Genomic DNA, 50,182 nt, shown 5'->3' with positions numbered 1-50,182 from the left:
GAGGATGGTGTGCTGGCAAATCCGCACACAAAAGTCCTTGCTGTGATGTGGAGCGAACCAGAGTAGCGAAGCATGCGGACCGGCTGCCGAGAAAAGCCGCTATTGTGCCATATGTGCCCGTACCGTAAACCGACACAGGTGGATGAGGAGAGAATCCTAAGGCCGACGGAAGAAGTATTGTTAAGGAACTCGGCAAAATGACCCCGTAACTTCGGGAGAAGGGGTGCCTGAGAAATCAGGCCGCAGAGAATAGGCTCAAGCAACTGTTTAGCAAAAACACAGGTCTATGCAAAACCGAAAGGTGAAGTATATGGGCTGACGCCTGCCCGGTGCTGGAAGGTTAAGAGGAGAGGTTAGCGCAAGCGAAGCTTTGAATTTAAGCCCCAGTAAACGGCGGCCGTAACTATAACGGTCCTAAGGTAGCGAAATTCCTTGTCGGGTAAGTTCCGACCCGCACGAAAGGCGTAATGATTTGAGCACTGTCTCGACAATACATCCGGTGAAATTGAAGTACCAGTGAAGATGCTGGTTACCCGCGCCAGGACGGAAAGACCCCATGGAGCTTTACTCCAGTTTGGTACTGGGATTCGGTACTGCATGTACAGGATAGGTGGGAGACGAAGAAGTTAGGACGCCAGTCTTAACAGAGTCGCTGTTGGGATACCACCCTTGCAGTATTGGGTTTCTAACCAGCCGCTGTGAACCAGCGGTGGGACAATGCCAGGCGGGGAGTTTGACTGGGGCGGTCGCCTCCGAAAGGGTATCGGAGGCGCTCAAAGGTTCCCTCAGAATGGTCGGAAACCATTTAAAGAGTGCAAAGGCAGAAGGGAGCTTGACTGCGACACCGACGGGTGGAGCAGGTACGAAAGTAGGACTTAGTGATCCGGTGGCATAAAGTGGGATTGCCATCGCTCAACGGATAAAAGCTACCCTGGGGATAACAGGCTTATCACTCCCAAGAGTTCACATCGACGGAGTGGTTTGGCACCTCGATGTCGGCTCATCGCATCCTGGGGCTGTAGCAGGTCCCAAGGGTTGGGCTGTTCGCCCATTAAAGCGGTACGCGAGCTGGGTTCAGAACGTCGTGAGACAGTTCGGTCCCTATCCGGCGCGGGCGTAGGATATCTGAGGGGAGCTGGCCTTAGTACGAGAGGACCGGGCTGGACGGACCACTGGTGCATCAGCTGGATACCAAATCCATAGCTGGGTAGCCAAGTCCGGAAGGGATAAACGCTGAAGGCATCTAAGCGTGAAGCCCCCCCCAAGATGAGATGTCCCTGTCTATAAGACAGTAAGACCCCTGAAAGAGTATCAGGTAGATAGGGCAGAGGTGGAAGCAGCCATTGCACACCTCGACTGACAATGATTAGCCAGCTCCCGAACTGGAAAAAGCAGTAAGATGGTAGGACGGATGAAGAGATGTGGAGCAGATTTATCTGCGGAAACAGCTCTTAAGCCGGACGAACATTTGCCTGCAAATGACATCGAAAATGCGAAGCGTTTGAGATGACCATCTTAGTTTATTTCAAAAGCCTAAGGACATACTTCAAAACTTCCATACAATGTAAATAGCATAGCCTATTCATAATCCTCGATAGCTCAATGGTAGAGCGCACGGCTGTTAACCGTGATGTTGTAGGTTCGAGCCCTACTCGGGGAGTTTTTTTATCAACATTGATAAATAATATATGGCTCCGTGGTCAAGCGGTTAAGACATCGCCCTTTCACGGCGGTAACACGGGTTCGATTCCCGTCGGAGTCACTTGGGTGAAAACTCATGGATTGTAAACTGCAAGATTGGCTGAAAGGCTGGGTTCATAGTCTGCAGAAGGCATACGCCGATGTGGCTCAATTGGCAGAGCAGCTGATTTGTAATCAGCAGGTTATCGGTTCGAGTCCGATCATCGGCTTTATATGGACCTTTAGCTCAGTTGGTTAGAGCAACCGGCTCATAACCGGTCGGTCCTGGGTTCGAGTCCCCGAAGGTCCACTTTTATTTTAAATTTATTTGGCCCAATGGCTCAGTTGGTTAGAGCGCCGCCCTGTCACGGCGGAGGTCGCGGGTTCGAGTCCCGCTTGGGTCGTTTTGGGATCTTAGCTCAGCTGGGAGAGCATCTGCCTTACAAGCAGAGGGTCACAGGTTCGAGCCCTGTAGGTCCCATATGCCCGCGTGGCGGAACTGGCAGACGCGCAGGACTTAAAATCCTGTTGTGGTGACACAGTACCGGTTCGATTCCGGTCGCGGGCATTCATACCGATGGTATGTAATAATTTAATATGTGCGTGTAGCTCAGCTGGATAGAGCACTTGGCTACGGACCAAGGTGTCGGGAGTTCGAATCTTCTCACGCACGTGGAAAAAGGACTTTGAATCTTTGTTTAGCAGAGATTTGGGGTCTTTTTATTATATAAAAAAGGGTGGCGCAGGTATGATACAGGATATTGCACCAATGAAATTTCACAATGAATATCAACAGAGAGAATGCCGGGATAAGGATATCGTATTTTTATTTTCGGGAAATAAACTCCTGGTAAAAAAAGATTCTAAAATCAGTTTCTTCTATATAAAAGAGTTTTCAAAAGAACTTATAAAAGAGACAGAACAAGAGGCTGACGGATTCGGTAACAAAAGATTGCAATATCTGTTTTCTATTGATGATGTACAGTATTATCTGCTGAATGTATGGACAAAGGAAGAAGCAGAAAAAGAGGTAGAAAAGCAGCTTGATGAGCAGGTCAATAGGCAGAGCAAAAAGCAGAACCATAATATTGGAAATATGGAATGGGTTACGATTCGCAGCCTGCGGGAAACAGTTTCAAAGAAAGATTGTTTTGCTGCGGCAACGGCATATCATTTGTATGTGTGGTATCGGGATAACCGTTATTGTGGCAGATGCGGAAAGGAATTGCAGCCGGATACGAAGGAGCGGATGATGCGTTGTGCATGCTGTGGCAATATGGTTTATCCGAAAATTGCTCCGGCAGTAATTGTGGGAGTAATATACGATAATAAAATATTGATGACAAAATATTCAGACAGGGAATATAAGAAATACGCATTGATTGCAGGTTTTACAGAAATTGGCGAAACTGCGGAAGAGACAGTTCGCAGGGAAGTCATGGAAGAAGTAGGATTGAAAGTAAAGGATATTGTATACTATAAGAGTCAGCCATGGGGCTTTGATTCCAATCTTCTGATGGGATTTTATGCCAGAGTGGAAGGAACAGATGCCATTACTTTAGATAAGAACGAACTTTCACTGGCAGAATGGGTACCAAGAGAACAGGTTGCAGGCATGGATGATAAAATCAGTCTTACCAGGGAGATGATGGAGAATTTCTATCAGAATGGCGAAAAATGTTTGCAATAACTACATTTTCTTGACAGTTTTGCATAAAAAATATATGATATAGAAGTGAAAAATCTTTTCAGAGAGGACTGATTTATTAATGAAGAATGAGAGTAAAAAGGCGAATGCAAAGCTTACATCAGTTCTTGCAGCAGTGCTTATTATAGTAGTAGCCATTGTAGCGGTAATTGCTGTAAAGACAAAGGATAGTGGAAGTCTTGGAACTTATTCATGTGAAATTATGTCAAGCGATAATTCATCGACTGTTTTTGAAATTACATTTAATGAAAAGAATAATACTTATAAAGAGAATATCAGTGTGGGAGACAAGGCAGTAGAGCTGGCATCAGGAACATTTGTCATGGATGGAAATAAGCTTACACTGACCTCCGATGGTGGCGATGTACAGAATCTTGTAAAACAGGGAAAATACCTGATTGCAAAAGATTATTTATATGAAGGTGAGATACCGGATGGAGATACTTTTGATGCTACCTGTACATTTAAGAATAGTAATAATGTGGTATATTCCATTACCTTTAAAGCGGATGGAACTTATGTACAGGATGATAATGGAGATGTATCGGAAGGAACTTATACGCGTGACGGAGACTGGATTAAACGTGAGAGCAGTTCTGGCACAAGCGTAGGAATTGATTATTTGATTTATAGCGGAAGAATAACTAATTCCTACTATATAAAAAAATAAAGCAAAAAAGTAATGGAATAGAAGAGTTGAGGAAAATAAATGTCAAGAGAGGAATTCCTAACAGAATTAAGAAAGGCTTTGCAGGGAAGGGTAAGCCAGCAGGCGGTGAATGATAATCTCCGCTATTATGAAGAATATATTCTTACAGAATCTCATAAAGGAAAGACGGAGGCTGAAGTAATTGCAGAATTAGGAAATCCAAGACTTCTTGCAAAAAGCATAATTGATGCAGAAAATGCAACGGCAGAGAAAACTACAGCAGAACCACAAAAGGGAATGGATGGGCAGGAAACAGCTTCCGGAGAGTATTCTTTTAAGAAGATTAAAATTCGAATCTGGCTTATATTAGCGGCAGTATTTCTGTTTGTAATTTTGCTTATAATTCTGCTTGCACAGGTAGTTGCATTTTTACTTCCGGTTCTGCTTCCGGTAGCAATCATTTTCTTTTTATTTATAGCAATGGGTATGAACAAAAGATTTTAATAAGCAAGTATAATAAAGTAATTTTAATATAGAAATAACAGAGGAATTGGTGTTATGGCAATGATTAAGGTCCCGGCAGGGAAATGCTTTATCAAGCATGGAACAGCGGTAAATGCACTGTATATGGTAATTCATGGAACAGTGAGACAGGTGTCTAAGCTGGAAGAAGTGCAGATTGGAAGCGGTAATATAATAGGTCTGATGGATTGTGCAGAAGAAGAATATATAGCAGATTATGTGGCAGCGGATGATGTAACACTTTATCCGTTTCATTATCATGCTCCGGAGGACTTTGGTAAGATATTTATCAGTCAGCCGAAATATGCAGCAGCATTTTTATCTGTGGCAATTCGTGAGGCAGACCATATGCTTGGACGAAACCAGAGATTTCAAAACAGTACAGAAAAATATTATAGCTTTGCACTGGCAATGTATCAGAAATATCAGGAGTTATGTAGAAAATATTGCATTCAGGAGAAAAGTTTCCGGAGAATAGAGAGCCTGCAGCCTTATGTAAGAACCAATATGGCACCGAAATGGGAAGCGGATTATTTCCATGAACTGGCAGAACTTGGGAATAGTGGAACTATGGATTTCTTTCAGCAGAAAGAGGATTTGCTGACGGGACAGATTATGCAGGCAGCAAGAGCTATGTGCAAAGCGGTAAGAGAGATTGACCATGCAAAAGAATATTTACAGGAGCATGTAAATCTGTATCTGGATACCAATCGAATGGATTTATTACAGCTTTATTTTGACATGGCAGCCCGTGCAGCAGCAAGTGGAGCTGACATCGGGGAAATACGACAGGCAATAGAGCCATTGTTACAGTTTATCAAGGACAACCGTCTGGGAGATGCAGGAGAACGGGACAAACGAATTACGGAATATCAGACTTATGATTTTAGCAATATAAAGATAAAGGCAGATGCAATATATAACTTTGCAGGAGAACTGATTGGTGAAGTACCAAAGCCGCAGGCAGAGGATAAGCTGGTTCAGGGAACGGAAGATTTACTGGAACAGGAATATGCGGAAACCGATGGAGAAGAGGAAGAAGAAACAGAGGACTGTCTGGTACATATCTTAGAATATGCAGGAGTGGCAGCAGAGGATGTACATAAAATTCGAAGCAAAATGCATGAATATGATGCAATTCCGGATAATTTTGATAATGATGAGAAAACGAGAAAACTTCGGAAAGAGTTGACAGCATTATTCTATGCTACTTATAAAAATGTATTTAAGCATGCCATGAAAGATGCGGATGACCTAGACCCGGTTATTCAGATGTTTTTGAATTTTGGATTTATGGATGTGGGAATGGTAGGAGAAGATACCGCTAATGAACTTTATGATTTGACAGATAAACTGTTCAAGTGTAAAAGCGACCATGTCTATACCATGTTTGAGTGGCTAAAGAGCATCTATGAAGGAAAGAATGAACCAAGCCGGAATGAATTTGACCTGGATTATAATGGATATCTGGCAGAGCAGAAGCGGATGGGTAAGCTGGATGCAGCAGGAATGGAGCGGTTGAAAACAGACTGCTGGGAAAAGACCAAATATGAGATGAATAATATGTTTGTGTCAACGAACCGGGCAACTTATGGAAAAGTAAGTACCTTCTGTCCGATTCTGAGCAAGCATGACATGGTGCAGGAAGCAGAGAAGATGCTGGTGACTGCAGAGCGGATTGAGGAGGCAATCAAAAAAGTCCGTGAAGTTGATTATTCGTTGTTCTACCGTGAAGTGATTTTTTCAGATCCGATGCATGGTGTAAATGCTGAACCGGTGCAAAAAGAAGTATTTCCAGATGTTATTCTGATGCCGAATGTGGGAATGAAAGCAATGATGTGGCAGGAGACTGCCGGAGTAAAACGTGATACATCCGCCCGATTTGTTTTCCCGGTTATGACTATCTACAGCCTGCAGGATATGATGATAGAGACCTGCGGAAGATTCCGTTGGGAAATGTGCCGTAAGATACAGGGAATGCGTTGGAATGATATTACAGAGAAATCCCTAACTTCAGAATATTGTGATTATATCCAGTACTATCGGAAAAATCGTGATTTATCCACAGAGGCAAAGGAGAAGATTAAGAATACACTCTGGAAGTCAAAGAATAACTATCGTGAAGTATTTATTTCTGATTATATCGGATGGATTAAATACGAGGCAGGCGGCAGTTTCCGCCTGAACCGTGTAGCAAGGGATATTCTGTTCCGTTATTGTCCGTTTGCCAAGAAATACAGGGATGCATTAGAGGCAAACCCGATGTATCAGGATATGATTAGCCGGTTTAAAATATTCCAGGAACGTAAACTGCGTCATATCGATGGATTCCGTACCAGATATGAGAAGAACGGCGGCGAGATGAATATGGAACTGCAGGAAAATATGAATTTCTATAATATGTAAAGAACAATAACTACGAGAAATACGTTTTGCGAGCTATCGCGGTGCTCGCAAAATCTGAGTAGAAAAGAAGTTTGCTCAAGCGAGCTTGGCTCCTTCTTTTCTCCCAGATTTTTCTCGCTACTCGCGTAAATAAGAAAGCCACATGAATCTTAGGATTCCTGTGGCTTTCTTGAGGGGAGTATAAATAATTAATAAGGGGTATAACTGTATAAAAAAACAATTCTTATACGAAAAAAATTATAATATAAAAGTTTTTAAAATGCAATGCAAATGAGAATAATAATAAGAAATTAAGAAATAATATCACTGTATCAGAGAATCAAAAGAAAAAGTATCTGATAAAAAAAGGAGGCGATATTATGGCAAAAAATGCAGATAATGCAAAAAACAAAACAAGCAATGTAAACCGCACAATGAATGCTGATAATGATTTTGAAAATGCGGATAACAAAACCGGCAACAAAGCAGGCAATAAGACCAGCAACAGAAGTGATAATAAGGCGGATAACAAGACATCCAACAAATGTAATTACTAGGTCAATCTTATTGAAAAACTGCATATATTAAAATAAGAAACAGATTACAAGGAACACTTTGTAATCTGTTTTTTTATAGCAGAAAAAGTCAGGAGATTTTTGGGGGAGATGGCATATGAGATTTACGGCTATCAGTGTAGCGGAATTATGGAAACTAAAAGATGATCCACAGATATATATTGTTGATTTGAGAAGCAGGGAGGATTTTCAGGTATTTCATTTGAGAAATGCCCATTGTTATCCTTATGATGAGATAGAACACTGGGAGCATAAGCTGCCGAAAAATCGCAAGATACTGCTGTGTTGTGAGTATGGAAATACAAGTATGTATGCAGCAAAAAGACTGACGCGGCAGGGATATCAGATATATACTCTGATTGGAGGCCTAAATGCACTAAATGGATAGAAAAGAACATTGACAGTGTCATTTAGAACAGATAAGATAGTAGTGATAATGGAGAAAGAACATATGAAAACATACGAATTAACAGTGCCATGTCATTTTGGCTTAGAATCAGTTTTGAAAAAAGAAATATATGATCTGGGATATGAAATCTCAGAGGTGGAAGATGGAAGAGTGACTTTCATTGGTGATGCAGAGGCAATCTGCCGTGCAAATATTTTCCTGCGTACAACGGAGCGTGTGCTGCTTCGGGTAGGAAAATTTAAAGCGGAGACATTTGATGAATTATTTGAAGGAATCAAGGCACTTCCATGGGAAGAGTATATTCCGGAAAATGGTAAATTCTGGGTCACCAAGGCTTCTTCCATAAAGAGTAAATTGTTCAGTCCGTCAGACATCCAGTCTATTGTTAAGAAGGCAATGGTAGAACGGCTGAAACAGAAATATCATACCAATTGGTTTGAAGAAAGTGGTGCATCCTATCCGGTACGAATTTTCCTGTTGAAGGATGAAGTAATGGCAGCATTAGATACCTCCGGAGAATCTTTACATAAGAGAGGCTACCGGACTCTTACCAGTAAGGCACCAATCACAGAGACCCTTGCAGCAGCATTGATAATGCTGACACCATGGAATAAGGACAGAATTTTAGTAGATCCATTCTGCGGAAGTGGAACATTTCCGATTGAAGCAGCAATGATTGCAGCCAATATAGCACCGGGCATGAACCGTAGTTTCCTAGCAGAGCAGTGGACAAACCTGATACCGCGTCAGCTCTGGTACGATACAGTAAATGAAGCCCAGGAAATGGTGGATACCAATATTAAGGTGGATATCCAGGGATATGATATTGATGAAGAAATTGTGCGTGCAGCAAGAGAAAATGCAAAGCGTGCCGGTGTGGATGGCATGATTCATTTCCAGCAGAGACCGGTAAGCCAGTTGAACCATCCGAAAAAATACGGTTTTATCATATCCAATCCGCCATATGGTGAGCGATTGGAAGAAAAGGCGGCATTGCCGGAATTATACCAGACAATTGGTGAGGCATACAGAAGGCTGGATTCATGGTCTATGTACCTGATTACCAGCTATGAGAATGCACCAAAGGATATCGGAAGAAAACCGGATAAAAACCGCAAGATTTATAATGGAATGTTAAAGACATATTTCTATCAGTTCATGGGACCGAAGCCACCAAAACGGAAAGGGACAAAAGAGTGAGGGAAAAAGTACGTTATTCTAAGAGATATGTAGTGTTCACGTTACTTTTAGTTCTTGCATTGATACTGAAATTTGCCAATTTTAAGGGTGTAACCGAAGAAATCGGACAGTTCCGTGGTGCAGATTTGCAGAGCAGCGACTGGAACCCTCTGATTGCAAAAAGCATCAATGAGAAGAATCTTACGGTAGCGATTGATAATAAAGTATATACCAACAAGGACAATGGAATCTATATGGATGAAAATCTGAATCTGATGGTACCATTGGACTTGATCCGGGACAGTTATAACTGCAGCGTGCATCTTTACGATGACACGGCTCTTTTGATAGAAAAATATTCAGACAGCTTGTGGATGAGCTTAGATGACCAGGAAGTACAGATAAATGATGAGAAGGAGAAATTTTCTTCTACATTGACACGGATTGATGACCGTTATTATGTGCCGGCAGAGGTCATTGCCTCGAAGCTTGGTTATTCTTATGCATGGGATGTTAATAAAAATGAAGCAGTGGTGGTGAATACTTCTTCTGAGACAAGCATTCTGCCATCTCATTATGACTTGCGGGAGAAAGGAAGAGCACCGCAGGTGAAGAACCAGGGAAATAAGGGAACCTGCTGGGCTGCATCTTCTCTGGCAGCACTGGAATCCATGCTGCTTCCGGAAGAAAATGATATATTTTCCACCGATAACATGAGTCTTGGAAACAGTTTTGGCTTAGGACAGAATGATGGTGGGGAGTATACTATGAGTCTGGCATATCTGACTGCATGGCAGGGTCCTGTATTGGAAAAGGACGACCCATATGACGGTGAGCTGACAAAGAATTTAGCTCCGGTCAAACATGTGCAGGAAGCACAGATTATTGAAAGCAAGGATTTGGAGAAGATTAAAGAGGCAGTTTTTAAATATGGTGCAGTCGAGACTTCTATTTACAGTACATTGCAGAATGTCAACAGCCGTTCCGAATATTTTAATCAGGAGACCAATTCTTATTGCTATGTTGGTTCAGAAAAGCCGAATCATGATGTGGCGATTATTGGCTGGGATGACAGTTATGCGAAAGAGAATTTCCCGGGAGATTTAGAGGGAGACGGTGCATTTATCTGCCAGAACAGCTGGGGAAAAGATTTTGGAGACAATGGAGTATTCTATGTCTCTTATTATGATACCAATGTAGGAATTCACAATCTGGTTTATACCGGAGTAGAAGATACCGATAATTATGATATGATTTATCAGTCCGATTTATGTGGCTGGGTCGGTCAGCTGGGATACAACCGTGATACCATTTATGGAGCAAATGTATATACAGCGGAAAGCAATGAAAATTTAGAGGCAGCAGGCTTCTATGCAACCGGGAAAAATACGGAATATGAAGTATATGTAGTAAAGGACTATGATGGAAGGGAAAGTCTGTCCAAACGGCAGAAAGTAGCTTCCGGAAAGTTTGATAATGCAGGTTTCTATACCGTTACTTTTGATAAGAAAATTGCAGTGAACAAGGGAGAAAAATTTGCCATTGTACTGATGATAAAGACTCCGGATTCCGTGCATCCAATGGCAATTGAATATAAGGCAGATGAATCAACCAGAAACGTAGATCTTTCCGATGGAGAGGGATATATCAGTACCAACGGCAAAAACTGGGAAAATGTAGAAGAAACCCAGTCTGCAAATCTTTGTATAAAAGCATATGCAAAAGAAAGGTAAGTCAGAGCGGGATGGAAGAGAAAGTTATTAAAGCAGCTACCGTGATTATTACTGCCATAAGCATTATTGTGGCAGGAACGCTGCTGTTTTTTCCACAACTTCATATCCGGGCAGAGGAAAACAGGGAACTTCGGGCACAGGAAGCCATCGAGCGCAAGGAAAATATGGATGCGCTGGAAATGCTGCAGTATAATACGGCAAATGTAGACAGCCAGGAGGGCATCAGCTTTGACCAGCAGCTTCGTATTGCGTTACCGGAAAATGTGACACCGGAAGATGTCAGCGTAGAAAATGACTATCTGACCCAGACCATTATCATTAAAATTCCGGGAGCAGATGAGAATTATCTTTATAACTATCCCATGATAGGAAAGAGCTATCATATAGATAATCTGACTTATGAAAGTGAGCCGGAATATGGTGTAATTGAGATCTCTTTAGATAGTGTGGTGGAATTACAAAAGACATCTGACGAGCATTATATTTATATGGATTTTTTGACACCACATGAAGTCTATGATAAAGTTGTGGTAATAGATGCAGGACATGGTGGAAATGCACCGGGAGCTACAAAGCAGGGCATTAATGAGAAAGATATTGACCTTGCTATAGTGCTTAAAGTAAAGGAATTATTTGATGAAGCAGGAGATGAGAGCGTCGGAGTCTACTATACGAGAACGGATGACAGCAATCCAAGTCTTGAACAGCGTGTAGATATGGCAAACAAAGCCGGGGCAGACCTCTTTATCAGCGTACATAATAATTCTACCAAGAGCGGAAGAATGTCCAGTATCAACGGAACAGCAGTCATGTATGATGAAGAGAAGGCATCTGAGGAAAATGGAAGTATGCAGTTAGCCCAGATTTGCTTAGAAGAAATGACAGCGGCGTTAGGAAGTACCAGTAAGGGAATTGTAAAAGGACACGAGATTTATATTATACGAACAGCAGAGATGCCGGTAGCATTGATAGAAGTAGGCTTTATGACAAATCAGGATGAACTGAACCGGTTGAATGATGAAGCATATCAGAAAGAGGCAGCACAGGCAATTTATAATGCAATTTACCGGGCATTCCAGGAGGGATATTAAGATGAATAAAATAATATTTGCAACAGGAAACAAGGACAAGATGAAAGAAATCCGCATGATTTTATCGGATCTTGATGTAGAGATTCTTTCTATGAAAGAAGCCGGAATCAGCGTGGATATTGAAGAAAATGGAACTACTTTTGAAGAAAATGCACTGATTAAGGCAAAAGCTGTGGCAGCATATACAGATGCTATTGTTTTAGCTGATGATTCTGGTCTGGAAATTGATTATCTGAATAAGGAACCGGGTGTATATTCTGCCCGTTATATGGGAGAAGATACCTCTTATACCATAAAGAACCAGAATCTTTTGGACCGTCTGAATGGAGTACCAAAGGAACAGCGAACCGCACGCTTTGTATGTGCAATTGCGGCTGTATTACCGGATAAAGAAACACTGGTAACCCGTGAGACAATTGAGGGATATATTGGATTTGAGCCTCAGGGTGAAAATGGATTTGGCTATGATCCAATCTTTTATGTGGATGAATATAACTGCTCAACAGCAAGCTTGCCACCGGATAAGAAGAATGAAATGAGCCATCGTGGAAAAGCATTACGCGCAATGAAAGAAGCACTCATGGGAAAAGGTTTATCATAAAGGAAGATAAAAGATGAGAGTATTGATAGTAAGTGATACCCATAAGAAACATGCAAATCTGATAACGATTATGGAAAAAGAAAGACCTTTTGACCGTATGATTCATCTGGGAGATGCAGAAGGTTATGAGGACTATATTGCGGAACTGGCAGGATGTCCACTGGACATTGTGGCAGGAAATAATGACTTTTTCTCTGAACTTCCGAAAGAAAAGGAAATTGAAATCGGAGGATTAAAGGCATTGATTACCCATGGACACTACTATTATGTTTCTGCCGGCCTGGAGGATATCAAGAAAGAGGCAAGGGGAAGAGGCATGGATATTGTAATGTTCGGACACACCCACAGACCGCTTATAGAAAAGGATCATGGTGTAGTGGCATTGAATCCGGGCAGCACATCATATCCTCGTCAGGATGGACATCTGCCGTCTTATATCGTGATGGAAATCGACGCAAATGGTACTCCGGACTATCAGCTCAAATATCTTTCTGAAGAAGAAAAACCAAAAAAACCTTTATAAATTGGGGCAAGATTCGGAGTTGTAAAAATTTTTTGAAAAAATTTGAAAATAAATGTTGACAATTGGTATATGCTATAATATAATATGTCTTGCGTCACGGAAAAAGAAATTTAAATAGCGTTGACGGGGTGTGGCTCAGCTTGGCTAGAGCGCCTGGTTTGGGACCAGGAGGTCGCAGGTTCGAATCCTGTCACCCCGACTTCATGCGGGTGTAGTTCAATGGTAGAACACCAGCCTTCCAAGCTGGATACGTGGGTTCGATTCCCATCACCCGCTTTCTAATTGGAAAATTAGATATGTGTTCGTAGCTCAGCTGGATAGAGCAACGGCCTTCTAAGCCGTGGGTCGGGGGTTCGAATCCCTTCGAGCACATTTTCCCGAGAGGGAAGAGAGACCGCCTGATGGCCGGAATCTTATGGTGGGTATAGCGCAGTTGGTTAGCGCGCCAGATTGTGGCTCTGGAGGCCCAGGGTTCGAATCCCTGTATCCACCTTGATGCGATGGTTAGAGCATCTTTTGTAAAATTGATGGGCTATCGCCAAGCGGTAAGGCACAGCACTTTGACTGCTGCATACGTTGGTTCGAATCCAACTAGCCCAGTTAAGTTGCGATGTATCTTGAAGGATTCCAAAAGGATTTGGAAAGAGCACTTATCGAACTAAATATGTATGGGATATTAGCTCAGTTGGTAGAGCACTTGACTTTTAATCAAGTTGTCCGGGGTTCGAATCCCCGATGTCTCAGTCGTTGAAAATGGCGGAAATGCTGATAAATACAGTATTTCCGCCATTTTTGTGAGTAATCGGAAGTAGTGCTAAGTAAGCCTAAATATTCATCTTCACCCCATCTTCAAGGGCATTTTTGAACCCCTTCATCTTCATTTCATCTTCAAAAGGAGAAAAAGAAGCGTTTGCGTAATTAGGTAGAATGCTTTATGATTGAGATAATGAGGTGTTAGGAAGGCTTTCAAAAATCTTTGGAGAAACATATAAAGATTGAAAGGAAGATGAAATAATGTATTATGGAAAAGAAACAGATGAATTAAAAAAAGCAAGAGAAGAGTATGAAGGTATTTTTGGTTATGACCCAAATGGAGAAATAGAATTAGAGTTTAATGAACAAGACGAATATTTAGCAGTTTTATTACAGTGCATAGAAGAAAAGAAAGATATGTTTGATGTACTTGGAGGAGAAAAAGCATGACAAGAAGAGAACGTGAAGTAACAGATATAAATGAAATCCTTAAGATTATGGATGCCTGCAAGATTGTGCATATCGGACTTGTGGATGGTGACCAGCCTTATGTGTTACCGATGAATTACGGCTATACCTATGAAGCTGGAAAAATGGTGATTTACCTTCATGGAGCAAAGAAGGGATATAAGTATGATTTAATAGAGAAAAATCCGAAGGTATGCTTTGAAATGGAGTGTGATGTGGTGCCATTTGAAGGAAAGGTGGCATGCCAGTATGGCAATTCCTATTCCTGTGTTGTGGGAAAAGGGAAAGCTGTTATTGTAGAGGATGTAAATGAGAAAATGCAGGCACTTTCTATTTTGATGAAATGCCAGACCGGAGGAGATTTTACTTTTAATGAAGAACTGGTATCCATTGTCAATGTGATTCGGATTGATGTAAGTGAATTCAGTGCAAAAAGAAGGCCGGTTCCGGAAGGGTTGAAAAAGTAGAGATATGTAGATGCCTATAGTGAGGAAACTATTTAGAATATTGTATTAGAAAAATATGAGGAAGGATAAGATAAATTATGGAAGTATTATGGGATATAACACAAGCTATAGAGCAATTGCTTAAATCGAATTATAATATATTTGGATATATATTTCCACTTTGGGAGATTATTCTTATAATAGTAGGAATTTTGTTGTTAGTGTGGATTCTTGGTACAATTATTTCTAAATATTGTCAAAAAATAGTGGCAAGAACCAGTAAGAGGTGTCATGATTTAAATGAGTTGAATACACATTTTGATTTTCATCTTGATTTACAAAATCAATACATAGTTGAAAAAGATTTAAAAACAAAAGCTCAATTTGATAGATTTAATTATGATAATCAGTTTAATCAATATATTCAACAACGTATAGAGTATATAAAAGATATAATCGAAAAGGCTCATACCAATGCTCAATTATTGGAGAAGTATAAATGCGAACTTAAAGAAATTGCTCCAAATACAACTAAGGAAGAGGCACGGAAAAATAGAGTACCATATATAATTTATAAGTTGTTTGAGGAAAAGTTAGTACAAAAGAATATATTATCTCCAGTTACTGAACCAGACTTTTTATATCAGATTGAGTATACAAGTCCAAAAGGACGAAATTATTATTCTGATGAAGAAAGGTATTCTTTTCAACAATTAGAGCTACACTATAATAGTGTTCAAAAACAAATTGAACGCCGTGAAAGTAAAGCATATCAAAGAACATTGATGACAGAATCTTTGAGATATGACATTTTAAAACGAGATGGGTTTAAATGTGCTCTGTGTGGGAGAAGTGCAGATGATGGTGTAAAACTGCATGTAGATCATATAATACCAGTATCAAAGGGTGGAAAAACAGTGCCGGAGAATTTAAGAACACTTTGTGATTCATGCAATCTTGGAAAAAGTGATAAATATGACCCAAATGGTGTAAACTAAAAGTGAAAGCAGGAATTCTAAGAATTCCTGCTTTTTTCTATCCTCAATCATTTATCACAAAACTGTGACAATCTATTCGTTGCGCGACGTAGGAAGCATTTGTATAATGAGACATAGGAATGAACCGGGGAAAAGTAAGAAAGAAAAAAACGAATGACAACAGATAAGAAAAAGGATGTTTAGGGAAGATGGATAGAATATTAGTAGTGGAAGATGACCGGGAACTGAACCAGGGAATTTGCTTTGCACTGCAGCAGGCAGGGTATGAGACAGAAAGTGCCTACTCCATTCAGGAGGCAAAGCTTGCGGGTTTGCAGCAGGAATATTCGCTTATGATACTGGATGTAAATCTTCCGGATGGAGAGGGCTTTGGCTTTTGTAAATGGATTATGGAGCACAGGAAAGTGAAGGTCATGTTTCTTACGGCAAGAGATTTGGAAGAAGATGTGTTATCCGGGTATGAGTTGGGAGCAGAGGATTATGTGACAAAGCCATTTTCCATACATATTCTGCTAAAGAAGATAGCGGTCATTTTAAAACGGGAGACGGAAAATCCAAGAAATATTTATGAAGATGGATATCTGCGGATAGACTTTGACCGGGTCAAGGTAGAAATAGAGGGGAAAGAGTGCATGGTAACACCTACAGAATTTCGGATGTTACGCTTATTTATTGAACATGCAGGACAGCTGCTTTCTTATAATGTGCTGTTAGAGCAATTGTGGGACTGTGATGAAGCATATGTGGACCGACACACACTGGCAGTCAATGTGAACCGGCTCCGTGGAAAGATAGAGGATGCGGAACACAAATATATTTCAAATGTATATGGGATGGGATATCAATGGTTGCGATAGGAATAATAGCAGGCTGTGGCATTGTGATAAGTTATCTTCTAGTCAGACTGTATCGGCAGAAGAAGGAAATCTATGATTTTACGGAAGAACTACAGCGGTGTCTGACGCTGATGAAAGCAGGCGAAGACATTGGAAATGAAGCGGAGTTTAAGGACAGCCTTTGGGATAAGATTTATCAGGATTTGCAGGAGCTTATGGATGTTTGGAACAGGAAGAACCGACAGAGCCATAAGGAAAAAGAACAGATAAAAGAGTTGATTTCTGATATTTCCCATCAGGGTAGAACGCCAATGGCGAATATTAAAATATATCTGGAAATTTTAGAAGAGGAACAGGAAGATAAGGTGCGGCGGCAGGAGTGTATTGGAAAGCTGATAAAACAGACAGAACGGCTGGATTTCCTGATGCAGAGTCTGGTGAAGCTTTCGCGCCTGGAAACCGGAATCATAGAAATATGTGAAAAGGACACAAAGATTTTTGAAGTGTTAGGACTAGCGGTTGCGGCAGTGGTACCGGGAGCGGAAGCAAAAGAGATTTCTGTCCATGTGGACTGCCCGGAGACATTGAAACTGTTTTGCGATGCCAAGTGGACACAGGAAGCAATTTTTAATCTTTTAGAGAATGCAGTGAAATATACTCCAAAAGGGGGAAACATCTATATTTCAGTAATGGAACAGGAGGTTTTTGGAAAAATCAGCATCCGGGATACCGGAAGGGGAATCCCTGCGGAACATCAGGCACAGATTTTTCAAAGGTTTTACCGGGAACCGGAAGTCCATGATGAGGATGGAATCGGGATTGGCCTGTATCTGGCACGAAAGATTGTGACGATGCAGGACGGCTATATGGAAGTGCATTCAGAAAGTGGAAAGGGGGCAGAATTTTGCATTTATCTGCCAATGAAATAAAAGAAGTAGTACGGACAGAGGAGTTAAAGAAATATTATCCGTTGGGAACCCATACGGTAAAAGCCTTAGATGGAGTGAACCTTACCGTAAAAGAGGGAGAATTTGTGGCAATCACCGGAAAGTCCGGAAGCGGGAAAAGTACGCTGCTGCATATGTTAGGAGCATTGGATGTGCCAACATCCGGAGAAGTCTATATTGATGGGAAAAGCCTTGCATCAATGACGAGGGAAGAGCAGGCAGTCTTTCGAAGAAGGAAGGTTGGTGTAGTATTTCAAAGCTATAACCTGATTCCTGATTTGAGTGTGTATGAGAATATTGTGCTGCCCATCGAGCTGGATGGAGGTTATGTGGACAAGGCATATATAGAAGAATTGTTAAGGCAACTGAAAATAGAAGATAAGCGGGATGCACTGCCGGGTACGTTATCTGGCGGTCAGCAGCAGAGAACAGCAATTGCCCGGGCATTATCTTATAAGCCGGCTATTCTCTTAGCGGATGAACCCACGGGAAATCTTGATACACAGACCAGCCATGATGTTATGGGATTGTTAAAAACAGTGGCACGAAAATATCAGCAGACTACAATTCTGATTACCCATGACATGGACGTGGCGCAGTTGTCAGACCGGATTGTATACATGGAAGATGGGAAAATCAGGAAGGAACGAAAGCTCTATGCTTAAAAATAATAATCAGGCTGTCATACGTAAGATGGCAGTCCGTTCCATAAGGAGCAACAGAAAGAAAAACAGCCTGTATCTTGTGGCAATTGTATTGGCGGTGCTGATGCTGTTTACGGTTATGCAGACAGGGGCTTCCTACATGCATATGCAGTATGTCTGGCGGCTGCATTCTGTGGGGGAACTCTATGATGGAATTCTGATGGGCGGAGTCACAAAAGAGCAGGAAGAGATGGTAAAAGCAGATCCTGGTATTGAGGTAGTTGGAATTACAGAATTTATGCTGGGAAGCATCGGTGAAAAGAATATTTCTATCATATATGAGGATAAAAATTACCGGGAGAAAATGCATCAGCCAGGCATTCTACATCAGGAGGGAAGGTATCCTGAGACATCCGATGAGGTGATGGTTACAAAGACGCTATTGGAAAAGCGGAAGTCGGAAAATTTTGCAATTGGAGATACGCTGCTTTTAAGCTATCAGAAGAAAGATGGAACCCAGGTAGAAAAGCCTATGAAAATTACGGGTATTATAGATGACTATGAAGAAACTGCCAACTGTTTCGTGACAGAAGATGTATTTGAACAGGCAGGCTACAGTCAGGCAGACTATGGCTGTGGCATTCTCTACTATCAATATCGCTTCTGGTTTGCATCAGACCGGATAGAGAACCGTCTGAAAGAAGAACTAAATCTGGAACGGAAGCAGAACATTCAGACAACATGGGACTGTGATAAGGTAAAGGGAATTTTTCTTGGGATGATAGGAATCATTATGTTAACCTGCCTCAGTGCCTATTTACTGATTTACAATATCATGTATTTATCCATAGAAGATAATATCCGCTATTATGGATTGCTTCGTGCTGTGGGAATGACAGAAAGCCAGATGCACCGGCTGTTGTGGCAGAAACAGATTATTCTAAGTGGAATCGGAATTTTAATGGGAATAGTTTTAGGATTTCTGACGTCCTATCTTGTGATTCCCGGAACAATCCGGGTACTGGGACTTCGTTCAGAAAAGATGGCTGTAACGATAAAACCGGAATTTCTGGTGCTGACGATTGCTATTATGGCAGTAACCGTCTATATTGCCAGCCGTAAGCCGGTAAGAGTAGCAGAGCGCATTTCTGTCATGGAGGCACTGGGATATCAGACTTCGAAGGTAGTCTATACCGGAAAGAAAAAACGAACCGGGAAAAATATTACTTACCGTCTGGCATGGCAGCAGCTGTGCCGGATGAAGAAGAAAACAATCCTTGTCATCCTTTCGCTATCAACCAGTCTGACTGTATTTCTATGTGTGGTAACGCTGGCGGGAAGTCAGAGCAAACGGACGGCAGAGTTACAATATATGGATGCTGATATGGAACTGACCAATAAGAGTATGGTGGCTGATACATCAGACTGGAAACAGCCTTTCGATGACACATTTTGTGATAAACTTTCCAAAATAGATGGAGTAAAGGAAATCCACAAATTAAATTACAGTACAATCGTCGTACCCTGGGAGCCGGATTTTTCGGATCAGTGGATGCGTGATTTCTATGACCAGTGGATGTATATAAAATATGACGATGTAAGAGAAGAATATCAGCAGAATCCGGAACATTTCATGGCACTGGTGGTGGGAATCGATGAAAAAACATTTCATTATATCAATCAGCAGAACGAAACGGCAATTGATGAAAAATCATTTTTGGAAGGGGAAAGCTGCCTTTTATGCCAGCAATATATGGGATATACCAATGCGGATGTCAAAAATAAGAAAATAAGCTTTTATTTTCCGGGGCAGGAAACAAAGAAATACAGCACATCTGTTGCAGGGCTGCAGAAGGATGACAGCCCATATCGTGGACCCAGCGAGGTAAGTTTATCTGTTGCGGGAATACAGGAGGATGACAGTCCGTATCTTGGCCCGAATGCCATGGGACCGACGATTATAATTTTAGTCAGTGACTCTTTTTTAGAGGATAAGGCAGAGAGCCTGTGGACATACAAGGTATCGGTGATTTATGACGAGGAATACGATAAGGAAACAGAAAAGAAGGTCAAAGAGCTGATACAGGAATCTAAGGATGCAAAAGATATTACCTGGAGCAGCAAGTTAAAGGGCATCAAAGAGCAGAAGCCGGCAGAACAGAAGATGTGGCAGCTAGGAATGGGAATCGCTATAGTTTTGGGATTTATCGGTGTGATGAATTATATTAATACAGAGCTTGGCAGTATATCCGGCAGAAGGCGGGAAATTGCAATATTAGAAAGCATTGGCATGACCGGAAAACAACAGCGCAGGCTGCTTTTGACAGAAGGGATGTATTATGCGGGAATTTCGTTTTTCCTGACGGCAACGGTGGGACTTGGCATTGATGTGCTGTTGTTTCAGCGGATGAATTATCATAAGGTAGCATTTTCCATCCCTGTCATTCCAGTGGTTGTCATGATAGTGACACTGTTTGCACTGTGCATTTTCGTACCGTTGGCAGCAGGCAGATTCATGGAAGGAGATGGCACTCTGGTAGAGCGGATTCGTCATGTGGGAGAATAAAAAATAACTTTCACTGCAACCGTTTCTTCTGTTATTACAATATATAGGTGTAAGGGAAACATCCCAAAATAAATGACGGCGCGGTCTGGGAGAATGGAAGCATGAACAAACAATTACTGGAACATTACATTGAGGCGTACGGAACGGACATCTATTCCTTTTGTATCCGGCTGACACAGAACCGGGAACAGGCAGAAGAACTCTATCAGGATACCTTTCTTGCAATGTGTGAGAAGGAGGACTGGAAGGAAGAGGGAAATGTCAAAAGCTATCTGCTTGGAATTACCATAAAGCTCTGGCAGAACCGGAAGCGGAAATTTGCCTGGCGAAAGAGGATTGCAGCGGAGATTCCCTTATCGAAGGAGCAGGGACTGGAAGCATTTTCAACAGATGAAAACTTAGAGCAGCATATGGTAAGCAAAGAAGAGCAGGAAGCCGTGTGGAAGGCTGTATACAAATTGCCGGAGCAGCTTCGCATCGTGATTCTTCTATACTATATGGAAGATTTCAAAGTGGCTGAGATTGCAGAAAAGCTGTCCCTCTCTATCAGTAATGTGAAAAGTAAACTGATGCGTGCACGTAGATATCTGAAGCAGGAATTGGAGGATTTTATCATATGAAACCAACCTTAGATGATTTATTACACAACTCCCTTATAGCAACTGATATTCCCTCGGAAGAACTCAACGAGAGGATTTTAAACCAGTCAACCCAAAAGGAGGTTGTACCTATGCGGAAGAAGGAAACGAAGAAACCATGGAAAATGGCACAGACAGCAGCGGCTGTGGCGCTTCTTGTTTTAGTCACCGGCTGTGGTGTATATGCGGCAGAGCGGATCCTTGCACAAAAACAGATTGCTATTATTGATAATGAAACGGAATTTATGGAAAATGCCACAGAGACAACGATTCATTATGAAGAATTTTCAGGAGAAAATCTTGATTTTGCAGACAGCAAGGTGACAGACCGGACAGAGGAACTAATTCAAACTTCTGATTTCGTTGGAACCGTTACCGAAGGAACCAAGGATGATTTATGGAGCTTGAAGGCAGAAGAAAAGATTGATGGCAAAATAGAGGTGGGTTATGTCTATCCGAAATTAAGCGATGCTTTTAAAGACCAGAATATTGGCATTGACCTTTCTTATATAGAAGCAAATTATCCAACACTCTGGAGTGAAAAAGCCTGTCAGCTTTGCTATGATTCCAGGGATGCAGACACTTTTTCCCAGGGAGCATTCTTTGCCAGTTACCGGAAGGGAGACAGTCAGGCGGTGTCTATCCAGTATGAAGTATCGGATATAACAAATGAGGATGATTATATTTTTAAAGAAGCTTATGACAGCACCGGCACTTATACCACAGCAGATGGTGTGACACTGACCATTACCAGTCAAACAGCAGACAGCGGCTATACGATTACCTATGCCCGCATGATTACGGAATATAGTGATTTCGTTCTGACATTGCGGGGAGATTTTTCGGAAGAAGAAAGCCATGCAATTTATGACAGCTTAAATCTTTCTTCTATCTGTGAGACTGGGAAGCAGTAGTGGAAATACCTGTGAAGGCATAATAAAAAACGGTTCAGGAATTATCCTGAACCGTTTTTTGGGTTGGACTGCGGGCAACAGGACTTGAACCTGCACGGTCTCCCACTAGAACCTAAATCTAGCGCGTCTGCCAATTCCGCCATGCCCGCAAGACAAGAACTATAATAATATAAAAATGCAGTTCATGTCAAGTGTAGATTAACCTTGAAGCCCCCGTGCCTGACGGTCCATATCCTCTACTACAATGTCATAGATTTCACCAAGACCTGCGCAGTATTCTAAGACCTTCCAAGGCTCGTTGGTGTGATAATGAATCTTAATCAGTTCTTCATCACCAACTGCCAGAAGGCAGTCTCCTTTGAAATTTTCAGTAAAGTAATCATTAATTGCATCCTCGTCAAGATTTTCCCCTTCAATTAAGAGCTGAGTGTCATATCTGAATTCTAACATCATCGAATCCTCTCTTTCTGTCTATTTCCCTTTTATCAGGAATAAATTTCAAACACAGTATAGCATAACGCAGTGAGAGAAGAAAGTATTTCATAAAGCAGCAGGACTTTGTTGAGACAGATTAACCAAGTAGAAAGTTTTAGATTTCTTTAAGAACTGCCTAAGCAAAGATTAATGTTCTTTAAGAATTCGTAACTGTGATATTCTTGTGATTTTATTGTGCTATAGTTGTCCCTAGAAAAAAGAAAAGAGGGATGATATGGATATTTTAAAGAACATCAGAGAAACTGCCCTGACACATCCGAAGCGGTGTGCAGTGCAAAGCAGAGAACAAAAGTTGACTTATGAGGAGTTAGAAGAATATTCCAACCGGCTTGCAGTATGGATTGCAAAGAACAGCCAGGACCGTAAGCGGCCGGTTATTGTATATGGACATAAGAACCCGTATATGGTGGTATGCTTCCTTGCCTGTGCCAAGGCAGGTAGAAGCTATGTGCCGCAGGATATCTGCATTCCGGTAAGCCGGGTGGATGAGACCGTATTAAGCGTAGAACCGGAACTGACCTTTGTGGTAGAAGGTGATTATCAGACAGAAATCGGAATGGTAATCGGAAAAGAGAAGATAGAAGAAATCGTAAAACAGGAGACAAACGAGACCGATGTGCTACAGCCTCTGACCAAAGATGAAGTATGGTATATCATATTTACTTCCGGAAGCACCGGAAAGCCTAAGGGTGTAGAGATTACAAGAGACTGCCTCAGCCATTATCTTGACTGGTCGGTGCAGTTAGGCAGCACCATGGAAGAAAAGGGCGGTGCACATTTTATGAATCAGGCACCATTTTCTTTTGATTTATCGGTAATGGATTTATACACTTCCCTGGTCTGTGGCGGAACGCTTTATACCATGGATAAGAAGATGCAGAGTGACTACAGTGAAATGTTGGGCTTCTTAGAACAGTCAGAAATTGAAATCTGGGTATCCACACCGTCTTTTGCAGATATGTGTCTGGCAGACCGGAATTTCTGTGGGGAAAAGATTGAAGCCTTAAAACTTTTCTTATTCTGTGGGGAAGTGCTTACTACAGCTACGGTAGAGAAGTTAAAGGAACGTTTCCCAGAGGCAGTTATTATCAATACTTATGGTCCGACAGAATCTACGGTGGCAGTCACGGATGTGACTATAACAGAGAAGTTATTGCAGGAGACCATTGCCCGGGGCAAATCCCTTCCGGTAGGCCATGAAAAGCCGGGAACTTATATCGAAATCTGGGATAAAGCCGGAAAAGCGTTACCGGAAGGTGAACAGGGCGAGATTATTATTATCGGAGATACGGTAAGCTGTGGTTATTATATGAGAGCAGATTTGACAAAGAAGGCATTTTTCCATTGTATCCGTGATGGAAAAGCTTACCGGGGTTATAAGACCGGAGATGCCGGATATTTAAAAGGCGGGCAGCTTTATTATAATGGAAGAATCGATTTGCAGGTGAAGCTGCATGGATACCGCATTGAAATTGAAGATATTGAAAATAACATGGTAAGACTTCCTCAGATTGACCATGCAGTCGTAGTGCCGAATCTGGAAGAAGGAAAGGTAAAGAGCCTGACGGCATTTGTGACAGGAGCACAGATGGCAGGAAAGAAAGCATCTGAGATTTCAAGACAGGTAAAAAACGGTCTGAAGGAATTCCTTCCGGTTTATATGATTCCAAAGAAAATAAAATATATAGAAACCATGCCAATGAATAACCATGGCAAGGCAGACCGAAAATATCTTGGAGGTCTGGCAGAATGAGTTTTTACAGCGGAGCACCATTCTTTGGCACATTGATTCTGTTATTGCTTTTTGCATTGATTCTTGGCTGTATGGAAAGGAGCCTGCGCTGGTATAACCTTATCGTATCTGGTGTAATGGTTGTCTGCGTGTTAGGCGGAAATCTGACGGCGCTTGCGTATTTCGCAGGATACTTTCTGATTGAATGGATGCTGGTCAGAGGATATGAATGCATAAGAAAGAAATATGGAAGAAAGGCAGCATTTTATCGCAGTTTTGTGCTGCTTTCCATCCTGCCACTTGCATTATGTAAACTATGTGACCTTCCATGGTTAAAGGAGATGAATCTTTTTCAGTTTACCGGAATTTCTTACCTTACGTTCCGGGTGGTGCAGATTATCATTGAACTTTATGATGGCACCATAGAAGAGGTGAAAATCCTTGATTTTTCAGCATTTTTAATCTTCTTTCCAACCTTTAGCTGCGGCCCCATTGACCGGAGCAGAAGATTCTTGGAGGATTATCATAATGTGCCGGGAAGAAGAGAATATCTTGAGCGGTTTGGAATTGGTTTACAGAAGCTTGTTTTAGGAGCAGCATATAAATTCGTATTTGCGGATTTCTTCTATCAGATTATGAATCAGTTCATGAACCGGACAGCAGGGAATATGGTTTGTTATGCATACAGCTATGGTTTTTATATGTTTTTTGATTTTGCGGGATACAGTCTGATGGCAGTGGGAACCGGCTATATGCTTGGCATCTGCGTACCGGATAACTTTAAGAAACCGTTTATCAGCCGGGATATGAAAGAATTCTGGGCAAGGTGGCATATTTCCCTGTCCGAGTGGTTTCGGGATTTTGTCTTTTCCAGATTTATGATGTTATCCATGCACAAAAAATGGTTTAAAAGCAGATTAAATGGTGCGGCAGCAGGCTTTCTTATCAATATGCTGGTGATGGGGGTGTGGCATGGTCTGACGGTGCATTATATTTTGTACGGACTCTATCATGGCATATTGCTGGCAGTTACGGAAATCTATCAGAAGAAGTCGAAGTTCTATAAGAAATATAAGAAGAAAACCTGGTATGCACTGGCATCATGGGGAATCACATTAAATCTGGTGATGTTTGGCTTCCTGATTTTCTCAGGACATTTTATTACAATTTAGGTTATCCCAACTTATATATAGAAGAAAAATTCTAGATGCAGAATCGTTTGCAAAGAAAAATAGAAAGAGAAAAAGGAGATTATAAGATGAAAGAAAAGATTTTGGATATTATTGAAAAAGTATGTGAGGATGACAGCATCCGGGAAGACCTTACGATGAATCTTTTTGAAGAGGATTTACTGGATTCCTTAAGCTTTGTAGCACTTCTGGTGGAACTTGAGGATAACCTTGGTGTTGTAATTTCACCATCGGAAGTAACAAGAGAGGATATGGATACACCGGAGAAAATTATCGCGCTGGTAGAAGCAAAAGCACAGGAGAAGTAAGCATGAAAACGATAAAAGCATTTGCAGTTTCGTTGCTGTTATGCGCACTTACGATAGTGGGACTGCATTTATACAGCGGCAGAGGTTTTTCGGCAGAGGGAAAAGCAGGCACCTGGGTCAGTGATGCAAAATCCCAAAGCGGCAGTACATTAAAGAAGATGGCAGCCGATGAAAAAGCATTGCTGATATTCGGCTCTTCGGAGCTGCGGCATGGACAGGGCAGCGGATTCCATGGAGATACGATTTTTGATGGTGCGGATATGGATCCCATTTATGTAGGAAAAGCAGGGTATCAGAGCCTGACCCATGCCATTACGCTGGGCGCGGTGGGCAGTCAGGCAGCCAATAAGAAGGCCGTATTAATCGTTTCGCCCCAGTGGTTTAAAGAAAATGGAGTAAAATCCACGGCGTTTGAAGCTGCTTTTTCAGAAGAAGAATATATTGCATTGCTGGAAAATCCGGATATCAGTCAGGAAACCAAAGATTATATCAATGGCAGACTGCAAAATATCATGGCAGATAATGAAAACATGTCAGAAAGAGTAAAAAAAGCCCGGGAATGGTATCAGCCGAAGGATGATAATACAGCAGAACAACCAGGCTGGCTGGAGCAGAAAAAAGCAGATTTTCATAAGGTACTGTTGGAAGAAAAGAATAATTATAAAGTGATGGCAGAGGCACTGATGGATGGAATCAGCAATCATAGGAGCAAGGAAAGTGGTGCAAAGCTGTCACAGGCTACCTGGGAGCAGCTTCGAAAGGAAGCTGAAACAGAAGGACATAAGCTTTCGGATGGCAACGACTATGGCATGTTTGACAGCGTATATAAAGGAACGTACCAGACGCTGATTGCCAATGGAAAACATAAGAATCCGAAGTACACCTTAGATTCCATGGAATTTTCGGATTTGGAATGTTTTCTGTCAATTTGCAGGGAGGAGGGAATCGAGCCTTTGGTAGTAATCCTTCCCTTTAACGGATACTGGTATGATTATACGGAGCTGACGGCAGAAGAGCGGAGCACATTTTATGAAAAGATAAGATGCATAGCAGAAGATTATGGTGTGCAGTGTGCCGATTTGAGTGGAAATGAATATACAGAGTATTACTTTGAGGATAATTCCCATCCAGCATTGAAAGGACTGGTAGATTTAAATGAAGCGATTTATGAATTTTATCGGAAAGATAAGACAGAATGAGAAGGCAGTATTTCTTGGTAAAGTGATTTTCTTTTACCTGCTGCTGATGATTCTATGGATGCATTTTATGCTGGCAAAGGATTCTGCAGCACCGGCGTTTATTTATGAGCAGTTTTAAACTATACCGGTTTGGAATGCGATATATAACCTGCGGTTATATATTAAAATAAATCAACCTAGTAAAATCAATACGTCTTTAGTACTTTAACGTGGTGAAGGGCATGAAAAACCTAGAAAAATCAAGGAGTAGCAGGGAAAATGAGTATTGCTTTTCAAATTTTCATGTAGTAAGATAAGGCACATGAAACCTAGGAGTTAAAGGAGGAACTATTATGAAGAAAAAAATAGTCAGTGTAATACTGGTCGCAGCGATGGCAGTTGGATGCCTTGCAGGTTGTGGCTCAAAAGAAGCAAAAAATGAAGATGCATTCTATATCGGAGGAATTGGACCGGTTACCGGTGATGCAGCAATTTACGGAACAGCCGTTCAGAACGGTGCACAGATTGCTGTCGATGAGATTAATGAAGCCGGTGGAATTAACGGTCATCAGATTGAATATAATTTCCAGGATGATCAGGGAGACCCTGAAAAAGCAGCAAACGCATACAACACCTTAAAAGACTGGGGTATGCAGGTATTAATGGGAACTGTTACAACAGGTCCTTGTGTATCTGTGGCAGATTTAACTGCAGCAGATAATATGTTCCAGATTACACCATCTGCATCATCTACAGATGTAATCAAGAACGACAATGTATTCCAGGTATGCTTTACAGACCCTGCACAGGGAACAAAATCCGCACAGTATATCGGTGAGAATAACCTTGCCAAGAAAGTGGCAATTATTTACAATAGTTCAGATATCTATTCATCAGGTATCGAAGCAAAATTCGTAGAAGAAGCAGCAAACCAGAACTTTGAGGTAGTTGCAGAAGAAGCATTTACTGCAGATTCCAAGACAGATTTTTCTACACAGTTACAGAAAGCAAAAGATGCAGAAGCAGATCTGGTATTCCTTCCAATCTACTATACAGAAGCATCTATTATCTTAACCCAGGCAGATTCTATGGGATATGCACCGACATTCTTCGGATGCGACGGTATGGACGGAATCTTAGGTGTTAAGAACTTTGATACTTCTTTAGCAGAAGGACTTATGTTATTAACACCGTTTGCAGCAGATTCGAAAGATGAAAAAACTGCAAACTTCGTTTCTAAATATGAAGAGAAATATAAAGATACACCAAACCAGTTTGCAGCTGATGCTTATGATGCAATTTATGCAATCAAAGCAGCATTGGAAGAAGCAAATGCAACACCGGATATGAGTGCTTCTGATATTTGTGATTTATTGAAAGACGCAATTACAAAAGTCAACATTGATGGTGCAACAGGTAGCGGAATGACATGGTCAGCAACTGGTGAAGTAAACAAAGATCCTAAAGCGGTTGTAATTCAGAATGGTGAATACGTAGGAATGTAATGTATTTTATCAGATAAGCCAAAGAGGGGTTGCCAATGGCAGCCCCTTTTATGTATTATAGAGGTATATATTCTAAGAGAAAGCAAGAGGTGTTGTTATGAGATTCATAACGTATTTAATCAACGGTATCAGCCTTGGCAGCATCTATGCAATCATTGCACTGGGTTACACCATGGTGTATGGAATTGCTAAGATGCTGAATTTTGCCCATGGTGATGTTATCATGATTGGCTGCTATGTCGTATTTATGACAATGAGCGGCATGAACATGAACCCGCTTTTGAGCGTAATCCTTGCAGTTGTAGTCTGCACTGTGCTTGGCGTGATAATTGAAAAAGTGGCATATAAGCCTTTGCGTAAGGCATCTCCACTGGCAGTATTGATTACAGCAATTGGTGTCAGCTATTTGCTGCAGAATATTGCATTACTGATATTTGGTGCAGATACCAAATCCTTTAGTTCTGTAGTTCCACTGCAGAATATCAAGATTGGCGGAATTACCATAACCGGTGTTACGGTAGTGGCAGTCCTGGCATGTATTGTTATCATGATTGGTCTGATGATTTTTATTAAAAAGACAAAAGCAGGACAGGCAATGTTGGCAGTATCTGAGGATAAGGATGCAGCACAGCTTATGGGGGTAAATGTAAACGGGACAATTTCACTTACTTTCGCAATTGGTTCCGGACTTGCGGCAATTGCAGGTGTGTTATTGTGTTCAGCATATCCGACACTGACTCCATATACCGGCGCTATGCCTGGTATCAAAGCATTTACTGCAGCTGTATTTGGTGGAATCGGTTCCATTCCGGGAGCATTTATCGGAGGAATCCTTCTTGGTATTATCGAAATCTTAGGAAAAGCTTATATTTCTTCACAGCTTTCCGATGCTATCGTTTTTGCCGTGTTGATTATTGTGTTATTGGTTAAGCCTACCGGTATTCTTGGTAAGCCAATTCATGAGAAAGTGTAGGTGGCAGGAATGAGTAAAATGAATTTAAAAACAATGAAGAAGACAACAAAGAGTAATCTGATTACATATGCTATGGTAATCGTCATTTTTGCCGTAGTACAGATTCTGGTAGCAACCGGAAGCATGTCCAGTCTGATGCAGGGACTTTTGGTACCCCTTTGTACTTATTCTATCGTTGCAATCGGATTGAACCTCTGTGTAGGCTATCTGGGTGAATTAAGTCTTGGTCATGCAGGCTTTATGTGTGTCGGCGCATTTTCCAGTGCTTTCTTTACCAGATGTATGGAAAATTCATCTATGAATCCAACCCTGCGTTTTATCATCGCTTTATTAATCGGAACTGCTGTTGCAGCATTCTTTGGATTCTTAATCGGAATTCCGGTACTTCGTTTAAGAGGTGATTACCTTGCAATCGTAACACTGGCATTTGGAGAGATTATCAAGAATGTCATCAATGTTCTTTATGTAGGCAAAGATGAAAACGGTCTGCATTTTGCAATCAATGACAACAAGGCTCTTAATATGTCGGGAACCGGAGAAATGATTATCGATGGTGCAAAGGGAATCACCGGAACACCAAGACAGTCTACTTTCTTAATCGGTGTTATTTTGATTCTGGTTGCATTGTTTGTAGTATTTAATCTGGTTAATTCCAGAAGCGGCCGTGCTATCATGGCAATCCGTGATAACCGTATTGCAGCAGAATCCGTTGGCATTAATATTACAAAGTTTAAACTGATGGCATTTACCATTTCTGCAGCAATCGCAGGAGCAGGCGGAGTGCTTTATGCACATAACCTTTCCAGTCTGATTGCCCAGCCGGCAAACTTTGGATACAATATGTCCATCATGATTCTGGTATTTGTCGTACTCGGTGGAATGGGAAGCTTCCGTGGCTCCATTATTGCAGCCGTAGTACTAACCATGCTTCCAGAAGTATTGCGTGGACTGCGTGATTACCGTATGCTGATTTATGCGGTAGTTCTGATTGCAATGATGCTCTTTAACTGGGCACCGGCAGCAATTACCTGGAGACAGACACATTCTTTGAAGAATTTATTTGCAAAGAAAACGAAGGAGGTACAATAAGATGGCAATGTTAGAAGTAAAGAATCTTGGAATTTCCTTCGGTGGACTCCGGGCGGTAGATGGATTTGAAATGCAGATTGAAAAAGGTCAGTTATACGGACTGATTGGACCGAACGGTGCAGGTAAAACAACCGTATTTAATATGCTTACCGGTGTATACAAACCGGATGATGGAAGCATTGTACTGGATGGAAAAGATATTACCGGAAAGAAAAACATAGATATTAATAAAGCCGGAATTGCAAGAACCTTTCAGAATATCCGCCTTTTTAAAGACCAGTCCGTGCTGGATAATGTAAAAGTCGGACTGCATAATCATCATACCTATTCTACTTTAACCGGAATCCTAAGACTTCCGAAGTATTTTAAAGTAGAAGCAGAGATGAATGAAAAGGCAATGGAGCTGTTAAAGGTATTTGGTCTTGAGGATGAAGCAGATTATCTGGCATCCAATCTTCCATATGGTAAACAGCGTAAACTGGAAATCGCAAGAGCATTGGCAACCGAACCAAAGCTTCTACTTTTAGATGAGCCGGCAGCTGGCATGAACCCAAATGAAACCAAAGAATTAATGGATACCATCCGCTTTGTAAGGGATGAATTTGATATGACCATTCTTCTGATTGAACATGATATGAAACTGGTATCCGGTATCTGTGAGAAACTGACTGTATTGAACTTCGGGCAGGTACTGGCAAGCGGAAATACCAGTGACGTATTGAATAATCCACAGGTTATCAAGGCGTATCTGGGTGAATAGGAGGGATGATAAAATGGCAATGCTTGAAATAAAAGATTTGGAAGTATATTACGGCGTGATTCAGGCAATTAAAGGGATTTCCTTTGATGTCAATGAAGGAGAAGTCATTGCATTAATCGGAGCCAATGGTGCAGGTAAGACAACTACACTGCAGACAATCACCGGAATGCTCAGTGCCAAAAAGGGAAGCATTCTTTTTGAAGGAACAGATATCACCAAGGTTCCGGGACATAAGATTGTATCCATGGGAATGGCACATGTTCCGGAAGGAAGACGTGTATTTGCAGAGCTTTCTGTATATGAGAACCTAAAGCTGGGTGCATATACCAGAAAAGATAAGCAGGAAATTGCAGAGTCTTTAGAGCGTGTATACAAGAGCTTTCCAAGATTAAAGGAACGTAAGAATCAGCTGGCTGGAACCTTAAGTGGTGGCGAACAGCAGATGCTTGCCATGGGCCGGGCGTTGATGAGTAAGCCGAGGATCATCCTTATGGATGAGCCGTCCATGGGATTGTCTCCAATCTTTGTAGAAGAGATTTTTAACATTATCAAAGAAATATCTGCATCCGGTACAACTGTTCTACTGGTAGAACAGAATGCAAAGAAAGCATTATCGATTGCAGACCGTGCATATGTACTGGAAACAGGTAAAATTGTATTGAGCGGTGATGCCAAAGAGCTTATGAATAATGAGTCTATTAAAAAGGCATATTTAGGAGAGTAGGTGTTAAATATGAAACATACGGTAATAACCATTGCAAGAAGTTATGGAAGCGGCGGAAGAACGCTGGGTAAGAAGCTGGCAGAAGAACTTGGAATTCATTGCTATGACCGTGAGTTAATAAGAATGGCTTCTGATGAAAGCGGAATCAATGAGGCATTGTTTGGAGAGGCAGATGAGAAACTGCGTAAGATGCCACTGTTTCGTATTGCGAAGAAAGCATATCATGGGGAAGTGCTTCCACCGGATAGTGATGAGTTTGTATCCAACGACAATCTCTTTAACTATCAGGCGAAAATTATCCGTGAGGTAGCCAAAGAAGAGTCCTGTATTATTATCGGACGTTGTGCGGATTATGTTTTAAAAGATTGTGATTATGTAAAGAGTCTGTTTTTCTACGCACCGCGTAAGGACTGCATTGAACGTGTCATGCAGCAGAATGGTGGAACTAAGAAGGATATTGAAAAGAAGATAGACACGATTGATAAATATCGCGCAGATTATTACAAATACTATACCGGCAGGGAGTGGAACGATGCCAGAAATTACGATTTCTGTCTGGACACTACATCCTTAAGTTATGAGAAGCTGGTACAGGTTGTAAAAGCATATTTAGAAATCAGTGAGGCAGAGGAGCCTTAGGAACAATATTGTAGCAGAATATGAGAAAGAAGAGGTATCTGATGATTCGGGCATCGGATACCTCTTCTTTCAATGCTTATGCGGGTAGTGGGAAAACGCTGGACTTGCAAAGCATGTTTTCTGTAGTTTTACAGTTTCTTTAAAATTTTATCGATGTCATTTCTGTGGCCTAATATCATCAGATGGTCCGTGTCTTTAAAAATATAATTGGCATCCGGCAGCAGGCTCATGACACCATCTGTTTTAATACCGATGATATTGGCATGATAGCAGGCACGGAAATTTAGATCCTTAATACTCTTTCCAATCCATTCTGGTAATGGCGGAATCTCATAAATGGAGAAGCCACCGCCTAATTCAAAGTAGTCAAAGACCTGGTCGGCAGAGAAACGGACTGCAGTTTTTTCGGCGATATCCCGGTCAGGGTAGATAACTTCGTCAGCACCGTTCCGCAGTAGAAATTTGGCATGAATATCACGGTTTGCTTTGCTTACGACATATCTGGCACCCATTTCCTTAAGCAGGCTTGTAATCTCTAGGCTGCTCTGGAAATTACTTCCGATACAGACAAAGCAGACGTCAAAGTTGCCAACACCTAAAGTGGCAAGTACTTTTTCATTGGTGCAGTCGCCAATTTTTGCACTGGTGACAAAAGAGAGAACATCTTCCATTACGGCTTCATTCTCGTCCACAACCATAATCTCATTATCCAGTTTGGATAAGTCTTTGCAAAGGTGAGTGCCAAATCGGCCCAGTCCAATAATTAAAAATGATTTCATAGAATCCTCCTAGTATAATCAAGATATTTGATATTAACCGACATTGATTTTTTCTACCGGCTGCATCACATGCGCAATCCTTTTCTTATCCGTAAATGCTAAGGCAAAGGAAAGGCTTCCCAGTCGTCCTAAATACATTAACAGAATTAGAATGATATGACAGCTGGTACTAAGGCTGCTTGTAATACCGGTTGACATTCCGACAGTGTCAAGAGCTGAAAATGCTTCAAAAGCCACATCAATGACTGGATAACCGGAAATAGAAGTAATTGCCAGTGTGGCACTGAGTGCCAGCGTCAACTGGAACATAAGGACGACGACTGATTTGGTGATAACAGATTCTTCCAGTCTGCGTCCAAAAATATTTGTTCCGGTAGTACGGGTTAAGGTGGAACGTACGGATAACAATAGAACAAATATGGTTGTAACCTTTACACCGCCGGCGGTAGAACCCGGGGCACCACCGATAAACATAAATACAATAGAAAGAAATTTACTGCTTTCGCTTAACGCGCCATTATCAACAGCGTTAAAACCGGCAGTTCGTGGGGTAACAGTACAGAAGAAAGAATTCAAAAGCTGTTCTCCGAAATTCATACCGGCAAATAAGCGGTTATGCTCAAAAAGATAAAAGAGCAACGTGCCGCCAAAGAGGCAGACTGCAGTAGCACTTAAAACCATTTTGGTCTGCAGGGCATAGTGGCGGCAATGCAGCCCGTGTTCCCTAAGGTCATTCCATACAAAGAAACCGATACCACCAATCAGGATCAGGGCACTGATGGTAAGAATTACTACAGGATCATTGTAGAATCTGGTAATGGATGAAAAGGGACTGTAACGCCCCATTAAATCGAATCCTGCATTACAAAAGGCTGAAATAGAATGGAAGATACCATAATAGATGGCATGTAAAACATCCATGTCTTTCAGAAAACGCAGTGTAAGAATGAATGCACCCGACATTTCAAAAAGAAACGTGCCTCCGATGACACGGCGGACAAGCCGCACGACACCGCCGATTTCAAGGGTGTTTAAACTTTCTTTAATAAGACCACGCTGTTTCAGCCCGATTTTCTTGCGTAACATCAAAGAAACAGTAATACCAATGGTGATAAAACCAAGACCACCAATCTGAATCAGAACTAATAAAACAAGCTGTCCGAAAATGCTCCAGTGGGTAAAGGTGTCAACCAGAACCAGACCGGTTACACAGGTAGCACTGGTTGAGGTGAAAAGGGCAGTTATAAATGGAGTCCATTCACCATTCCGGCTGGAAACCGGAAGCATCAGAAGTATGGTTCCGATAAAGATGAGCAATAGAAAACCAAGCGCTATCATCTGTGTACCGGACATACGTTTTTCAAATTTCCCAAACATAATAAAATTCCTATTCCTGATTTAAATAATTTTCGATAAATCTTATTTATCTATTATAGTAATTCTACTCCGCTTTGTCCAGAAAAGACAGTCTGACAGCAAGAAAAAATTATAGAATCAGTTGTTGTCTTAGCTGGTTTGTTTGAGTATAATAAAATAATAGGGTAAACTTGAAAAGAAAAAACTTGAAAAGGATAGAAAAAGGAAGGTTTTTATATGGGACTTTTTATTGTATTTATCATTATTATTATATATGTTGCTTTGTCCCAGAGTGTAAAGCAAAGCAATAATCAAAACAGGCGTGGAAATAATCCGGCTATGGGGCGGCCGCCACAGCAGATATATCGTCCACAGATGAACCAGCCGCAGCGTACATATCAGCAGACCATGAACCAGCCACAACGGGCATATCAGCAGGCACCAGTCCAGCCGCATCCCATGTATCAGCAGGCACCTGATCCGCAGATGAACAGACAGCAGGCACAGCAGCAGTTAAAGAACCGGCTGGCGGGAAAATATCAGTCTGCAGCGGCAGAGGAAATGTCTGCCATGGAAGTAATAGAACCGATGGAATTTACGTATGATATTCCACAAAGTGATAATATGAAGAAAGTGCAGGAGCTGATGGTAACTGGCTTCAGCGGCAATCTGAATTTTGAAAGAGATTTTGTGGCAGAAGGAATTGAAATGTTAAACCGTTTTGAATTACAGTAAAGAGCATAGATAAGTGGAGGATGACAGCAATGGAAGACAGAAGACCGGCAACCGGGGAGATTTACAGACATTTTAAAGGAAAATTATATCAGATTGTAGCCATAGCAACACACAGCGAAACAAGAGAAGAACTGGTGATTTATCAGGCACTTTACGGAGCTTATAAAGTATATGCAAGACCGCTTGCCATGTTTGTAAGCGAAGTTGATCATGAGAAATATCCGGCAGCAGAGCAGAAATACAGATTTGAAAAAGTAAAACTGCAGGAAGAAGCAACTCCACAGGAAGCGGTAAAGGTTAGTCAGGAGAAAACACAGCCGCAGGCAACAGCCCAGCCGCAGGAAACTTCAGAATCCGAAGAGCAGGCGAATCCGTTCCTGCTGCGTTTCTTAGATGCAGATACTTATGAGGAGAAATATAAGATTTTAAATGAGATGGAAAATGATATTACAGACCGTCTGATTAATGATTTTTCCGTAGTATTGGATGTGGTAATTCCGGAAGGAGATTTAACCGGCCGTTATATACAGTTAAAGCAGTGCGTGGCAACCATGTGCCGTTATGAGACTACCCGCCTTAGGTAGGCAGTCCCATACGACTTAAAGTGCTGTTGTGATAATCAGAGGAGAAGGTGACATCTTTCCCAAACCACTTCGGTGGAAGGAAGGATTCAGCTTCTTCTTTTGTTTCAAATTCCACTTCGGCTAATTTCAACGGAGCAAGGTCTCCTTCGAAAATATCAAGCTCAATGGTCAGCCTGCCAGTCAATGGAATCAGATAGCGCTTCTTGGAAATGATAATGCCATCGGCTTTTTGAATCAGATGCCGGTAAGCATCTTCGTTCAGAGGAAGATTATATTCTTCCCGTACCATAAGACCGGAGCCTTTGTAAGTAAGAATATATTTGTCATTGGAGCGGCGCACCCGCACTACAGGGTCCGTATTGAGATACCCCTGCTCAATGACTTTGCAGGGATAGTCTTTTAAATCAAAAGGAATCTCATCAATTAAATATTTACGTTCAATTTCCATAATAGCCTCCATATAGTCAGGAAAATAATGATACATTTATTGTAAAATATTTTAAAATCCACTGCAACCATGGAATTGAAAAAGCGCAGTAACCATGCTAACATAAGAGACAGCATAGAAAAATTTCGTGTTAGAAAATTTAATATCAGAAAATGTAATATCAGAAGAGAATAGAAAACAGGAGGAAGATAATATGAAGAAAATCGGAATTTTTATGGCGGATGGCTGTGAAGAGATTGAAGGACTTACCGTAGTGGATGTGGTACGCAGAGCAGGAATTGCGATTGATATGATTTCCATTACCGGAAAGAAAGAAGTGGCAGGAGCCCACGGAATTACGTTTGCAGCAGATGTACTGGCAGAGGAAGCTGATTTTGACAGCTATGATGGAATTGTACTGCCGGGCGGAATGCCTGGAACCTTAAATCTCGGAAAGCATGAAATTGTAAAGAAAGTGATTACATCTTATGTAGCAGGCGGCAAACTTACTGCAGCAATCTGTGCTGCACCAAGCGTATTGGGTGAGAATGGAATATTAGAGGGTAAACATGCAGTCAGCTATCCGGGCTTTGAAGAAAAGCTTCTTGGAGCCAAGGTCGGAGCAGAAAAAGTTGCAGTAGATGGCAACATCGTTACCAGCCGGGGCATGGGAACAGCCATTGAATTTTCCATGGCTATTGTAAAGTGGCTGGAACCACAGGCAGATATTGATGCGATGGAAGCAAATATCATGTATTTTAAATAAAAATAACCAGAACTTACCAACATAATTTATTCTCTGGAAGCCATACTAAAAACAGGATAAGCAACTAACAAAAGCTTATCTGAAAATAGATAACAAAGAGAAGAAACTATGGAGGTAGAAACAAATGAGCGGAACAAACAGTTCTAATTCAAGTAACCAGATGGCAGTGCCACAGGCAAAAGAGGCAATGCACCGTTTTAAACAGGAGGTTGCATCTGAAATCGGAGTACCTTTAAAAGAGGGCTACAACGGTGACCTGACATCCAGACAGGCTGGCTCTATCGGTGGAGAAATGGTTAAGAAAATGATCATGAGACAGGAAGAGCAGATGTCTAAATAAGAAGAAAGACAAAAAGCCTTCGGGAAAAGCGCGAAAGTGCATTTCCCGGGGGCTTTTTACATGACTGTCACCAATTGAAATCTTGTACCGAAAAAAAAGCTAGTAATTTTACAAACGGTGTGTTATAATCTCTAAATGACTGTTAGTAGCTCTAAGTATGCCTATTTTTAGGGGAGCAGTCGTAAGATAAGAAAATATTTGTACATGTATATTTTATATATAGTTATAAGGAGGAAGAAACAAGAATGAGTGTACAGGTTGAAAATTTAGAGAAAAATATGGTAAAGCTTACAATTGAAGTGGCAGAAGATAAAGTGGCAGAGGCTTTGAAAGCTGCATACAATAAGCAGAAAAACAAAATCAGCATCCCTGGATTCCGTAAAGGAAAAGTTCCAATGGCTATGGTAGAGAAAATGTATGGTCCGGAAATCTTCTATGAAGATGCTGCAAATATCATGATGCAGGAAGCTTATCCGGCAGCAATCGATGAGAGCGGTGTAGATATCGTTTCCCAGCCAACGGTTGATGTGGTTCAGTTAGAAAAAGGAAAACCATTCATCTTCACAGCAGAAGTTGCAAAGAGACCAGAAGTTAAACTTGGCAAATATAATGGTGTAACTGTAACAAAGATCGATACATCCGTATCTGATGAAGAAGTTGCAGAAGCATTAGAGAGAGAAAGAAATAACAATGCAAGAACTGTAACTGTAACAGACAGACCTGTTGCAGAAGGTGATACAGCAGTTATCGACTACGAAGGATTCGTAGACGGTGTCGCATTTGAAGGTGGAAAAGGAGAGAATCATCCATTAGAGATCGGTTCCCATTCCTTCATCGATACATTCGAAGATCAGTTAGTAGGAAAGAACACTGGCGATGAGGTAGAAGTAAACGTTACATTCCCGAAGGAATATCATGCAGAAGATTTAGCTGGAAAACCAGCAGTATTCAAAGTTAAGATTAACGAGATTAAGACAAAAGAACTTCCAGAGTTAAACGATGAGTTCGCATCTGATGTTTCTGAGTTCGAAACCTTAGAAGAGTACAAAGAGAGCGTGAAGAAGAACTTAGAAGAGACCAAAGAGAACAATGCAAAACGTACCAAAGAGGACGAAGCAATCAAGAAGATTATCGAGAAATCTGAGATGGAAATTCCAGATGCAATGATTGAATCACAGGTACAGAATATGATTCAGGAATTTGCCCAGAGACTTGCACAGCAGGGATTAAGCTTTGACCAGTATATGCAGTTCTCCGGAATGACTATGGACAAGATGAAAGAACAGGTTCGTCCGGAAGCATTAACAAGAATCCAGAGCAGCTTAGTATTAGAGCAGATTGCAAAAGAAGAAAACTTCGAGATTACAGAAGATGATGTAAATGCTGAAATTGAGAAGATGGCAAAAGCATACGGAATGGAAGCGGATAAGCTCAAAGAGTATGTTGGCGATAACGAGAAAGAATCCATGAAACGTGATATTGCGATTGAAAAAGCAGTTCAGTTCATTATGGACAATGTAAAAGAAAGAGCAAAAGCTAAGACTAAGAAAGAAAAAGAAGCAGAAGCAGCTAATGCAGAAGCATAAGAGAAGCACGTAAAGAGACAGACTGACTTGGAATCAGGTCGGTCTGTTTTACGCAAATCACTTGAAACAGAGATAAAGTTGCAGCAGAATGTATGGTAGAAATGGAGGTTATCATATGAGTTTAGTACCTTATGTCATTGAACAGACCAGCAGAGGAGAGCGTAGTTACGACATATACTCCAGATTATTAAAGGATAGAATTATTTTCCTTGGTGAAGAGGTAAATGAGACCACAGCCAGTCTGGTAGTGGCACAGCTTTTATTCTTAGAGTCCGAAGATCCGGGAAAAGACATTCAGTTATACATCAATTCTCCGGGTGGAATTGTAACAGGCGGATTGGCAATTTATGATACCATGCAGTATATCAAATGTGATGTATCTACAATTTGTATCGGACTTGCAGCCAGCATGGGTGCATTCCTGTTGTCCGGTGGAACAAAAGGAAAGAGATTTGCATTACCAAATGCAGAGATTATGATACATCAGCCTTCCGGTGGAGCAAAAGGACAGGCAACTGAGATTCAGATTGCAGCAGAGAATATCTTAAAGACCAAGAAACGTTTGAACGAGATTTTAGCTGCAAATACCGGAAAGCCATATGATGTAATTGCCGCAGATACAGAGCGTGACTATTATATGTCCGCAGAAGAGGCAAAGGAGTATGGCCTGATTGACGGTGTAATTACAGCAAGATAAGAGAAATAAGAAAGAGGCTGTCTCTGGGCGGATTATCCGAAGCACATATGCGGAATTCGACTACGGGCAGCCTTTACCTTTTTTACGAAGGATTTAGAAAAGATAGATGGAAATAATCGAGGTGGAAAGATGGCAGGAAGAAATAGCGAGGACAAAATCAGATGTTCCTTTTGCGGAAAATCACAGGATCAGGTACGCAAGCTGATTGCAGGACCAAACGGTGCATATATCTGTGATGAATGCGTGGACATCTGTGCAGAAATCATAGAGGAGGAATTCGAAGATGAGGAGATTTCCGGAAAAGGAAAGGAAGATTTAGAAGAAATCAACCTGATTAAACCGGAAGAGATGAAGAAATTTTTAGATGAATATGTAATCGGTCAGGACGAAGCCAAAAAAGTCCTCTCTGTAGCCGTATATAATCACTATAAAAGAATTACTTCTGATGTAGATATGAATGATGTGGAATTGCAGAAGAGTAACATTCTGATGTTAGGACCGACCGGTTCCGGTAAGACCCTTCTGGCACAGACACTGGCAAGAGTCTTAAATGTACCGTTTGCCATTGCAGATGCCACCACATTAACAGAAGCAGGCTATGTCGGTGAAGACGTAGAGAATATCCTTCTGAAACTGATTCAGGCAGCAGATTACAATATCGAGCGCGCCCAGTGCGGTATTATTTACATCGATGAGATTGATAAGATTACGAAGAAATCTGAAAATGTATCCATTACCAGAGATGTGTCCGGTGAAGGTGTACAGCAGGCATTATTAAAAATCTTAGAGGGAACTGTGGCTTCCGTTCCACCACAGGGTGGAAGAAAGCATCCACAGCAGGAATTAATCCAGATTGATACTACGAATATTTTATTTATCTGTGGTGGAGCATTTGATGGATTAGAGAAGATTATCGAGCAGCGTATGGATCAGAAATCCATCGGCTTTAACGCAGATATTGCAGACCGTACCGAGCGTAATCTGAGCGAAGTCTTAAAGCAGGTACTGCCGGGAGATTTTATTAAATTCGGTCTGATTCCGGAGTTTATCGGACGTGTTCCGGTAAATGTATCCTTAGAGCAGCTAGATAAGGAAGCGTTAATCCGTATCTTAAAGGAGCCGAAGAATTCACTGATTAAGCAGTATAAGAAGCTGTTTGAAATTGACGGTGTAGAGCTGGAATTTGAAGATGATGCAGTAGAAGCAATTGCAGAGAAATCCTTAGCCCGTAAGACCGGTGCCCGTGGACTTCGTGCAATTATGGAAGATACCATGATGGATTTAATGTATCAGATTCCTTCTGATGAGAGTATTGTAAAATGCACCATTACAAAAGAAACGGTAGAAGACAAGAAAGCGGAGATAGAATATCGTAACGCATAAAAAAGAGGAGAAAAAGATGAGCAGGACAGTAATTCATTTACCGGCAGTTGCACTTCGTGGAATGACCATTCTGCCGGGAATGGTGGCTCATTTTGATATTAGCAGGGACCGTTCCATTCATGCCATAGAAGAGGCGATGGTTGGAGACCAGAAAATATTCCTGATTACACAGCAGGATGCTTCCGTAGAGGAGCCGGCCAGGGATGATTTATATCAGATTGGTGTTATTGCTGAAGTAAAGCAGGTAATAAAGATGCCAAATGAAATCGTGCGTGTTTTGGTAGAAGGATTGGAAAGAGGCGAGTTAGCCTCTTTTCTGTCACAGGAGAAGTATCTGATGGCAGAGGTCATCCTTTTTGATGAAAAAACGGCAGAAGAGGAAGAACTGATGCCGGAAGCGAAGGAAGCAATGCTTCGCTGTATCAGGGAAACCGTACTGAAATATCAAAAAGCCAATGGACATATGAGCAAAGAATTCTTACGTCAGGTAGAAGAACAGCAGGACGTTGGAACTTTGATGCAGCAGGTTGCATACAATCTGCCGCTTTATTATACCCAGAAACAGAAAATCTTAGAGGCAGTAGATCTCACTTCCCAGTATGAGACTTTAATGGCAATTCTGCTGAATGAGATCGAAGTGATTTCCTTAAAGAATGAATTTCAGGCGAAGGTGAAAGAACGCGTGGATAAGAATCAGAAGGAATATCTTTTGCGGGAACAGATGAAACTGATTCGGGAAGAACTAGGTGAGGATAATACACAGTCAGATGCGGAACACTTTTTAGAGGAAGTAAAGAAACTGAAGGCAGATAAGACGGTTAAAGAGAGAATTAAAAAAGAGATTGAGCGTTTTAAGAATATTGCATCCAGTTCTTCGGAAAGTGCAGTCAGCAGAGGCTATATTGAGACATTGCTGGAACTGCCATGGAATAAGGCTTCTAAGGATAATAAAGATTTAGCTAATGCAGAGAAAATTTTAGACGAAGACCACTACGGACTGGAAAAAGTAAAAGAGCGTATGCTGGAATTCTTAGCAGTCCGGAATCTGACTAATAAAGGAGAAAGTCCAATTATCTGTCTGGTGGGACCTCCTGGAACCGGCAAGACAAGCATTGCCCGTTCTGTGGCAAAAGCATTGAATAAAAAGTATGTCAGAATCTGTCTCGGCGGTGTCCGTGATGAGGCAGAGATTCGTGGACACAGAAAGACCTATGTGGGGGCAATGCCGGGCAGAATTATCAATGGTTTAAAGAGTGCCGGAGTAAAGAACCCGCTGATGCTTTTAGATGAGATTGATAAAGTTAGCAGTGATTATAAGGGAGATACATCTTCTGCACTGCTGGAAGTATTGGATAATGAGCAGAACAGCCATTTCAGGGACCACTATGTGGAGCTTCCGGTAGATTTGTCTGAGGTATTGTTTATTGCGACAGCCAATTCCGTACAGACAATACCAAGACCTCTGTTAGACCGTATGGAGCTGATTGAGGTAAGCAGTTATACGGAAAATGAAAAGGCTCACATTGCAAAAGAGCATCTTATAGCAAAGCAGATTGAGAAAAATGGCTTAAAGGAATCAGAGCTTACATTCCAGAATGGTGCAATTGAGCAGCTGATTCGCAGCTATACAAGAGAAGCCGGTGTGCGTAACTTAGAACGCAAAATCGGTGAAATCTGCAGAAAAGCAGCAAGAGAGATTTACGAGGGCAAGAAAAAGAAAGTTACTATAAGCACAAAGAACTTAGAACATTATCTTGGCAAAGAGAAATATACCTTTGATAAGAAGAATGAGAAGGACGAGGTTGGTATTGTCCGGGGACTGGCATGGACCAGTGTCGGTGGTGATACATTAGAAATCGAAGTAAATGTAATGCCGGGAAAGGGTGAATTTAAACTGACAGGACAGCTTGGCGATGTCATGAAAGAGTCTGCACAGGCTGGAATCAGTTATATCCGTTCTGTCAGTGAGCAGTATCAGATACCGGACGATTTCTTTACCAAACATGATATACATATCCACATTCCGGAAGGAGCCGTACCAAAGGATGGACCGTCCGCCGGTGTTACCATGGCAACCGCAATGCTTTCTGCCATTACCGGGAAAAAGGTGCGTGCTGATGTTGCCATGACAGGAGAGATTACCCTCCGCGGCAGAGTGCTTCCGATTGGTGGATTAAAAGAGAAAACATTAGCAGCGAAAAATGCCGGTATCCGGACAGTCTGTGTGCCGGGAAAAAATGAAAAAGATATTGAGGAACTCTCAGCAGAGATTAAAAAGGATTTAGAAATTGTCTATGCAGATACCATCGAAGATATCTTAAAGGTTGCTTTTGTAAAAGAGTAGTAAAGGAGCAGAAAATGGTTATAAAAGAAGTAAACTTGGAAACGGTGTGTGGTGTTACCAGTAAGCTTCCGGAGAATACATTGCCGGAGGTGGCATTTGCAGGAAAATCCAATGTTGGAAAGTCATCATTAATTAATGCACTGATGAACCGGAAATCCCTTGCAAGAACCTCTGCACAGCCGGGAAAGACACAGACCATTAATTTCTATAATATCAATAATGCCATGTATCTGGTGGATTTGCCGGGATATGGTTATGCGAAAGTAGCAGAGAGTGAGAAAGCAAAATGGGGTAAAATGATTGAAAATTATCTGCATACCTCAAAGCAGCTGCGCCGGGTATTCTTATTAATTGATATCAGGCATGACCCGTCTGCCAATGATAAACTGATGTATGACTGGATTATCCATCAGGGCTTTGATCCGGTTATTGTGGCAACCAAGCTGGACAAGCTGAAGAGAAGCCAGGTGCCAAAATGTATCAAGGCAGTAAAAGAAGGTCTGAAAGTAAAACCTGGGACGGTAATTGTTCCGTTTTCTGCAGTAACCAAGCAGGGCAGGGAAGAAATCTGGCAGATTATGGATGAGGCTGTTGGCTATGAAGAATAAATATGTATTTGTAACGGTTCTTCTGCTGGTACTTTTATTGACTGGTGCAGGACTGACACAATTATATGTAAAAGAAGAGACAAAACAGCAGGATAGTGAATTTACGGTAGTAACATCCTTTTATCCGATGTATATTGCAGCAATGAATGTTATCGGAGACACTCCGGGTGTGGATTTGCAGAATCTCAGTGAGCCGCAGACCGGCTGCCTTCACGATTACCAGCTGACTCCGGCAGACATGAAGCTCCTTTCCGGTGCAGATGTGTTTATTGTAAATGGTGGCGGAATCGAATCTTTTTTATCGGATGTGGCAGCAGATTATAAGAATCTTTCCATTGTAAATGCCTGCGAGGGACTTAATCTTTTGTCCGAAGAGGATGAAGGAGAGGAACATGCTCACGGAGATGCCCATGAAGATGCTGCAGAGGAGCATATCCACGGAGATACCGAGGATACTCATGAAGATGGACACAATCACGGAGATGTGAATGCCCACGCATGGATGAGCATTGCGCTTTATAAGCAGCAGGTGAAAAATATTTTAGAAGGACTTTGCAACATAGACCCAAAGCATCAGGATGTTTATGAAAGCAATGCAAAGGAGTACCTTGCAAAGCTTGAGGACTTAGAAAAAGAGCAGCAGTTCCTAAAGCAAGAATTAGCAGGAAAGCACATTGTTATTTTTCATGAAGCTTATGCTTATGTGGCAGAGGACTATGATATGGAGATTTCCTATACCATGGATTTGGATGAGGAGCGTCAGGTCAGTGCCGGTGAAGTGGCAGATGTGATGGGCGTCATTGAAAAGAATGATATATCAGTGGTGCTGGCAGAAGAACTCTATGGCAAAGATATGGGAGATACAGTAGAGCGGGAGACCGATGCGAAAGTATGTTATCTTGATACCTTAACCCGCGGGGAGTATGAAAAGGACAGCTATCTTGATGCAATGAGACAGAATATGGAACTGCTGAAGGAGGCTTTTACAGAATGAGAAAAATAGTAAAACCATGTGGACTGCATTGTATCCGGATTAACCATCTGGGTGTTACCATTGGAGAACAGCAGATATTGTCAGATGTGAATCTGCATATTCATTGTGGAACACTGACAGTATTGATTGGCCGGAACGGAGCAGGAAAATCAACTCTGATCCGGGCTATTTTAAATGACATTCCACACACGGGAAGCATTGAATTTAAGGACAGGGAAAATGGTCATATCCAGAAGCTTAGGATTGGTTATGTACCACAGAATCTAAATATCGAGAAATCCACTCCGGTCAGTGTCTATGATATGATTGCAAGCTATCAGTCCAACCGGCCGGTATTTTTATATAAGAGTAAAAAGCTGTATCAGGAAATCAAAGAAAGCTTAAAAATGTTTGAAGCCGAGCATTTGATTGACAAGCAGGTATGTAATCTTTCCGGTGGGGAATTACAGCGTGTACTTCTTTCCATGGCAGTGATGGATGAACCGAATCTGCTGCTTTTGGATGAGCCGGTGTCTGGTATTGACCAGAATGGTATGGAGTTATTTTACCGGAATATCGAATATCTGAAGGAAAATTTTGACCTGGCAGTTTTACTGATTTCCCATGACCTTGATTATGTAAGAAAATATGCAGACCATGTGGTGCTCATAGATGGCAAAGTGCTGACCCAGGGAACACCGAAGGAAGTCTATGACAGTGATGCTTTTAAACAGGTATTTACAGATATGGAGGTGCGGGGATGATAGAATTTTTTACCGCGTGGTGGTCTTATGGATTTATGCGGAATGCATTTATCGCAATCCTGATTATCACACCATTGTTTGGAATCCTTGGAACCATGATTGTAAATAACAAAATGGCATTTTTCTCAGATGCATTAGGTCATTCTGCATTGACGGGAATTGCTCTTGGCGTTGTGATGGGAGTTGCAGATACGACCTTATCCATGATTATTTTTGCAGTAATTTTTGCATTATTACTAAACTATATCAGCAGTAAAGCATCGGCATCCAGAGATACGATTATCTCCGTTTTTTCTTCAGCATGTATTGCTGTGGGACTGGCCATCTTATCGAAAGGTGGCAATTTCAGCAAATATTCCAGTCTTTTGGTAGGTGATGTTTTAAGCATCTCTAAAAAGGAAATTATTTATCTGATTCTGATTTTTGCGGCAACACTGATTTTCTGGGGCGTGGCATTTAATAAGTTAAATGCAGTAAGCCTGCACCGGGCACTGGCAAAGAGCCGGGGAATCCGGGTGAAGCTGATAGAAAATATTTTTGCAATTTTTATTGCATTAATTGTAATGCTTTCCATTAAATGGATTGGAATTTTGATCATCAATGCACTGCTGATTCTTCCGGCAGCAGCAAGCCGGAATATTTCGGTCAACATGCGGGAATATCATTTATTTTCCGTTATCTTTTCCCTGTTTTCGGGATTACTCGGATTGATGATTTCCTATTTTACCAATGTTGCAACAGGTCCGATGATTGTGATTGTAGCAGCCATCATTTATTTTGCAACTTATGTATACGGAAGGAGAAATGCATGATGAGAACCACGAAAAAAGGAAGAAAAGGCGCACTTTTACTTACCTTTCTTCTGGCAGGAAGTTTACTGCAATCCGCTATGAGAATGAAAGTAAGAGTTACATTATAGATAAAGGGGCATTTCAGATGCCTTATGGTGAGGATACGACGGTGCAGGCACAGCTTGACGACTGGATTGCACAAGAGGATGGAAGTTATCTTGTAACGGCCTCCCTCTTAACCTATAGTGATGCAGAGGGAAGCAGTAACAGAACCTTCCAGTTTATATTAAACGATAATGGATATAAGGATGAACTTCCGGATCCATTATTCTACTATACCATCTCAAACGTCAGTCCGATGGATGATTCTTTTTCGGATCTGACTCAGGAGACGGAAGAAAACTCCCCCGGACAAGAGCCTTCGACCCAAAACGTTTCCGAATAGAATCAATGGCTGCATCCAGTTGCTTTTGCTTATTGGCAGAAGGCATCTGGGTGCAGCTTTTTTTATTGCCATCTGGGAGCGGACTGCCGGAAGCTGTACTTTCTGTGGAAATCATGGCAGATGCTGATGAATCGGCTGCATAATCAAAAATAGAAAGCTGCACCGGTGCATCTTCAGGAAGCAGACGGCTGGTACGGATGCCAAGGAGCCGGACAGGTTCCTTATTCCAGAGCTGCTGGAAAAGGGAAACGGCAGTTTTATAAAGGGCATCTGTAGTATTTGTGGCTGAGAGGAGACTGCACTGGTGGGAAGTATTGGTAAAATCATGGTAGCGGATTTCTACCGTGATACTCTGGGCTAACATTTTTTCTTTCCGAAGGCGCATGGATACAGATTCGGAAAGAGAGAGCAGAACCTTTTTTGCATCTGCTAAGGTGCGGGCGTCCTCCTTTAAAGTGGTGGAATTGCCAATCCCCTTGGCTTCCCGCTTGGTAGAATGCACATGGTCATCTCCGATTCCATTGGCATATTCCCACATCAGTGTGCCGTGGCTTTTGAATTCCTGCCGGAGGTAATCCGGGTCAGTGGCTGCAAGTTCTCCGATGGTACGGATGCCAAGTGCTTTCAACCGGGCAGCACTGGAATGCCCTACCATGTAGAGATCATCCACCGGAAGCGGCCACATTTTTTTTGCAATTTCATCCGGAAAAAGAGTGTGAATCCGATCCGGCTTGGTAAAATCACTTGCCATCTTCGCCAGAAGCTTATTTGGAGCAATTCCAATATTAACGGTAAAACCAAATCGTGATTTAATATTTGCAGAAATGATTTTGGCTGCTGCAAGAGGAGATTCATACTGGTGGGCAATGGGCGTAAAGTCAAGAAAACATTCATCTATGGAAAGCTGCTCGATATCATCGGTGTAGGTATGTAGCAGTTCCATAAGTGCATGGCTTTTTCTCTGGTACATGGCATGATCCGGCGGAACCAGCATAAGGGTAGGACATTTGCGTAAAGCATTGGCAACCGGTTCGCCGGTGACAATCTTATAGGCTTTGGCAGGCACAGACTTGGCAAGAACCACACCGTGTCTTGTAGCAGAGTCACCGCCAATAATTGCCGGTATAGCGCGGATATCTAAAGTTTCACCATGCTCTAGGCGGTCAACAGCACTCCAGCTTAAAAAAGCAGAATTGACATCAATATGAAAGATAATCCGGTGCATAATGCTCCTCCTTTACCGTATTATGGAATTGCCGGCTGTTTACGGGCTTAATACCTTGGATACCTATATTATAAAAGCTTTCCGGTTGAAAAGAAAGGGCTTTTAGTGTATAGTAAGGTTACAAATAAGGGAAAACGCAGCGAGAATAATGGCAGGTGATTGTTTATGAGATTTAAAAGAATCGATGTGGATACGGTGCGCTGTATTATTTCAGAAGAAGAATTAATGGAAAATGGGCTGGAAGTAGATGATTTTCTGCAGAATGACGGAAGAACAGAATCGTTTCTGCGTAAGATTATTTCCATGGCAGAAGAAGAGGTCGGATATAAAGTACAGGGTGGAAATATTACCATTCAGGTTGCAGTACTGCCGGAGCATACGCTGGCACTTACTTTTTCGGAGAAGCCGGAGCTTGGCATCAGCAATATGTTGGAAAATCTGAAGTCTGCAGTAGAAAGTCTGGTTAAGAATGCTCCTGATATTGAAAAGCTGAAACAGACGTCAAAAGAGCTGGCAAATCAGAATCATACGGATGAAGGCATTGCAGAAATACAGCCGGAGCAGTCAGATTCCAAGGCAGAAGAAAGCACAGATAAGAAACAGTCTACCGGTGGCTTTACACTAAAAGACCGGAATTTTTATCAGCTTTGCTTTGCAAGCATGGAACGTGCAATTTGTTATGCCAAGGGCGTCCGTCTGGAACTGCCGATGAAGAGCAGTCTTTATTATCTGACCAGAGAGGATGCTTATTATCTTTTGCTTGAGAAGGGAGAACTTAGTGATAAACAGCTTTGTCGTCTTTTAAGTGCTTCTTTGGAATTTGCAGATGATATTTATGCGCATGGACCGACCCGGGCATATATTATGGAGCATGGAAAATGCATTTTGCCGGAGCAGGCGTTAGAACATTTACAGGAAATTTAGACAGACAGAGGAATTGGAATGGAAGAATATAAAGATAAAGCATCTTTTGAAGAATTTTTTAAGCAGAACTATGTCCCACTGGATTATAAATCCATTCGGAATGAGATGCGGGAGGCAGCCGGAGATGGATGGAGCCTTTTTACCGATGAATACAAATTCCGTGGAAAGCTAGATAAGAAAGATTTTATTGTGCATATGACAGGCGATGCCTACTGCACTTTTGAAGAGATTGTGGAAAATGCAATTGATGAGTTGAACAGCGGAATCCTTGACATTGTGATGGAAATCGGCAATGAGATGGAATTTGACAACGATACAGCAGAAATTTATTTTGATACCATTGAAAAGCAGTTGAAGGAAATGTTAGATGCCCTTTATGATGATGTGCTTAAAGATTTATAAAAGCAGGTAAAATAAACAGTAAAGATAGAAAAGACCCCGGAAGAACGATTGTATGTATGATATGTACCCTCTTTACTGGACAACCAGTAAGGAGGGTGTTTTTATGCGTTATAGTTATGAGTTTAAACTGATGTGTGTTGAATTGTATCATTCAGGTTCGTATCCAGATATCCCAGAGGGTACGAATCCAGATAC

At 41.6% G+C, this 50,182-nt stretch carries 51 protein-coding genes, 15 tRNA genes and 1 rRNA gene (1 of these 67 cut by a window edge); 61 read left to right on the top strand and 6 right to left on the bottom strand.

Going from position 1 to position 50,182, the window contains the following annotated elements; translation table 11 throughout:
* From DV740_RS14960 to DV740_RS07530, 35 genes are all read left to right on the top strand, one after another.
* Positions 1-1,385: ribosomal RNA gene (locus tag DV740_RS14960) — 23S ribosomal RNA — on the top strand (it extends 1,633 nt beyond the left edge of the window).
* Positions 1,386-1,588: 203 nt separating this feature from the next.
* Positions 1,589-1,660, top strand: a tRNA-Asn gene (locus DV740_RS07690).
* A 30-nt stretch (positions 1,661-1,690) separates the two neighbouring features.
* Positions 1,691-1,762 (top strand) — tRNA-Glu (locus DV740_RS07685).
* Between the two features lie 75 nt (positions 1,763-1,837).
* Positions 1,838-1,910 (top strand) — tRNA-Thr (locus DV740_RS07680).
* A 6-nt stretch (positions 1,911-1,916) separates the two neighbouring features.
* A tRNA-Ile gene (locus tag DV740_RS07675) sits at positions 1,917-1,990 on the top strand.
* 20 nt (positions 1,991-2,010) lie between these two features.
* Positions 2,011-2,084 (top strand) — tRNA-Asp (locus DV740_RS07670).
* Positions 2,085-2,088: 4 nt separating this feature from the next.
* Positions 2,089-2,161, top strand: a tRNA-Val gene (locus tag DV740_RS07665).
* 3 nt (positions 2,162-2,164) lie between these two features.
* A tRNA-Leu gene (locus DV740_RS07660) sits at positions 2,165-2,248 on the top strand.
* A 31-nt stretch (positions 2,249-2,279) separates the two neighbouring features.
* Positions 2,280-2,353, top strand: a tRNA-Arg gene (locus DV740_RS07655).
* Positions 2,354-2,428: 75 nt separating this feature from the next.
* On the top strand, positions 2,429-3,370 hold the full coding sequence (nudC, locus tag DV740_RS07650) for an NAD(+) diphosphatase (protein ID WP_117841675.1): 942 nt from the start codon (positions 2,429-2,431) through the stop codon (positions 3,368-3,370).
* A 79-nt stretch (positions 3,371-3,449) separates the two neighbouring features.
* Positions 3,450-4,058, top strand: coding sequence for a hypothetical protein (locus DV740_RS07645; RefSeq protein ID WP_117698507.1), 609 nt, complete (start codon positions 3,450-3,452; stop codon positions 4,056-4,058).
* A gap of 39 nt (positions 4,059-4,097) precedes the next feature.
* Positions 4,098-4,541 (top strand): DUF1700 domain-containing protein, encoded by a 444-nt coding sequence (locus DV740_RS07640; RefSeq protein WP_117841676.1) that lies wholly within the window; start codon positions 4,098-4,100, stop codon positions 4,539-4,541.
* Positions 4,542-4,595: 54 nt separating this feature from the next.
* On the top strand, positions 4,596-6,965 hold the full coding sequence (locus DV740_RS07635; RefSeq protein ID WP_118087798.1) for a Crp/Fnr family transcriptional regulator: 2,370 nt from the start codon (positions 4,596-4,598) through the stop codon (positions 6,963-6,965).
* A 359-nt stretch (positions 6,966-7,324) separates the two neighbouring features.
* Positions 7,325-7,501, top strand: a complete 177-nt coding sequence (locus DV740_RS14785) for a hypothetical protein (RefSeq protein ID WP_158561539.1) — start codon at positions 7,325-7,327, stop codon at positions 7,499-7,501.
* 115 nt (positions 7,502-7,616) lie between these two features.
* Positions 7,617-7,907, top strand: coding sequence for a rhodanese-like domain-containing protein (locus DV740_RS07630; RefSeq protein ID WP_117698510.1), 291 nt, complete (start codon positions 7,617-7,619; stop codon positions 7,905-7,907).
* Positions 7,908-7,970: 63 nt separating this feature from the next.
* Positions 7,971-9,128 (top strand): THUMP domain-containing class I SAM-dependent RNA methyltransferase, encoded by a 1,158-nt coding sequence (locus tag DV740_RS07625; RefSeq protein WP_118057254.1) that lies wholly within the window; start codon positions 7,971-7,973, stop codon positions 9,126-9,128.
* Positions 9,129-9,160: 32 nt separating this feature from the next.
* Positions 9,161-10,840: a lectin like domain-containing protein gene (locus DV740_RS07620; protein WP_242994246.1), complete on the top strand. Its 1,680-nt coding sequence runs from the start codon at positions 9,161-9,163 to the stop codon at positions 10,838-10,840.
* 11 nt (positions 10,841-10,851) lie between these two features.
* Positions 10,852-11,931, top strand: a complete 1,080-nt coding sequence (locus DV740_RS07615) for an N-acetylmuramoyl-L-alanine amidase family protein (protein ID WP_117698550.1) — start codon at positions 10,852-10,854, stop codon at positions 11,929-11,931.
* 1 nt (position 11,932) lies between these two features.
* Positions 11,933-12,532 (top strand): XTP/dITP diphosphatase, encoded by a 600-nt coding sequence (locus tag DV740_RS07610; protein ID WP_022243474.1) that lies wholly within the window; start codon positions 11,933-11,935, stop codon positions 12,530-12,532.
* Positions 12,533-12,545: 13 nt separating this feature from the next.
* A complete protein-coding gene (locus DV740_RS07605; RefSeq protein ID WP_117947593.1) occupies positions 12,546-13,055 on the top strand; it encodes a metallophosphoesterase family protein in 510 nt (169 codons plus the stop codon).
* 124 nt (positions 13,056-13,179) lie between these two features.
* Positions 13,180-13,254, top strand: a tRNA-Pro gene (locus tag DV740_RS07600).
* Positions 13,255-13,260: 6 nt separating this feature from the next.
* Positions 13,261-13,331 (top strand) — tRNA-Gly (locus DV740_RS07595).
* 22 nt (positions 13,332-13,353) lie between these two features.
* Positions 13,354-13,427, top strand: a tRNA-Arg gene (locus DV740_RS07590).
* A 46-nt stretch (positions 13,428-13,473) separates the two neighbouring features.
* Positions 13,474-13,547: transfer RNA gene (locus DV740_RS07585), tRNA-His, on the top strand.
* Positions 13,548-13,583: 36 nt separating this feature from the next.
* Positions 13,584-13,655: transfer RNA gene (locus DV740_RS07580), tRNA-Gln, on the top strand.
* A gap of 70 nt (positions 13,656-13,725) precedes the next feature.
* A tRNA-Lys gene (locus tag DV740_RS07575) sits at positions 13,726-13,798 on the top strand.
* A gap of 271 nt (positions 13,799-14,069) precedes the next feature.
* Complete coding sequence (locus DV740_RS07570) at positions 14,070-14,258, top strand: hypothetical protein (protein ID WP_118087797.1); 189 nt, start codon at positions 14,070-14,072, stop codon at positions 14,256-14,258.
* The gene (locus tag DV740_RS07565; RefSeq protein ID WP_118087796.1) at positions 14,255-14,743 is read left to right on the top strand and encodes a pyridoxamine 5'-phosphate oxidase family protein; all 489 of its coding nucleotides are present in this window, start codon (positions 14,255-14,257) and stop codon (positions 14,741-14,743) included. The genes DV740_RS07570 and DV740_RS07565 overlap by 4 nt, the downstream gene beginning before the upstream one ends.
* 77 nt (positions 14,744-14,820) lie before the next feature.
* Positions 14,821-15,720 (top strand): HNH endonuclease, encoded by a 900-nt coding sequence (locus DV740_RS14955; protein WP_199534938.1) that lies wholly within the window; start codon positions 14,821-14,823, stop codon positions 15,718-15,720.
* A gap of 188 nt (positions 15,721-15,908) precedes the next feature.
* On the top strand, positions 15,909-16,577 hold the full coding sequence (locus tag DV740_RS07555; RefSeq protein ID WP_118057257.1) for a response regulator transcription factor: 669 nt from the start codon (positions 15,909-15,911) through the stop codon (positions 16,575-16,577).
* The gene (locus DV740_RS07550; protein WP_118087795.1) at positions 16,565-17,485 is read left to right on the top strand and encodes a sensor histidine kinase; all 921 of its coding nucleotides are present in this window, start codon (positions 16,565-16,567) and stop codon (positions 17,483-17,485) included. The genes DV740_RS07555 and DV740_RS07550 overlap by 13 nt, the downstream gene beginning before the upstream one ends.
* Positions 17,461-18,168 (top strand): ABC transporter ATP-binding protein, encoded by a 708-nt coding sequence (locus DV740_RS07545; RefSeq protein ID WP_022243468.1) that lies wholly within the window; start codon positions 17,461-17,463, stop codon positions 18,166-18,168. Before DV740_RS07550 ends, DV740_RS07545 begins: the two co-directional genes overlap by 25 nt.
* A complete protein-coding gene (locus DV740_RS07540) occupies positions 18,161-20,713 on the top strand; it encodes an ABC transporter permease (RefSeq protein ID WP_158561538.1) in 2,553 nt (850 codons plus the stop codon). The genes DV740_RS07545 and DV740_RS07540 overlap by 8 nt, the downstream gene beginning before the upstream one ends.
* A 101-nt stretch (positions 20,714-20,814) precedes the next feature.
* On the top strand, positions 20,815-21,333 hold the full coding sequence (locus tag DV740_RS07535; RefSeq protein WP_118087793.1) for an RNA polymerase sigma factor: 519 nt from the start codon (positions 20,815-20,817) through the stop codon (positions 21,331-21,333).
* 110 nt (positions 21,334-21,443) lie between these two features.
* On the top strand, positions 21,444-22,265 hold the full coding sequence (locus DV740_RS07530) for a hypothetical protein (RefSeq protein ID WP_118087792.1): 822 nt from the start codon (positions 21,444-21,446) through the stop codon (positions 22,263-22,265).
* 69 nt (positions 22,266-22,334) lie between these two features.
* Here DV740_RS07530 and DV740_RS07525 read toward each other — a convergent pair.
* Together DV740_RS07525 and DV740_RS07520 are read right to left on the bottom strand one after the other, a co-directional pair.
* A tRNA-Leu gene (locus DV740_RS07525) sits at positions 22,335-22,414 on the bottom strand.
* A 49-nt stretch (positions 22,415-22,463) separates the two neighbouring features.
* Entirely contained in the window at positions 22,464-22,715 is a 252-nt protein-coding gene (locus tag DV740_RS07520) for a kinase to dihydroxyacetone kinase (RefSeq protein WP_117841841.1), read from the bottom strand.
* Positions 22,716-22,974: 259 nt separating this feature from the next.
* Here DV740_RS07520 and dltA point away from each other — a divergent pair, with 259 nt between their 5' ends.
* From dltA to DV740_RS07465, 11 genes are all read left to right on the top strand, one after another.
* Positions 22,975-24,513, top strand: a complete 1,539-nt coding sequence (gene dltA / locus DV740_RS07515; RefSeq protein WP_118087791.1) for a D-alanine--poly(phosphoribitol) ligase subunit DltA — start codon at positions 22,975-22,977, stop codon at positions 24,511-24,513.
* Positions 24,510-25,664: a D-alanyl-lipoteichoic acid biosynthesis protein DltB gene (gene dltB / locus DV740_RS07510; protein ID WP_117841687.1), complete on the top strand. Its 1,155-nt coding sequence runs from the start codon at positions 24,510-24,512 to the stop codon at positions 25,662-25,664. Before dltA ends, dltB begins: the two co-directional genes overlap by 4 nt.
* Positions 25,665-25,750: 86 nt before the next feature.
* Entirely contained in the window at positions 25,751-25,990 is a 240-nt protein-coding gene (gene dltC / locus DV740_RS07505; protein WP_117698553.1) for a D-alanine--poly(phosphoribitol) ligase subunit DltC, read from the top strand.
* Between the two features lie 2 nt (positions 25,991-25,992).
* On the top strand, positions 25,993-27,189 hold the full coding sequence (dltD, locus tag DV740_RS07500; RefSeq protein WP_118087790.1) for a D-alanyl-lipoteichoic acid biosynthesis protein DltD: 1,197 nt from the start codon (positions 25,993-25,995) through the stop codon (positions 27,187-27,189).
* Complete coding sequence (locus DV740_RS07495; protein ID WP_117698525.1) at positions 27,158-27,307, top strand: teichoic acid D-Ala incorporation-associated protein DltX; 150 nt, start codon at positions 27,158-27,160, stop codon at positions 27,305-27,307. Before dltD ends, DV740_RS07495 begins: the two co-directional genes overlap by 32 nt.
* A gap of 214 nt (positions 27,308-27,521) precedes the next feature.
* Positions 27,522-28,673, top strand: a complete 1,152-nt coding sequence (locus DV740_RS07490; RefSeq protein ID WP_117698526.1) for an ABC transporter substrate-binding protein — start codon at positions 27,522-27,524, stop codon at positions 28,671-28,673.
* Between the two features lie 97 nt (positions 28,674-28,770).
* Positions 28,771-29,646, top strand: coding sequence for a branched-chain amino acid ABC transporter permease (locus DV740_RS07485; protein WP_117698527.1), 876 nt, complete (start codon positions 28,771-28,773; stop codon positions 29,644-29,646).
* Between the two features lie 9 nt (positions 29,647-29,655).
* The gene (locus DV740_RS07480; protein ID WP_118087976.1) at positions 29,656-30,735 is read left to right on the top strand and encodes a branched-chain amino acid ABC transporter permease; all 1,080 of its coding nucleotides are present in this window, start codon (positions 29,656-29,658) and stop codon (positions 30,733-30,735) included.
* A gap of 1 nt (position 30,736) precedes the next feature.
* Positions 30,737-31,495, top strand: a complete 759-nt coding sequence (locus DV740_RS07475; protein WP_118087789.1) for an ABC transporter ATP-binding protein — start codon at positions 30,737-30,739, stop codon at positions 31,493-31,495.
* Positions 31,496-31,508: 13 nt separating this feature from the next.
* Positions 31,509-32,219 carry an ABC transporter ATP-binding protein gene (locus tag DV740_RS07470; protein ID WP_117698529.1) on the top strand — a complete coding sequence of 237 codons (711 nt, stop codon included), beginning with the start codon at positions 31,509-31,511 and terminating at the stop codon, positions 32,217-32,219.
* 9 nt (positions 32,220-32,228) lie between these two features.
* Entirely contained in the window at positions 32,229-32,858 is a 630-nt protein-coding gene (locus DV740_RS07465) for a cytidylate kinase-like family protein (RefSeq protein ID WP_117841843.1), read from the top strand.
* Between the two features lie 128 nt (positions 32,859-32,986).
* Here DV740_RS07465 and DV740_RS07460 read toward each other — a convergent pair whose 3' ends face one another.
* Positions 32,987-33,637, bottom strand: a complete 651-nt coding sequence (locus DV740_RS07460) for a potassium channel family protein (RefSeq protein ID WP_117698530.1) — start codon at positions 33,635-33,637, stop codon at positions 32,987-32,989.
* A gap of 33 nt (positions 33,638-33,670) precedes the next feature.
* Complete coding sequence (locus tag DV740_RS07455) at positions 33,671-35,014, bottom strand: TrkH family potassium uptake protein (protein ID WP_118087788.1); 1,344 nt, start codon at positions 35,012-35,014, stop codon at positions 33,671-33,673.
* Positions 35,015-35,230: 216 nt separating this feature from the next.
* Between DV740_RS07455 and DV740_RS07450 the strand changes: the two genes are divergently transcribed.
* Positions 35,231-35,728, top strand: coding sequence for a hypothetical protein (locus DV740_RS07450; RefSeq protein ID WP_118087787.1), 498 nt, complete (start codon positions 35,231-35,233; stop codon positions 35,726-35,728).
* A 29-nt stretch (positions 35,729-35,757) separates the two neighbouring features.
* Positions 35,758-36,312 (top strand): DUF1653 domain-containing protein, encoded by a 555-nt coding sequence (locus tag DV740_RS07445; protein ID WP_118087786.1) that lies wholly within the window; start codon positions 35,758-35,760, stop codon positions 36,310-36,312.
* Here the strand turns inward: DV740_RS07445 and DV740_RS07440 are convergent.
* Positions 36,305-36,760 (bottom strand): CYTH domain-containing protein, encoded by a 456-nt coding sequence (locus tag DV740_RS07440; protein WP_118087785.1) that lies wholly within the window; start codon positions 36,758-36,760, stop codon positions 36,305-36,307. The two genes, DV740_RS07445 and DV740_RS07440, sit on opposite strands and share 8 nt — an antisense overlap.
* Before the next feature lie 193 nt (positions 36,761-36,953).
* Between DV740_RS07440 and DV740_RS07435 the strand changes: the two genes are divergently transcribed.
* The 11 genes from DV740_RS07435 to DV740_RS14675 all read left to right on the top strand — a co-directional run bounded on the left by DV740_RS07435 (position 36,954) and on the right by DV740_RS14675 (position 47,436).
* Positions 36,954-37,505, top strand: a complete 552-nt coding sequence (locus tag DV740_RS07435) for a DJ-1 family glyoxalase III (protein WP_118087784.1) — start codon at positions 36,954-36,956, stop codon at positions 37,503-37,505.
* Between the two features lie 124 nt (positions 37,506-37,629).
* Positions 37,630-37,845, top strand: a complete 216-nt coding sequence (locus DV740_RS07430) for an alpha/beta-type small acid-soluble spore protein (protein WP_022243446.1) — start codon at positions 37,630-37,632, stop codon at positions 37,843-37,845.
* A gap of 245 nt (positions 37,846-38,090) precedes the next feature.
* On the top strand, positions 38,091-39,431 hold the full coding sequence (gene tig / locus DV740_RS07425; RefSeq protein WP_117698535.1) for a trigger factor: 1,341 nt from the start codon (positions 38,091-38,093) through the stop codon (positions 39,429-39,431).
* A gap of 115 nt (positions 39,432-39,546) precedes the next feature.
* Positions 39,547-40,128, top strand: a complete 582-nt coding sequence (gene clpP, locus DV740_RS07420) for an ATP-dependent Clp endopeptidase proteolytic subunit ClpP (RefSeq protein ID WP_022243444.1) — start codon at positions 39,547-39,549, stop codon at positions 40,126-40,128.
* 129 nt (positions 40,129-40,257) lie between these two features.
* Positions 40,258-41,511 carry an ATP-dependent Clp protease ATP-binding subunit ClpX gene (gene clpX, locus DV740_RS07415; RefSeq protein WP_117698536.1) on the top strand — a complete coding sequence of 418 codons (1,254 nt, stop codon included), beginning with the start codon at positions 40,258-40,260 and terminating at the stop codon, positions 41,509-41,511.
* Between the two features lie 16 nt (positions 41,512-41,527).
* Positions 41,528-43,855, top strand: a complete 2,328-nt coding sequence (gene lon / locus DV740_RS07410) for an endopeptidase La (protein WP_118087783.1) — start codon at positions 41,528-41,530, stop codon at positions 43,853-43,855.
* 14 nt (positions 43,856-43,869) lie between these two features.
* Positions 43,870-44,463, top strand: a complete 594-nt coding sequence (gene yihA / locus DV740_RS07405; RefSeq protein ID WP_118087782.1) for a ribosome biogenesis GTP-binding protein YihA/YsxC — start codon at positions 43,870-43,872, stop codon at positions 44,461-44,463.
* Positions 44,453-45,457 carry a metal ABC transporter substrate-binding protein gene (locus tag DV740_RS07400; RefSeq protein WP_118087781.1) on the top strand — a complete coding sequence of 335 codons (1,005 nt, stop codon included), beginning with the start codon at positions 44,453-44,455 and terminating at the stop codon, positions 45,455-45,457. The genes yihA and DV740_RS07400 overlap by 11 nt, the downstream gene beginning before the upstream one ends.
* Positions 45,454-46,200, top strand: a complete 747-nt coding sequence (locus DV740_RS07395) for a metal ABC transporter ATP-binding protein (RefSeq protein WP_117698539.1) — start codon at positions 45,454-45,456, stop codon at positions 46,198-46,200. Before DV740_RS07400 ends, DV740_RS07395 begins: the two co-directional genes overlap by 4 nt.
* On the top strand, positions 46,197-47,012 hold the full coding sequence (locus DV740_RS07390) for a metal ABC transporter permease (protein WP_022243438.1): 816 nt from the start codon (positions 46,197-46,199) through the stop codon (positions 47,010-47,012). The genes DV740_RS07395 and DV740_RS07390 overlap by 4 nt, the downstream gene beginning before the upstream one ends.
* Positions 47,005-47,436, top strand: coding sequence for a hypothetical protein (locus DV740_RS14675; RefSeq protein ID WP_117698541.1), 432 nt, complete (start codon positions 47,005-47,007; stop codon positions 47,434-47,436). The genes DV740_RS07390 and DV740_RS14675 overlap by 8 nt, the downstream gene beginning before the upstream one ends.
* On the opposite strand, the gene DV740_RS07385 is transcribed toward DV740_RS14675, so the two are convergent.
* Complete coding sequence (locus tag DV740_RS07385; protein WP_118087780.1) at positions 47,342-48,661, bottom strand: DNA polymerase Y family protein; 1,320 nt, start codon at positions 48,659-48,661, stop codon at positions 47,342-47,344. The genes DV740_RS14675 and DV740_RS07385 overlap by 95 nt on opposite strands.
* 165 nt (positions 48,662-48,826) lie before the next feature.
* Here DV740_RS07385 and DV740_RS07380 point away from each other — a divergent pair, with 165 nt between their 5' ends.
* Entirely contained in the window at positions 48,827-49,585 is a 759-nt protein-coding gene (locus tag DV740_RS07380) for an adaptor protein MecA (protein ID WP_118057272.1), read from the top strand.
* A gap of 18 nt (positions 49,586-49,603) precedes the next feature.
* On the top strand, positions 49,604-49,987 hold the full coding sequence (locus DV740_RS07375) for a hypothetical protein (RefSeq protein WP_117947574.1): 384 nt from the start codon (positions 49,604-49,606) through the stop codon (positions 49,985-49,987).
* The last annotated feature ends 195 nt before the right edge of the window (positions 49,988-50,182 follow it).

Origin of the sequence: Roseburia sp. AF02-12 (assembly GCF_003461765.1) — a bacterium.
Lineage (GTDB): Bacteria > Bacillota > Clostridia > Lachnospirales > Lachnospiraceae > Roseburia_C > Roseburia_C amylophila.
This window is presented reverse-complemented; position numbering and strand designations above follow the sequence as displayed.

Bases quoted from the DNA above. Each gene is read 5' to 3' on its own strand.
- DV740_RS07535 (WP_118087793.1), top strand. From the start codon at position 20,815: ATGAACAAACAATTACTGGAACATTACATTGAGGCGTACGGAACGGAC.
- DV740_RS07630 (WP_117698510.1), top strand. From the start codon at position 7,617: ATGAGATTTACGGCTATCAGTGTAGCGGAATTATGGAAACTAAAAGAT.
- nudC (WP_117841675.1), top strand. From the start codon at position 2,429: ATGATACAGGATATTGCACCAATGAAATTTCACAATGAATATCAACAG.
- yihA (WP_118087782.1), top strand. From the start codon at position 43,870: ATGGTTATAAAAGAAGTAAACTTGGAAACGGTGTGTGGTGTTACCAGT.
- DV740_RS14785 (WP_158561539.1), top strand. From the start codon at position 7,325: ATGGCAAAAAATGCAGATAATGCAAAAAACAAAACAAGCAATGTAAAC.
- DV740_RS07640 (WP_117841676.1), top strand. From the start codon at position 4,098: ATGTCAAGAGAGGAATTCCTAACAGAATTAAGAAAGGCTTTGCAGGGA.
- DV740_RS07495 (WP_117698525.1), top strand. From the start codon at position 27,158: ATGAATTTTATCGGAAAGATAAGACAGAATGAGAAGGCAGTATTTCTT.
- DV740_RS07645 (WP_117698507.1), top strand. From the start codon at position 3,450: ATGAAGAATGAGAGTAAAAAGGCGAATGCAAAGCTTACATCAGTTCTT.
- DV740_RS07440 (WP_118087785.1), bottom strand. From the start codon at position 36,760: ATGGAAATTGAACGTAAATATTTAATTGATGAGATTCCTTTTGATTTA.
- DV740_RS14675 (WP_117698541.1), top strand. From the start codon at position 47,005: ATGCATGATGAGAACCACGAAAAAAGGAAGAAAAGGCGCACTTTTACT.
- dltA (WP_118087791.1), top strand. From the start codon at position 22,975: ATGGATATTTTAAAGAACATCAGAGAAACTGCCCTGACACATCCGAAG.
- DV740_RS07635 (WP_118087798.1), top strand. From the start codon at position 4,596: ATGGCAATGATTAAGGTCCCGGCAGGGAAATGCTTTATCAAGCATGGA.
- DV740_RS07385 (WP_118087780.1), bottom strand. From the start codon at position 48,661: ATGCACCGGATTATCTTTCATATTGATGTCAATTCTGCTTTTTTAAGC.
- DV740_RS07480 (WP_118087976.1), top strand. From the start codon at position 29,656: ATGAGTAAAATGAATTTAAAAACAATGAAGAAGACAACAAAGAGTAAT.
- DV740_RS07475 (WP_118087789.1), top strand. From the start codon at position 30,737: ATGGCAATGTTAGAAGTAAAGAATCTTGGAATTTCCTTCGGTGGACTC.
- DV740_RS07455 (WP_118087788.1), bottom strand. From the start codon at position 35,014: ATGTTTGGGAAATTTGAAAAACGTATGTCCGGTACACAGATGATAGCG.
- DV740_RS07605 (WP_117947593.1), top strand. From the start codon at position 12,546: ATGAGAGTATTGATAGTAAGTGATACCCATAAGAAACATGCAAATCTG.
- DV740_RS07530 (WP_118087792.1), top strand. From the start codon at position 21,444: ATGCGGAAGAAGGAAACGAAGAAACCATGGAAAATGGCACAGACAGCA.
- DV740_RS07465 (WP_117841843.1), top strand. From the start codon at position 32,229: ATGAAACATACGGTAATAACCATTGCAAGAAGTTATGGAAGCGGCGGA.
- dltB (WP_117841687.1), top strand. From the start codon at position 24,510: ATGAGTTTTTACAGCGGAGCACCATTCTTTGGCACATTGATTCTGTTA.
- DV740_RS07435 (WP_118087784.1), top strand. From the start codon at position 36,954: ATGAAGAAAATCGGAATTTTTATGGCGGATGGCTGTGAAGAGATTGAA.
- DV740_RS07460 (WP_117698530.1), bottom strand. From the start codon at position 33,637: ATGAAATCATTTTTAATTATTGGACTGGGCCGATTTGGCACTCACCTT.
- DV740_RS07470 (WP_117698529.1), top strand. From the start codon at position 31,509: ATGGCAATGCTTGAAATAAAAGATTTGGAAGTATATTACGGCGTGATT.
- dltD (WP_118087790.1), top strand. From the start codon at position 25,993: ATGAAAACGATAAAAGCATTTGCAGTTTCGTTGCTGTTATGCGCACTT.
- lon (WP_118087783.1), top strand. From the start codon at position 41,528: ATGAGCAGGACAGTAATTCATTTACCGGCAGTTGCACTTCGTGGAATG.
- dltC (WP_117698553.1), top strand. From the start codon at position 25,751: ATGAAAGAAAAGATTTTGGATATTATTGAAAAAGTATGTGAGGATGAC.
- DV740_RS07445 (WP_118087786.1), top strand. From the start codon at position 35,758: ATGGAAGACAGAAGACCGGCAACCGGGGAGATTTACAGACATTTTAAA.
- DV740_RS07485 (WP_117698527.1), top strand. From the start codon at position 28,771: ATGAGATTCATAACGTATTTAATCAACGGTATCAGCCTTGGCAGCATC.
- DV740_RS07565 (WP_118087796.1), top strand. From the start codon at position 14,255: ATGACAAGAAGAGAACGTGAAGTAACAGATATAAATGAAATCCTTAAG.
- DV740_RS07520 (WP_117841841.1), bottom strand. From the start codon at position 22,715: ATGTTAGAATTCAGATATGACACTCAGCTCTTAATTGAAGGGGAAAAT.
- clpP (WP_022243444.1), top strand. From the start codon at position 39,547: ATGAGTTTAGTACCTTATGTCATTGAACAGACCAGCAGAGGAGAGCGT.
- DV740_RS07610 (WP_022243474.1), top strand. From the start codon at position 11,933: ATGAATAAAATAATATTTGCAACAGGAAACAAGGACAAGATGAAAGAA.
- DV740_RS07380 (WP_118057272.1), top strand. From the start codon at position 48,827: ATGAGATTTAAAAGAATCGATGTGGATACGGTGCGCTGTATTATTTCA.
- DV740_RS07430 (WP_022243446.1), top strand. From the start codon at position 37,630: ATGAGCGGAACAAACAGTTCTAATTCAAGTAACCAGATGGCAGTGCCA.
- DV740_RS07625 (WP_118057254.1), top strand. From the start codon at position 7,971: ATGAAAACATACGAATTAACAGTGCCATGTCATTTTGGCTTAGAATCA.
- DV740_RS07555 (WP_118057257.1), top strand. From the start codon at position 15,909: ATGGATAGAATATTAGTAGTGGAAGATGACCGGGAACTGAACCAGGGA.
- DV740_RS07550 (WP_118087795.1), top strand. From the start codon at position 16,565: ATGGTTGCGATAGGAATAATAGCAGGCTGTGGCATTGTGATAAGTTAT.
- DV740_RS07390 (WP_022243438.1), top strand. From the start codon at position 46,197: ATGATAGAATTTTTTACCGCGTGGTGGTCTTATGGATTTATGCGGAAT.
- DV740_RS07400 (WP_118087781.1), top strand. From the start codon at position 44,453: ATGAAGAATAAATATGTATTTGTAACGGTTCTTCTGCTGGTACTTTTA.
- DV740_RS07615 (WP_117698550.1), top strand. From the start codon at position 10,852: ATGGAAGAGAAAGTTATTAAAGCAGCTACCGTGATTATTACTGCCATA.
- DV740_RS07490 (WP_117698526.1), top strand. From the start codon at position 27,522: ATGAAGAAAAAAATAGTCAGTGTAATACTGGTCGCAGCGATGGCAGTT.
- DV740_RS07395 (WP_117698539.1), top strand. From the start codon at position 45,454: ATGAGAAAAATAGTAAAACCATGTGGACTGCATTGTATCCGGATTAAC.
- DV740_RS07570 (WP_118087797.1), top strand. From the start codon at position 14,070: ATGTATTATGGAAAAGAAACAGATGAATTAAAAAAAGCAAGAGAAGAG.
- DV740_RS07375 (WP_117947574.1), top strand. From the start codon at position 49,604: ATGGAAGAATATAAAGATAAAGCATCTTTTGAAGAATTTTTTAAGCAG.
- tig (WP_117698535.1), top strand. From the start codon at position 38,091: ATGAGTGTACAGGTTGAAAATTTAGAGAAAAATATGGTAAAGCTTACA.
- DV740_RS07540 (WP_158561538.1), top strand. From the start codon at position 18,161: ATGCTTAAAAATAATAATCAGGCTGTCATACGTAAGATGGCAGTCCGT.
- DV740_RS14955 (WP_199534938.1), top strand. From the start codon at position 14,821: ATGGAAGTATTATGGGATATAACACAAGCTATAGAGCAATTGCTTAAA.
- DV740_RS07450 (WP_118087787.1), top strand. From the start codon at position 35,231: ATGGGACTTTTTATTGTATTTATCATTATTATTATATATGTTGCTTTG.
- clpX (WP_117698536.1), top strand. From the start codon at position 40,258: ATGGCAGGAAGAAATAGCGAGGACAAAATCAGATGTTCCTTTTGCGGA.